Genomic DNA, 56,691 nt, shown 5'->3' on the forward strand with positions numbered 1-56,691 from the left:
GGCGGGGGCGGTCAGGCTTGTCGGGAGGCGCGCATGGCTTCGCCGCTGATCAGCCGGTCCAGCAATTGCTGCTGGAACTCGGCGGCGCGCTCGGGGGCACGCTGATGCATCTCCTCCAGGGCTTGATACAGGCGTGACAGCGGCTTCTTTTCGCTGAGCAGGGTGCTCAGGTTCAGCGCCTCGATGGCCTGGGCAAAGCGCTGGTGCTGGATGTGGTGCAGCAGCAGGTCCTCTTCCAGGATGTGGCTGCCGGCTTCCAGGGCGTGCAACTGAGCCTGCAGGGCCTGGGCCGTTTCTGCTTCGTCGAGGTGCAGGTAGGCGCTGGCGATGTCCTCCAGATAGAGGGCTTTCAGGTCTTCTTCGACCTCTGTCTCTGCGGCACTGTCCAGCAATTTAATCGCCTGCTCCAACAGCGTCCTGGCCTGGGCGGTCTGGTCCAGGTCATGCAATAGCCGGGCTTGCTGGCAGAGGTACAGCAGTTGCTGGTCGGTATCCTGCTGCTGGCGCAGGTTGTGCATTTCTTCAAGGCTGCTACGCACCAGCCAGCTGTCCCGGCGATGGGCCGGCAGGCGGCTCTGGACTTGCAGCTGGACCTTCAGGGCGTGCAGGCGCACGTCACTCCAGAGTTCCGGCTCGTGCTTGTAGCCGTCGATCAGTTGCAGGGCCTGAGCCAGCAGCGCGGCAGTCCATTGCGGCTGCGCCTGGTGGTGCTCTTCGCAGAGGCTGAGCATCAGGCTCGGACGCTGGGACGGCTCGCTTACCCGCTCCTGCAGCAGGGCCTCGGCTTCAGCGGTGCGGCCTTGTGCCGCCAGGTGGTTCAGCAGGTGCAGGAGCATGCCGTGTTGATGCAGGTCGGGGATTTGCTCCAGCAGGCGCAGGGCAAGATCGAGTTGCGGGCGCTTCAGGGCCGCGTCCATCAGATCGCTGTAGGTCGAGTAATAGAGGGTGCCGTTGTCTGCCATCAGGTTGAAGGCCGGCTCCGTTTGGCCGGCCTCGAACAGGGCGAGGATGGCCTGGACCTGTTCTTCGGCAGCCAGTGCCGGCGTCCGGGCGAGGACCAGTTCAAACCGGCCCTGGGCCGCGCACTCATCGAACAGGCTGCGCCACTCCGTCAGATAGCGCCCCGCGGCGGGGTCCTGGAATTGCCCCCAGGCCCGCTCCAGGCTGAGCAGCGCCTGGTCTTCCATTCCCGCCTCAAATTGCAGGCGAGAGAGGATCAGGCAATTGCTGATGCTCTGCTCTTCCTGGGCTGCGGGGTTTTCGGGGTCGCTCAGCTCGCCCAGCACGGCCAGGGCCCGATCCTGCTCGCCGCGGGCCTGGAGAATGCGCACCTGCAGCAGTGGCCAGCTGGGCAGTGGTTCGCCCCATTGCTCGAGCAGTTCCAGGCAGGCCTGGGTGTCGTTGGTGTCGAGCAGCGACTCGATCAGCGTGTTGAGGACATAGTCCCGAGCCATGGGCGGCAATTGCCTGCCTATTTCCAGGGCCTTGGCCTTGTGCCCCGCGAGGTAGAGTTCGGCGCTCACCAATTGCAGCGCCAGTTCCCGAAGCTCGCCGCTCAAACGCTCGGCCAGTTTCAGCGCCAGCAGCGGCTCGGATTTGCTCAGTAGCAGGGTCTGGTTGATCTGCGAGGTAACGTCGCTGGCCGTTGGCAGGTCCTCGTTCTGTTCAGCCATTTTCTGGCGGGAGTACAGAATCAGGGCGATGAACAGCAGCACGATGACAAGCAGGGTGACAAAGAGGGTCATGGACGTCCTTTTCTTCTATTGAACTGCGGCGTTGGCGCGGTGCGCGCCGGCCGATTCGCGCGGGGGTTATAAAACCCTGGTGGCAGGCTGGCAATCGACTTTACCCAGGCAATGCGTTGCAGCGGATTTTAACGCGAGGGCCGCTGACCGGTCAGCGGTCGGGCAGGGCGGCAGGTTTCGGGTTAGACTTGCCGCCTTTTCGCACACTCAAGAAGCCCGCACATGGCCCAGCCGTCCACCACCTACAAATTCGAACTGAACCTCACCGACCTCGACCGCGGGGTCTATGAAAGCGTCAAGCAGACCATCGCCCGTCACCCTTCGGAAACCGAGGAGCGCATGACCGTGCGCCTGCTGGCCTACGCCTTCTGGTACAACGAGCAGCTGTCGTTCGGTCGGGGTCTGTCGGATGTGGATGAACCCGCCCTGTGGGAAAAGAGCCTGGACGACCGCGTGCTGCACTGGATCGAAGTCGGCCAGCCGGACGCCGATCGCCTGACCTGGTGCTCGCGCCGCACCGAGCGCACCAGCCTGTTGGCCTACGGCAGCCTGCGGGTCTGGCAGACCCGGGTGCTGGACGCGGTGAAGAACCTAAAGAACCTCAACATCGCCGGTGTGCCCCAGGACGTGCTGGAAACCCTGGCCAAGGACATGCCGCGGGTCATCAAGTGGGACGTGATGATCAGCGAAGGCACGATCTTCGTCACCGACGATCGCGGCCAGCATGAAGTGCAGCTGGAATGGCTGCTGGGCGAGCGCGGCTGATTGTCCGCGCCGCTCCTGAACGACCCACCGTCCCCCAAGAGAAGTTGCTGTTAGCCCATGCGTATCGAACCCCGTGAGTTGCCCGCCGTCCTGCCCTTTCTCGGCGACCTGCCGCCACTGCTGACCCGCCTCTACGCCGCCCGTGGCGTGCAGTCGGTGGAAGAGCTGGACAAGAGCCTGGCGCGGCTGATCCCGTATCAGCAGCTCAAGGGCATCGACGCCGCGGTGGATTTGCTGGTGACGGCCCTGGACCAGCGCCAGCGCATCCTGATCGTTGGCGACTTCGACGCCGACGGCGCCACCGCCAGCACCGTGGGTGTGCTGGGCCTGCGCCTGCTGGGCGCGGCCCATGTCGATTACCTGGTGCCCAACCGCTTCGAATACGGCTACGGCCTGACCCCGGAAATCGTCGCCGTGGCCTTGCAGCGCGAGCCGCAGTTGCTGATCACCGTGGACAACGGCATCTCTAGCGTCGAAGGCGTGGCGGCGGCCAAGGCCGCAGGCTTGCAAGTGCTGGTCACCGACCACCACTTGCCGGGCCCGGAGCTGCCGGCGGCGGACGCCATCGTCAACCCCAACCAGCCGGGCTGCGAATTCCCCAGCAAGGCCCTGGCCGGGGTCGGGGTGATCTTCTATGTGCTGATGGCCCTGCGCGCGCGCTTGCGCAGCCTGGGACGCTATGAAACCCGGCCGCAGCCGAACATCGGCGAGCTGCTGGACCTGGTGGCCCTGGGCAGCGTGGCGGACGTGGTGCCGCTGGACGCCAACAACCGCATCCTGGTGCACCAGGGCCTGGAGCGGATTCGCGCCGGCCGGGCGCGGCCGGGGCTCAAGGCGATTCTCGAAGTGGCCAAGCGCGACCACTCGCGCATCACTTCCACCGACCTGGGCTTCATCCTCGGCCCACGGCTCAACGCCGCCGGGCGCCTGGACGACATGAGCCTGGGTATCGAGTGCCTGCTCAGCGACGACGTCTCGGCGGCCCGGGCCATGGCCGCCCAGCTCGACGAGCTGAACCAGGACCGCAAGTCCATCGAGCAGGGCATGCAGCGCGAAGCCCTGGCCCAGCTCAAGGATCTTCCGGTGGAATCCATGCCGTTCGGCCTGTGCCTGTTCGATGCCGACTGGCACCAGGGGGTGATCGGGATTCTCGCTTCGCGCCTGAAAGAGCGTTACCACCGGCCGACCATCGCCTTTGCCGATGCTGGCGACGGCATGCTCAAGGGCTCGGCGCGTTCGGTGCCGGGCTTTCATATCCGCGATGCCCTGGACGCCGTGGCCGCGCGCCATCCGCAACTGATCAGCAAGTTCGGCGGCCACGCCATGGCCGCCGGGCTGTCGCTGCCGGAGCAGAACTTCCCGGCCTTTGCCGAAGCCTTCGATGCAGAAGTGCGACGCCAGCTGTGTGAAGAAGACCTCACCGGGCGCCTGCTGTCGGACGGCACCCTGGCGGTGGAAGAGTTCCACCTGGAGCTGGCCCGCGCCCTGCGCCACGCCGGCCCCTGGGGGCAGCACTTCCCCGAGCCGATGTTCCACGGCGTGTTCGAGCTGGTGGAACAGCGCATCGTTGGCGAGCGCCACCTGAAAGTGGTGCTGCGCAGCGAATGCGGCTCGCTGAAGCTGGACGGCATCGCCTTCGGCATCGACCGTGAAGTCTGGCCCAACCCGACCATTCGCTGGGTGGAGCTGGCCTACAAACTCGACCTCAACGAATTCCGTGGCCAGGAAACCGTGCAGTTGATGATTGCCCATATCGAACCGCGTTAAGGCGGGTACTGCCGATCAGCTCAACGCCAGAGCGAGCAATAAATAAACTGTGGCGAGGGAGCTTGCTCCCGTGGGGCCGGCCAGCGCTCCGGGGTGTAGCAGTCCCATTTTTAGGGCCGCTGCGCGCCCCAGCGGGAGCAAGCTCCCTCGCCACAAGTGCAGTGTTTGTTCTTGACTGGCAGCAGGCGACGCGGGTGGTTTCGCCAGACTTTTGGAAAGCGGGGTGGCGGTATGTCCCTTTCTTTTGTAAGGGGGTTCCGGGCGTATTCCCGGGCGCTTGTGGCGATCTATTCAGCTGACTAGTCTCGGTTCAATCACTGCCCGTCAGTGATTGGTAATAGCCGCCCGGGTCGAACGCAAGCGATGCCATCAGCACTGCAATTCAGATTTGCGGTGTGCTGTTATGGCGGCGGTGCGTGGGGGCGCTTTCGGGCGCACCGGTTCCTCGACCCGGTCTGCTAGCCCGCGTACAGCCGCCACCCTTTTCAAACGTCTAGCAGCGCTAGGTGTGGAGGCTTCATCGTCGAGGAGCTACACCATGAAAAAGATCGTTCCCGATCCGCCTGTTTCCCCTCCTTCTTCCCGTCGTAATCCTGCCCACGATCTGGCCAATCAAAGGGTTCGCCATGCCCTGGCCAATATCGGCGTGGAGGGCTCGCTGATCGCGACGCTGCAACCCACCGCCGCTGGTCCTGCGGGCCCCGATAACCCCTTCACTGTCCGCCCCGGTATCAGCGCCGAAGAAGCGCTGCTCCACGTTTCCATGCAGCTCAAGGCCGCCGAGGAGGTATCCGACGAGATCACCGAGCACGCCAGCGGCGTGGAGCGCGGCCTGATCTGGTCGCTGGTGCATTCGGTGGAAATGGCCCGTGGCGTGGTCGATGCCTTGCTCGATGGCAATCGCCGCGCCCCGCAGGGTTGAGGCCAGCCTGGCCGCTGCTGCAGGCGGCCAGGCTGCAGGTTTTTTCCCCGGGGCGCATCAGGAACTCGGCTTGGCGCAAGGTTGTCGACTAGTCTCTAAGCACTGTCTGATTGGCCTTGTGACCTTTTGTCATCCATCTTCCCGCGGGGGCGGGCGCTTCACTTCGCAGTCACTTGTCGACCGTTCAAACAGATCCCTGGAGCCTGACCATTGATCGAGAGGTGCCCCATGAGTCTGCTGCTTGAACCCTATACCCTGCGTCAACTGACCCTGCTCAACCGCATCGCCGTGTCGCCCATGTGCCAGTACTCGTCGGTGGACGGGCTGGCCAACGACTGGCATCTGGTGCACCTGGGCAGCCGAGCCGTCGGCGGCGCCGGGTTGATCTTCACCGAAGCCACGGCGGTCACCGCCGAGGGCCGGATCACCGCCCAGGACCTGGGCCTGTGGAACGACGCCCAGATCGAACCCCTGCAACGCATCACCCGTTTCATCAGCGCCCAGGGCGCGGTGGCGGGTATTCAGCTGGCCCATGCCGGGCGCAAGGCCAGTACCCACCGGCCCTGGCTCGGCAAGTCCGGCAGCGTCAAGCCCGAGGACGGTGGCTGGGTGCCGGTGGGGCCCTCGCGGATTGCCTTCGACCCGCAGCACACGCCGCCCACCCAACTGGACCAAGGGCAGATCGACGAGATCATCCAGGCCTTTGTCGCGGCCGCCAAACGGGCCCTGGTGGCCGGCTTCAAGGTGGTGGAGGTGCATGCGGCCCATGGTTATTTGCTGCACCAGTTCCTCTCGCCCCTGAGCAATCAGCGTCAGGACCAGTACGGTGGCTCGTTTGAAAATCGCATACGCCTGGTGTTGCAAGTGACCGAGGCGGTACGCAAGGTGTGGCCCGAGGAGTTGCCATTGTTTGTGCGGGTGTCGGCCACCGATTGGGTGGAAGACGGCTGGAACCCTGATGAAACCGTGGAACTGGCGCGGCGCCTCAAGGACCTGGGGGTGGATTTGATCGATGTATCGTCCGGCGGCACCGCGGCCAATGCCGAGATTCCCACCGGGCCCGGCTATCAGACGCGCTTTGCCGAGCGGGTGCGCAAGGAGTCGGGGATCGCCACCGGTACCGTGGGGCTGATCACCGAGCCGGCCCAGGCCGAGCACATTCTGCGCACTTGCCAGGCGGACATCATCTTCCTGGCCCGGGAGCTGCTGCGCGACCCGTACTGGCCGCTGCACGCCGATGACGACCTGGGCGGGCGCAAGGCAATCTGGCCGGCGCAGTATCAGCGGGCGACCCATAGGGATCAGCCGATTCATGAGTCGGACTTGCGCGAGTAGCCATCGGGAAATGAAAAAACGCCGCTTTATCGTGAGATAAAGCGGCGTTTTTTTTGCTATCAGTGGCGAGGGAGCTTGCTCCCGCTCGGTCGCGCAGCGGCCGTAAAGCCTGAGGGCGGGGTGTGCGCTGGGCCCCCGGTGGTGGTGGCCATGGGGGGGCGACAGGTCGCCCCAGCGGGAGCAAGCTACCTCGCCACGATCAGCGGTTGGCTCCTCAGGCCTGGATCAGGGGTATTTGCGTTTGTCCGGCGCCGGGGGGAAGTACTGGTACAGCCAGGTTTCGCTCAGGGTGCGATCGTGGGTGCGGATGAACAGCCGCAGTTCCACCGGATCGACGCTATCGTTGGTCGGGTACCAGTCGAAGAGGATGCGGTAGCCCTTGATCTCCTCCAGTACCAGGATGCTGAAATCCTTGACCTCGCCGTTGGAGGCGGTGACCACCGGTTCGATGCCGGTGCCGGCGGGCAGGCGATCCAGGCCGCCACCGGTGAAGTCCACGGCAAAGCGGCGGGCCCAGACTTCCGGATAATGTTCCCCCGGCGCCCAGCCTTCGACGAAGCCGCCCATGCCGGAGCGGGTGGCGTGCACCCGTGCCAAGGGCGTGCCCACGGGCGGCAGGGCGCTCCAGTAGAGCTTGTAGCCGTAGTTCAGCGAGTCGCCAGCGGCCACCGGTTGTTTCGGGGTCCAGAAGGCCACGATGTTGTCCATGGTTTCGCCGGTGGTGGGGATTTCCAGCAGGTCGATGCTGCCTTCGCCCCAGGCGGTGGTGGGTTCGACCCACAGGCTCGGCCGACGGCTGTACCAGTCCACCGTGTCCTGGTAGCTGGCGAACTCGTGGTCGGTCTGCACCAGGCCAAAGCCTTTCGGGTCCTTGTCGGCGAAGGCATTGAATTGCAGGGTCGCCGGGTTGTTCAGCGGGCGGCAGATCCACTCGCCATTGCCGCGCCACATGGCCAGGCGGTCGGAGTCGTGGATCTGTGGGTGGATGGTGTCGCACATGCGCCGTTCATGGGTGCCGCAGCTGAACATGCTGGTCATCGGCGCGATGCCCAGTTGCTCGATGGCGGTGCGGGCATTGATGTGGGCGTCGATTTCCATCACCACGCGTTCGGCCTGGCAATCGATGTCGAAGCGGTAGGCTCCGGTGGCGCTCGGCGAATCCAGCAGGGCGTAGACCACGAAGCGGGTGCTGTCCTTGTCCGGGGTCTCGAACCAGAACTGGGTGAAGTCGGGGAATTCCTCGCGGCGCTTGGCGTAGGTGTCGATGGCCAGGCCACGGGCCGACAGACCGTACTGGCCGGTGGCGTCCACCGCCCGGAAATAGCTGGCGCCGAGGAAGGACACCACGTCGTGCCTGTCCAGTTCCGGGGCCTTGAACAGCTTGAAGCCGGCAAAACCCAGGTCGCCCTTGAGCTGGGCAGTGTCGACGCTGGTGTTCTGGTAGTTGAACAGCGACGGGCGGAAGTGCACCTCCCGGGCCAGGCGAGTCTTGGGATCGACGCTGTGCATGCGTACCGGTTGCTTGAAGCCCATGCCCACGTGGAAGAATTGCACGTCCAGCTGGCCGTTCAGGTCATTCCACAGCGAGTGCTGGCTGTCGTACTGGATGGCGTTGAAGTTTTGCGGGGTCATCTGCGCCAGGGTCGGCGGCAGCACCTGCTTGGTGTCTGCATACGGGCTGCCAGCCAGTTGCTTGGCCTGAGCCTTGAGGCGCTCGAAATCGAAGGCCTGGGCGTCGCCGTCAGCGGTGCCGGCCCAGGCTCGGGCGGCCAGCAGCCCGCTGGCCGAGAGGCCGGTATAGGCCGCCAGGGCCATGGAAGCTTTGAGGAGGTGCCTGCGGTGCATAGATGAACCTTGTGGGGGGCTGGGATCGTCAGCCGCTCCTGGCTGACTGGGGGGATCGCGAGGTGAAGTCCGGTCATGCCATTGGCCAGACGCAGCGGACGATAAATAGAGGGTCGCTAGAATAAACGGTTCGCCCGGGGCAGAAAAATGCTTAGCTTGTGTCCATTGGTAACCACTTGAATCGCATCAGGAACCCGGCCTCATGTTGCACCTGCGTGCCCTTACCGCAAACGATATCCCGCAGCTCAAATGGATCGATCGCGCCGAAGTCATAGACGGCTTCTACCGTGTGCAGGATGGCCGTCTGATCGGCTATGCCCAGCACGAGGTGGTGACGGGGTGGCCGGAGGGCGAGGCCGAGCATGACGCGCTGATCTTGCAGCAGTGTTACCAGCGCGGCGGCTGGTTGTACGGGATCTTCGACGCTGAGGTACTGGTGGCGGCAGCGGTGGTCGATTGCCTGGCGATCGAGTGCGCCGGGCTGGATTTGCGGCAGTTGAAATTCCTTCACGTGAGCCAGGCTTATCGCGGCCTTGGCCTGGGCCGGCAACTGTTCGCCCTGGCCCGGGAGCAGGCCCTGGCCATGGGCGCCCAGGGCTTGTATGTATCAGCCACGCCTTCGAAGCACACGGTGGATTTCTACACCCGCCTGGGCTGTGAGCTGCTGGCGACCCCGGACCCGGAGCTGCTGCGCATCGAACCCGAGGATATCCACCTCTGTCTGCGGCTGGTTTAAGCCGGCGCGCGCTTGCGCCAGTGCGGCCAGGCACCGAGGGTCACCGCGCGCAGCAGCCACTCGCAAGGGCCGTACTGATGAGTGCGCAGCCACAGGGCGCTGAGCTGCATCTGCAACAGGTAGATGGCGATCACCAGCAGGGGAATCGACAACGGCGGCAGGTGGTTGATCAGCCCCAGCCCGTAGCCGGTGAACAACAGGCACAGGATCAGCGACTGCAGCAGGTAGTTGCTCAATGACATGCGCCCCAGCGGCGCCAGGCGTTGGCACAGGCGCTGGCCCAGAGGCGAATCGAAGGCCCGAAGCAACAGCATGGCGTAGCTGGCCGAGAGCAGCGGCGCGGTCAGTTGGCTGATGCCGTAGCCGATGACTTCCAGGCCGCCACCGGGCGCATAGGCGCTGCAGTAACCGTAGAGCAGGGCGCCCCCCAGGCCGATGGGCAGGGTCAGGGCCAGCAGCCGCGGCACCCGCGCAGCAAAGCGCTCGGGTGCCACCAGCAGGCCCTTGCGTCCGGCCACATAACCCAGGAGGAACATCGCCAGGGTGCTGGGCCCCTGCAGCAGCCACAGGGCCGAGGCGGTTTCCAGCAAATGCGCAGCGTTGTAGCTGAGGGTGTCCAGCGCATCTCCGCCCAGGGCCAGATCCTTGAGCAGCGGCTGGCCGTCGGCGGCCCCGGTAGAGAGGCCGGCGTTCAGCAGCTCGATGCCGAACAGCAGCATCAGCAGCGCCGTGGTGCCGATCAACAGGATTGCCAGGATGGCCGCGACCCGCGCCGTCAGCCCGCGCAAGGCCAGCAGCACCAGGCCCAGCAGCGCGTACAGGGTGAGGATCTCGCCATAGAACAGCAGCGCGCCATGCACCAGGCCGATGGCCAGCAAGGCCAGTTGCCGCCGCAGCATGCGCGGCACGAAGCGTTCGCCCGCGCGCTCGGCGGAGGCCATTTGCAGGGTGAAGCTGTAGCCGAACAGGAAGGAGAACAGCAGGTAGAACTTGGCCTCGAACAGCACCGACACCAGCCAGCGGATCAGGTGATCGAGGTCGCTGGAGTAGGCCGGGTTGCTGACTGGCGAGGCGTAGTAGGGGTCGGCGAACGACCAGATGTTCACCGCCAGGATGCCCAGCAGCGCAAAACCGCGCAGGGCATCGACCTGCTGCAGGCGCGCCGTCTGGCGCGGCAAAGGCGCGTTCATTTCCGGGGCCCGGGCAACAGGGCGTGCGCAAGAGGGACGAGGGGCATGGGCTGGCCTGTCGGTGAATGGAGTGGAGGCTCAATTAACGCGATCAGGCGGCGCGGGGGCAATCAAACTCTTGTGAAAAAAAGTCAATGAGCCTGCGCCGCGGTGTCCGCCCCAGGGTTGGCTCGCCGATCCGGGTTCAGCCCTGTGCAGGCGCCGGCAGGCACTGGGCACCGGCGGCGGGCGTTTGGCCTTTTTTAGTCCACCAGGTCAGCATCCGCAGGCTGTCCAGATCGCCACGCTTGATCGCCTCCTGGTAGCAGGCCAGGGCCCGGGGGCCATCGGTGGTGCCCCACTTGCCCTCGGCGTAGCCGCTGCCCAGGTAGTAGTAGGCGCTGGCCGAGTCCAGTTCCCGGGCGGTGCGCAGCACCCACTCTTCGGACTTGCGCGGTTGCTGGCATTCATTGACCGAGCCATCGCCGAGCGGATCGCAGTAGTACATCGACAGCATCAACGCCGCCTCGGCATCGGTCGCCGCGTAAGGCTGCAGCAGTTGTTCCGGCTCCCCGGGCTTGAGCGCCGGCGCCATGCCCGAGTAGCCCAGGCTCACTGCCTGCACGGCCGCCTTGGCCGAGCCATGCCGGGCGGCGTCCAGCAGAAGCTGCTGGCCCAGATCGAAGAAGTACCCGGTCAACAGGTATTGCTCGCGGCCGCCGTAGCCCAGGAACAGATCGGCCTTGCGCATCTGCCGTTGCAAGGCCGTTTCGTTGGCCGGGGCGTCCTGGTCGAGCAGGCCGCTCATGGACCACTGCTCGACCCGCACCAGTTGCCAGCAGGCGCCCTGTTGGAAGACGAAGGCCTGGAGCACGTCGCCCAGTGGGTCATGCACCACCAGGGTCTGGCTCTCCCAGAAAGTTTGCAGTCCGGCCCGGGCCTGGGCCTTCGGATCGAGCAGGGTCAGCAGGTGCCGGGTATCGCCCGTCAGCTTGTGCCGGGTGGTGATCTCGCGTCCGTATTCGTCACGCCCCGGGCGCTGTTCGATCAGCGGCGAATCGGTGAACGCCTGCTGCAGCTCCGGGCTACTGGCAAAGGCCTGGAGGAAGGTCGGCAGGTCGCTGGACGGACAGGCGGGGGCAGCGGCCTGGGCCACTTGAGCGGCAGCACCGAGCAACAGGGCGGCGCACAGTGGGCGCAACAGATGACGAAGGGCGGGCATCGGCGAACTCGTTGAGTTGGGAAACGGAGCGTCGGTCATGGGGTGTCCGGGGCCGGCGCGGGCACGAAGCGGCGGCACAGCCACTGCGCCAGAACGATCGCCAGCAGCGGTGGCACGCTCATCAGCAGGCAATAGACGTAGCCGCGGATCGGGTGGTCGGGAAACATCGCCCAGGCGGTGAACAGCACCAGGGCGCCGACCAGGCCGAGCTTGGCCTTCAGGTTGGGCACCAGGGCCACCAGCACGCTGACGATGATCAGCAGATGAAACAGTAGATCCACCATCACGCCCAGGCCAAAGCCCTTGGCCAGGGCGCCGAAGTGGCTGCGATACAGCGGTACGCCCCAGACATGCGCCAGATAGAACAGCGGCGCCGGCAGCGCCAGCGGCACCAGGCTGGTGCAGATGCGCAGCAGGTGATAGCGGCTGGTGGCGTCCAGGCTCATGGACGGCACTCGCGGGCGGTGGTGGGGATAGGGCGGGGCATGGGCGCATCCTTGCTGCCGGAAGGTATAAAGCGATTCCGGTCGATGGCGCCGGGGTTTTCAGGCGGCGGATAGTGCCGCAACCGGGGGCGCTAATCCAGTCTGGCAGTTGGCGATCGAGCAGCAGGCGCTGTGGGGCCAGCGCCTGCCGATGGCCCGTGGGCCTCAGTGCTTGAACATGACGTGGCGCACCGTGGTGTAGTCCTCCAATCCGTACAGGGACATGTCCTTGCCGTAGCCGGAGAGTTTCTGGCCGCCGTGGGGCATTTCGCTGACCAGCATGAAGTGGGTGTTGACCCAGGTGCAGCCGTATTGCAGGCGTGCCGACAAGCGATGGGCGCGGCCGACGTCGGCGGTCCACACCGAGGAGGCCAGGCCGTAGTCCGAGTCGTTGGCCCACCCCAGGACCTGGGCTTCATCCTCGAAGCGGGTCACCGACACCACCGGGCCGAAGACTTCGCGGCGCACGATCTCGTCGTCCTGCCGGGCGTCGGCCAGCACCGTGGGTTCGAAGAAGTAGCCGTTGCCCGGTACTGCCTTGCCCCCGGTGACCAGGCGCATGTGCGGCTGGGCGAGGGCGCGCTCGACAAAACCGGCCACCCGGTCGCGATGCGCGGCGGTGATCAGCGGCCCCAGCTCGGTCGCCGGGTCGTCTTGCACGCCATGCTTGATGCTGGCGACGGCGGCCCCGAGTTGCTCGACAAAGCGCTCGTAGACCCCGTCCTGCACGTAGATCCGGCAAGCGGCGGTGCAGTCCTGGCCGGCGTTATAGAAGCCGAAGGCGCGGATGCCCTCCACCGCGGCGTCGATATCGGCGTCGTCGAAGATGATCACCGGGGCCTTGCCCCCCAGTTCCATGTGCATGCGTTTGACGCTGTCGGCGGTGCTGGAAATGATGTTCGCGCCCGTGGCGATCGAACCGGTGAGCGACACCATGCGTACCTTGGGATGGCTCACCAGCGGCTGGCCGACGCTCGGGCCACGACCGAATACCAGGTTGAGCACCCCGGCCGGGAAAATCTCGCTGGCCAGTTGGGCCAGGCGCAGGGCGGTCAGCGGGGTCTGTTCCGAGGGCTTGAGCACCACGGTATTACCGGCGGCCAGGGCCGGGGCGATCTTCCAGGCGACCATCATCAGCGGGTAGTTCCAGGGGGCGATGGAGGCGATCACCCCCACCGGGTCGCGGCGGATCATCGAGGTGTGCCCGGGCAGGTATTCCCCCGCCGCCGAGCCGCCCAGGCAGCGGCTGGCGCCGGCGAAGAAGCGGAACACGTCGGCGATGGCCGGGATCTCGTCATTCAGGGCTGCGCTCAGGGGCTTGCCGCAGTTGTCCGATTCCAGCCTGGCCAGCTCGGCGCCGTGGGCCTCGATGGTGTCGGCGAGCTTGAGCAGCAGCAGCGAGCGGTCCTTGGGCGGGGTCTGCGACCAGCTGGCGAAGGCGCTGTCGGCGGCCAGCACCGCAGCGTCCACCTGGGCCTGGCTGGCCTCGTTGATCTCAACCAGCACGCTGCCCAGGGCCGGGTTGTATACCGGCTGGGCCGGCCCCTCGCCGGCCACCAGTTGGCCGTTGATCAGCAATCGGGTTTGCATGTTCATCTCCTTTCTTGGTGCTGAGGGTCGGGAAGCGGGTTATTTGCCGCCGCTGCCGGCCACGCTTTCGCCGCCACGGGTCAGGTAGTAGGCGCCGAGGATCGGCAGCATGGTCACCAGCATCACCAGCATGGCCACCACGTTGGTCACCGGTACGTCCCGGGGCCGGCTCAACTGGTTGAGCAACCACAGTGGCAGGGTGCGTTCATGGCCGGCGGTGAAGGTGGTGACGATGATTTCATCGAACGACAGGGCGAACGCCAGCATGCCCCCGGCCAGCAAGGCCGAACCGAGGTTGGGCAGGATAATGTAGCGGAAGGTCTGCCAGCCGTCGGCGCCCAGGTCCATGGAGGCTTCGATCAGGCTGTGGGAGGTGCGCCGCAGCCGGGCGATCACGTTGTTGTGGACGATCACCACGCAGAAGGTGGCGTGGCCGACGACGATGGTGAACAGGCCGGGCTCGATGCCCAGGGTCTTGAAGGTCGCCAGCAGGGCGATGCCGGTGATGATGCCTGGTAGGGCGATGGGCAGGATCAGCATCAGCGAGATGCCCTGCTTGCCGAAGAACTCGCGGCGGTACAGGGCCGCCGACGCCAGGGTGCCGAGGACCAGGGCGATCAGGGTGGCGATGGCGGCGATCTGCAGCGACAGCTGGATGGCGTCCAGCACGTCGGGGCGGCTGAAGGCCACGCTGAACCACTTCAGGGTCAGGCCCCGGGGCGGAAAGCTGAAGGCGGCGTCCTCGGTGTTGAAGGCGTAGAGGAAGATGATCAGGATCGGGAAGTGCAGGAACACCAGCCCGCCCCAGGCCGCCAGGCGCAGGCCCAAGGATGCTTGTTCAGAGTGCATCGAAGGCCCCCAGGCGTTTGACGATGGACAGGTAGATGGCGATCAGCGTGATGGGCACCAGGGTGAAGGCGGCGGCCATCGGTAGGTTGCCGATGGCGCCTTGCTGGGCGTAGACCATGCTGCCGACGAAGTAGCCCGGCGGGCCCACCAGTTGCGGCACGATGAAGTCCCCCAGGGTCAGGGAGAAGGTGAAGATCGAGCCGGCGGCGATGCCCGGCACCGCCAGCGGCAGGATCACCAGCATGAAGGTCTGGCGCGGCGTCGCGCCAAGATCCGCCGAGGCTTGCAGCAGCGAGGGCGGCAGGCGCTCCAGGGAGGCCTGGATCGGCAGGATCATGAATGGCAGCCAGATGTAGACGAACACCAGGAAACGCCCCAGGTGCGAGGTCGACAGGGTGCTGCCGCCGATCCCGGGAACGCCCAGCAGCCATTGCAGCGGCGCCTCCAGCCCCAGGTGCTGGATGAACCACTGGGCCACGCCGCCCTTGGCCAGCAGCAGGGTCCAGGCGTAGGCCTTGACGATGTAGCTGGCCCACATCGGCAGCATCACCGCGATATAGAAGAACGCCTTGGTCTTGCCGCTGGTGTAGCGGGCCATGTAGTAGGCGATGGGAAAGGCCACGATGGCGCTGGCGATGGACACCGCCACGGCCATGCCCAGGGTGCGCAGGATGATGTCGGCGTTCGACGGCTGCAGCAGCGCGGCGAAGTTGCCCAGGGTCAGCTCCGGGGTGACCGCCATGGTGAAGTCGTCGAAGGTGTAGAAACCCTGCCACAGCAGGGTCAGCAGCGAGCCGAGGTAGATCGCGCCGAACCAGATCAGCGGCGGCACCAGCAGCAGGGTCAGGTACAGGTTGGGGCGCCGGTACAGCAGGTTGGAGACGCGTCGCAGGGGCGTGTCGCCGCTGCCTTGGACGAGGGCCTGGGTGCTCATCTCAGGCCTCGCTGGTCGGAGTGTCGGTCAGCGGGATCATCGCCTCCCGGGCCCAGCGGGCGCTGATGCGTTGGCCGGTGCAGTGGCTGCTGTCGGTGTCCAGCCATTGGTTGTTGGCCTGGCTGATGTTCAGGGTCTGGCCGTTGTCCAGTTTCACTTCGAAGCGGGTGGCGCTGCCCTGGTACTGGATATCGTGCAGCAGGCCGCTGATTTCGATCTCCGAGGCCGCCAGCGGACCTTGGGCGAAACGCACGTGTTCCGGGCGGATGGAGAAGGGCTGCGGGCTGCCGCTGAGTTGTTGCGCCAGCTCGCCGCGAATCACGTTGGAAGTGCCGACGAACTCGGCGACGAAGGGGGTGGCGGGTTTCATGTACAGGTTGCGCGGGCTGTCCACCTGTTCGATGCGGCCCTTGTTGAAGACCGCCACCCGGTCGGACATCGACAGGGCCTCGGTCTGATCGTGGGTGACGAAGATGAAGGTGATGCCCAACTGGCGCTGGAGCTTCTTCAGCTCGCTCTGCATCTGCTCCCGCAGTTTCAGGTCCAGGGCCCCCAGGGGTTCGTCCAGCAGCAGTACCCGTGGCCGGTTGACCAGGGCTCGGGCCAGGGCCACCCGCTGGCGTTGGCCACCGGACAGTTGCGCCGGCTTGCGTTCGCCATAACCGCCCAGGGCCACCATCTGCAGGGCCGCCTCGGCACGCTCCAGGCGTTCGTGGCGGGCCACGCCCTTGACCTTCAGGCCGTAGGCGACGTTGTCCCGCACGTTCATGTGGGGGAACAGCGCGTAGTCCTGGAACACCGTGTTGACGTCCCGCTGATAGGGCGGCAGGCCCGCGGCCTCGGCGCCGTGGATGCGGATCGAACCGGCGCTGGGCTGCTCGAAACCGGCAATCAGCCGCAGGCAGGTGGTCTTGCCCGAGCCGGACGGGCCGAGCATGGAGAAGAACTCACCGTCGTGGATATCGATGGACACCCGGTCGACGGCCTTGACCTCGCCGAACTGCCGGGAAACCTGGGTGAACTGGACTGCAAGGGTCATGGTGCACTGCTCCGCAAAGGCAGGGCCGCCATCGGCGGCCTGCCTGGACTGCTGGGTCAACGAGGGCCTGATGGGGCGGTCGGGCTAGCGGCCACCCATGATGGCGATGTAGTCCTGGGTCCAGCGGCTGTAGGGCACGAACTTGCCGCCCTCGGCTTGCGGGGTTTTCCAGAAGGCGATCTTGTCGAACTGGTCGAAACCGTTGGTCTTGCAACCCTCGGCCCCCAGCAGTTCGCTCTCTTTGCAGGCCGCTGGCACCGCTGGCAACGAGCCGAACCAGGCGGCGACGTCGCCCTGGACCTTGGGCTTGAGCGACCAGTCCATCCACTTGTAGGCGCAGTTGGGGTGCTTGGCCTCGGCGTGCAGCATGGTGGTGTCGGCCCAGCCGGTGGCGCCCTCCTTGGGAATGGTCGAGGCGATCGGCTGTTTCTCGTTGACCAGGCCATTGACCTGATAGGGCCAGGCGCTGGAGGCCGCCACGCCCTCGTTCTTGAAGTCGCTCATCTGCACCGTGGTGTCGTGCCAGTAGCGGTGGATCAGCGGTTGCTGGGCGCGCAGCAGTTCAAGCACCGCCTTGTACTGGGCCTCGGTCAGCTCATAGGGGCTCTGGATCCCCAGCTCCGGCCGTGCGCTCTTGAGGTACAGCGCCGCGTCGGCGATGTAGATCGGGCCGTCATAGGCCTGGACGCGGCCTTTGTTGGGCTTGCCGTCCGGCAGGTTCTGCGCCTTGAACACCACGTCCCAGCTGGTGGGCGCCTGCTTGAACACCTGGGTGTTGTACATCAGTACGTTGGGGCCCCACTGGTAGGGCGTGCCGTAGGTCTTTTGCGCGACTACGTACCAGGGGCCGTCCTTGAGGCGCGGGTCGATGTTCTTCCAGTTGGTGATCAGCGCGGTGTTGATCGGTTGCACCCGCTTGCCGGCGATCAACCGCAGTGAGGCGTCGCCGGAGGCGGTCACCAGGTCGTAGCCGCCCTTGGCCATGAGGCTGACCATCTCGTCGGAGGTGGCGGCGGTCTTGACGTTGACCTTGCAGCCGGTTTCCTGCTCGAAGCCGGTGACCCAGTCGTAATTCTTGTCGCTCTCGCCCCGTTCGATGTACCCCGGCCAGGCGACGATATCCAGCTGGCCTTCGCCCGGCCCCACGGCCTTGAGCGGTTCGGCGGCCTGCAGGCTGGCGCTGGCCAGCAGGGCGGTGGTGAGAGCACTGAGGATTGCGGTCTTGTGCGCGGACATGGGGATTGCCTCTGCTTTTATTAGGATTGGGGCAGTGGTTGACGATGGGGTGCTGCGGCCGCGGACGGCTTGTTATTAGCGTAGTGGTGTTATTTCAGCTCGTTGCCGTGGCGCGCCATGATGTGGCGCACCACGCTGTAGTCCTGCAGTGAATCGCTGGACAGGTCCTTGCCGTAGCCGGAGCGCTTGAGGCCGCCGTGGGGCATTTCACTGGCCAGCATGAAATGGCTGTTGATCCAGGTGCAGCCGTATTGCAGGCGCGCCGCCAGTTGCATGGCCTTGTCCAGGTTTTGCGTCCAGACCGAGGAGGCCAGGCCGTATTCCGAGTCGTTGGCCCAGTCCAGCGCCTGCTCCAGTTGTTCGAAGCGGGTAACGGTGACCACCGGGCCGAACACCTCGCGCTGGACGATCTCGTCGTTCTGCCGGCAGCCGGCCAGCAGGGTCGGCTGGTAGTAGAAACCGGCGCCGGAGTGCACCGCCGCGCCGGTGATGCGTTCGATGTGGGGCTGGCTCAGGGCGCGCTCGACAAAGCTGGCCACCCGGTCGCGCTGGCGGGTGCTGATCAGCGGGCCGATTTCGTTGTCGGCGTCGCGCTTGCTGGCAAAGCGCAGGCTGCTGACGGCGCTGCCCAGCTCGGCCACCAGGCGGTCGTGGATGCCGGCCTGGGCGTAGACCCGGCAGGCAGCGGTACAGTCCTGACCGGCGTTGTAGTAGCCGTAGCTGCGCACGCCCTCGACCACGGCCTCCAGGTTGGCATCGTCGCAGACGATCACCGGCGCCTTGCCCCCCAGTTCCAGGTGGGTGCGCTTGAGGGTTTTGGCCGCGGCCTGGAGAATTTTCTGGCCGGTGACTATGTCGCCGGTGAGGGACACCATGCGCACCTTCGGATGGCTGACCAGGTGGTTGCCGACCCCTTCGCCGCCACCGCAGACGATGTTGATCACGCCCCGTGGCAGCAACTGCGCCAGGCTCGGGGCCAGGGCCAGGATCGACAGCGGAGTGTGTTCCGAGGGCTTGAACACCAGGGTGTTGCCCGCTGCCAGGGCCGGGGCGATCTTCCAGGCGGCCATCATGATCGGGTAGTTCCAGGGCGCGATCGAGGCCACCACGCCCAGGGGATCGCGGCGCACCATGCTGGTGTAGCCCGGCAGGTACTCGCCACTCAACTGGCCGTGCTGGCAGCGCACCGCACCGGCGAAGAAACGGAACACGTCGATGCTGGCGCCGAGGTCGTCCTGGCGCGCCAGGTGCAGAGGCTTGCCGCAGTTGAGGGCTTCCAGGCGGGCCAGGTAGTCGGCCTGTTGTTCCAGGCTGTCGGCAATCGCCAGGAGCAGGTTCGCGCGTTGCTGCGGGGTGGTCCGCGACCAGCTGGAGAATGCTCGGTGGGCGGCGAAGATCGCGCTTTCCACCTGTTCGCTGCTGGCTTCGGCGATCTGCGTCAGCACCTCGCCGGTGGCCGGGTTGAGAATCGGCTCGACCCGGCCCTGGCCGTTCACCAGTTCGCCATCGATCAGCAATGCCGTGCACAGCGGAGTCTGTGGGCCAGCCATTTTGCGGGTGCTCTTGTGTGCTAGGGCCATGGGGCTTCCCTGGGGGTGAGTGCCCGGCCTGTTCTTGTGGGGAATGCCCAGAGACTAGTAGCGGGGCCTGAGGTCGACAAATTCTTAATACTCAAGGGGCCGTTCGATTAAATAGATGGCTTGCGCCCGCCCGGGGGCTGCTCCCGGGCCACGGTGAGGAAGGGGTCCACCAGGGCCGGGCGCGCGGTGCCCCGGCGCCAGGCCAGGCCGACATCCAGGGTCTGGTTGAGATCCGCCAGGGGCCGGGCCTCGATGATGTCGCCCTCCAGGGACCAGGGGCGGTAGGTCATGTCCGGCTGGATCGACAGGCCCAGCCCGGCGGCCACCAGGCTGCGCACCGCTTCGGTGGAGGCGGTGCGCAGGCTGATCCGTGGCTGCAGCCCGGCCACGCTCCACAGGCGCTGGGCGTTGCGCTCCATTTCGTCGACGTTGAGCTGGATCAGCGGCTCCCGGGCCACGTCCGCCAGGTTGATGCTGTCGTGTTCCAGCAAAGGGTGCTGGGGCGGCAGCCAGAGGCGGTGCGGCGAGTGGGTCAGGACTTCGGTCTGCAGGGCATGGCGGTCTTCGAGGTTGGACAGGATCAGCACCCCGACGTCGATTTCGCCGCTGACCAGCAGGTGTTCGATATAGGGCCGTTCGTCCTCCATGACGCGGATCTCCACATTGGGGTAGGCGCGCTGGAAACGGGTCAGCAGGTCAGCCAGGTAATAGCCCGCCACCAGGCTGGTCACCCCCACGGTCAACTGTCCGGCCACCGGGTCGCTGCTCTGCTGCAGGCTGCGCTTGGCGTTGTCCACCGTGGCCAGGATCAGGTGCGCCTGGCGCAGGAACTGATGCCCCTGATGGGTCAGGGTCATGCCCTTGGCATGGCGGCTGAACAGGTTGACGCCGATTTCCTGCTCCAGTTGCTGGATGGCCAGGGTCAGGGTCGACTGGGAAATGAACACCGCCTGGGCGGCGGCGGAGATCGAGCCGGTTTCGGCCACGGCGATAAAGTGACGGATCTGGCGCAAGGTCATCATGGCGGGGCTACCGGGCGGCTTTTTAGAAATATCGGGCGCTGTATTGGTAAAACCGATGCCTTGTTTAGCACCTTTCCCTGATCCGGTGAAAGCAACATTCAGAAGCACTATCGTCCCCTGGTCCTCGGCACTTCTCTCTAGGCTTGCGGCCTGATGTGTCGACACGACACTGACTGTGCGGAGGCGGCAGATGAACACCCGTGGATTGCTCGATCAATTACTCAGGTCCGGCCAGGAGCTGTTGCAGAACCAGGCCGGCACCCCGTCAGGCGAGGGCGGCAAGGCCCCGCAAGGCGGCCTTGGCGGTTTGCTCGGGGGCAAGCCCGGCGGTCTGGGCGGACTGCTCGGCGGCGCTGGCGGCGGGGCCCTGGCAGCTGGGGCCATGGGCTTGCTGCTGGGCAACAAGAAGGCCCGCAAGTTCGGCGGCAAGGCCCTGGCCTATGGCGGCCTCGCGGCCCTCGGCGTGTTGGCCTACAAGGCCTACGGCAACTGGCAGGCGCAACAGGGCACGGCCCCGGACACTGCGCCGCAGACCCTCGACCGCTTGCCGGCGCAACAGGTCGAGCAGCACAGCCAGGCGATCCTCAAGGCCCTGGTGGCGGCGGCCAAGGCCGACGGTCATGTCGACGAGCGCGAGCGGGCGCTGATCGAGGATCAGTTGCGCAAGCTGGACAACGACCCGCAACTGCAGCAGTGGCTGCACGGCGAATTGCACAAGCCGCTGGACCCTGCGGACGTGGCCCGCGCCGCCAGCACCCCGGAAATGGCCGCGGAGATGTACCTGGCCAGCCTGATGCTGGTGGATGAGCAGCACTTCATGGAGAAGGCCTACCTGGATGAGCTGGCGCGCCACCTGCAACTGCCGCTGGGGCTCAAGGCTGAGCTGGAAAACCAGGTGCGCCAGAGCGCTGGCTGACCTGCACAGCCGCTCCTTCGCCATGGATGGCGGTTCTGCCCGGGGGATTTGCCGATATGCCCTGCAGGCCGAGAAAAGCCCGCTAAGGCGCTAGCCAGAGCGGGCGCACAAATCTGCCCAAAGTGCTACCTGGGTCGTCAAACCACCGGTAAAACCGCCATCGTCCTCGGCTATACTCCCTCCATTTTTGAATGGCCCCGAGGACTGACTGTGAAGAACTGGACGTTGCGCCAACGCATTTTGGCGAGCTTTGCGGTGATTATCGCCATCATGCTGCTGATGGTCGTCGTCTCGTACTCGCGCCTGTTGAAGATCGAAGCCGGTGAAAACAGCATGCGTGACGATGCGATCCCCGGGGTCTATTTCAGTTCGATGATCCGCAGCGCCTGGGTCGATACCTACCTGCAGACCCAGGAGATCATCGGCCTCAAGCAGAATCAGGACATCAGTTCCGAAGACAAGGCCGATTTCAAGGCATTTGAAGAGCGCCTGCTGACCCATATGGCCAACTACAAGCAGACCCTCAGCAGTCGCGAGGACCAGACCGAGTTCGATGCCTTCGAGAAGGACCACCAGGAATTCAATCGCATCCAGGTCGCGGTGCTTGACCTGCACCAGAAGCGCCAGGAAGCCGAGGCGATTCGCCTGTTCAATGAGCAACTGACCCCGGCCTGGATTGCCGGGCGGATGAAGCTCAATGACATCATCAGCGAGAACAAGGCCGTGGCCGACGCCGCCAGCGATGCCATCGACGACGCCGTGGCGACGGCCAAGGTCAGCATGGGCGTGTCGTTGCTGGTGGCCATTCTTGCCGCCGGTCTGTGTGGCCTGCTGCTGATGCGGGCGATCATGGCGCCGATGAACCGCATCGTGAGCATTCTCGATGTCATGCGCACCGGCGACCTGAGCGGCCGCCTGAACCTGGAACGCAAGGACGAGTTCGGCGCCGTGGAAACCGGCTTCAACGACATGATGACCGAGCTCACGGCCCTGGTGTCCCAGGCCCAGCGTTCGTCGGTGCAGGTGACCACCTCGGTGACCGAAATTGCCGCCACCTCCAAGCAGCAACAGGCCACCGCCACTGAAACCGCGGCCACTACCACGGAAATCGGCGCCACTTCGCGGGAAATCGCCGCGACTTCCCGAGATCTGGTGCGCACCATGACGGAGGTGTCCAGCGCCGCCGACCAGGCCTCGGTGCTCGCCGGCTCGGGCCAGCAGGGCCTGGCGCGGATGGAAGACACCATGCACTCGGTGATGGGCGCTGCGGATCTGGTGAACGCCAAGCTGGCGATCCTCAATGAGAAGGCCGGCAACATCAATCAGGTGGTGGTGACCATCGTCAAGGTCGCCGACCAGACCAACCTGCTGTCGCTCAATGCTGCCATCGAGGCGGAAAAGGCCGGGGAATACGGCCGCGGTTTTGCCGTGGTGGCCACCGAAGTGCGCCGCCTGGCGGACCAGACCGCGGTCGCCACCTATGACATCGAGCAGATGGTTCGCGAGATCCAGTCGGCGGTGTCGGCGGGGGTCATGGGCATGGACAAGTTCTCCGAGGAAGTGCGTCGCGGCATGGCCGAAGTGCAGCAGGTGGGCGAGCAGCTGTCGCAGATCATCCATCAGGTCCAGGCCCTGGCGCCGCGGGTGCTGATGGTCAATGAAGGCATGCAGGCCCAGGCCACCGGCGCCGAGCAGATCAATCACGCCCTGGTGCAATTGGGCGATGCCAGCAGCCAGACCGTCGAGTCCCTGCGTCAGGCCAGCTTCGCCATCGATGAGCTGAGCCAGGTCGCGGTGGGCCTGCGCAGCGGCGTTTCGCGTTTCAAAGTCTGATGGACGAACTGGCGCACAAGCGCAGTGGCGCTTCGGGGGCGAAAACCGCGCTGTTCCTGATGTTTCGCATCGGTCAGGAACGCTACGCCTTGCAGGCGGTGGATGTGGTTGAGGTGCTGCCGCGCCTGCAGCTCAAGCCGATTGCCCGGGCGCCGTCCTGGGTTGCCGGGGTGTTTGCCTACCGCGGGGTGGTGGTGCCGGTCATCGATCTGTGCGAGCTGACTTTCGGCCGTCCTGCCCAGTTGCGCACCAGCACCCGGCTGGTGCTGGTGCACTATCGCAGCGCCGCCGAGCGACCGCCGCGGGTGTTGGGTCTGCTGCTGGAACAGGCCAATGACACCTTGCGCTGCGATCCCCGGGAATTTCAGCCTTATGGCCTGGACAACCGCCAGGCCCCTTTTCTGGGACCGGTGCGAGAGGATGACCTGGGGCTGCTGCAATGGGTGCGGGTCGACGACTTGCTGGCGGCCGAGGTGCGTGAGCTGCTGTTTCCCGAGGAGCCCCTGGACCCGGCGTCGCTTGAGGAGTCTCGATGAGTGACGAGCAACGGTTTTTCGATTTTCTCAAGGAACGCATCGGCCTGGATGTAGCGTCGGTCGGCCCGGCGATCATCGAGCGCGCGGTGCGCCAGCGCTGCAATGCGTTGTACGCCCACAGCAGCGATGAGTACTGGCAGAAGTTGCAGGGCTCGCGGGAGGAGCAGCAGGCCCTGATCGAGGCGGTGATCGTTCCGGAAACCTGGTTTTTCCGCTACCCGGAATCCTTCGCCACCCTGGTCAAGCTGGCCAAGGCCCGCCTGGGGCAGATCAAGGGCATGCGCGCGCTGCGCCTGCTGAGCCTGCCGTGCTCCACCGGCGAAGAGCCCTATTCGATCGCCATGGCCCTGCTCGACGGCGGCCTGGCGCCCCATCAATTCAAGGTCGACGGTCTGGATGTGAGTCCGCTGTCGGTGGAGCGGGCCCGGGGCGCCAGCTATGGCAAGAACTCCTTTCGTGGCCAGTACACCGAGTTTCGTGAGCGGCACTTCCATGTCGAGGGCGATCGTTATTGCCTCAGCGAGCGGGTGCGCGAGCAGGTTCGGCTGCAGGTGGGCAATGTCCTGGACCCTGGATTGCTGGCCACGGAACCGCCTTTCGACTTTGTCTTCTGTCGCAACCTGCTGATCTATTTCGACCAGCCGACCCAGCGTCAGGTGTTCGAGGTGCTCAAGCGCCTGACCCATGAAGAAGGCGTGCTGTTCATCGGCCCCGCCGAGGGCAGTCTGCTGGGGCGCCTGGGTATGCGTTCGATCGGCATTCCCCAGTCCTTCGCCTTCAGCCGGCACCAGGAACCGGAGCCGGCGCCGCTGCCGGTGAGCTTGCCCAAGCCCCTGTCCTTGCCGTTGCGACCCCCTCATCCGGCCGTTCCGGCCCCGCGGCCGCGGCCCTTTGCCAGCCGTACGGCCCCGGCCCCCGTACCCGCGCTGGACGGCGCGCCGCCCAGCGATGCGGCGAGCCTGCTGGCCACCATTGCCGCCCTGGCCAACGAGGGCAAGAGCGCCGAGGCCCGTGCCGCCTGTGAGCGCTACCTGCAGCAGCATGAGCCGGTGGCCCAGGTGTTCTACTGGCTGGGGCTGCTCAGTGATGTGGCCGGCAACGCCATGGAGGCCCAGGGTTTTTACCGCAAGGCCCTGTACCTGGCGCCCCAACACCCCGAGGCCCTGGCGCACCTGGCGGCGCTGCTGGCGTCCCAGGGCGATGTCGCCGGTGCCCAACGATTGCAGGCGCGGGCTGTGCGCAGCACCCGCGCTGCCGACAGTGAGTTGAAACGATGAGCCATTCCCTCTCATTGGACCTGACCCGTGAAGATGCCCAGGCCATCGACGATTGCTGGAACCGTATCGGCATCCACGGCGACAAGTCCTGCCCGTTGCTGGCCGAGCACATTCATTGCCGCAACTGTTCGGTGTACTCCGCTGCCGCCACGCGCCTGCTGGATCGCTATTCGCAGCTTCAGGAGGACCGCGAGCAATCGGTGGCGCTTTTGCCTGACAGCGATGTGGTCACCCGCTCGCTGCTGATCTTGCGCCTGGGCGAGGAGTGGCTGGGGCTGGCCACTCGCTGCCTGCTGGAAGTGGCACCGCTGCAGGCGATCCACTCCTTGCCCCACCAGCGTTCACGGGCGCTGCTGGGGGTGGCCAATGTGCGCGGGGCGCTGGTGGCCTGCCTGTCGTTGAGCGAACTGCTGGGGCTCGATGGCACGCCGGCCGGCGCGGCTCCCTCGGCACGGGTCATGCCGCGGATGCTGATCATCGGTGCCGAGGGTGGCCCGGTGGTGGTGCCGGTGGATGAAGTGGACGGTATCCATGCCATTGACGAGCGCATTCTGGCTGGCGCGTCGCTGTCCGGCGAGCAGGCCAATGCCAAGTACACCCGTGGCGTGTTGCAATGGCAGGGCCGCAGCCTGCGTTTGCTGGATGAAGAGCAGTTGCTCTTGGCCGTGACCCGGAGCCTGACATGACCCCCGATCAAATGCGCGACGCCTCGTTGCTGGAGCTGTTCAGCCTGGAAGCCGAGGCCCAGACCCAGGTGCTGAGTGCCGGATTGCTGGCGCTGGAGCGCAATCCGACCCAGGCCGATCAGCTGGAAGCCTGCATGCGCGCGGCCCATTCGCTCAAGGGCGCGGCACGGATTGTCGGGGTGGACGCCGGGGTCAGCGTCGCCCACGTAATGGAGGATTGCCTGGTCAGTGCCCAGGAAGGGCGCCTGTACCTGCAGCCTGAGCACATCGATGCGCTGTTGCAGGGCACCGACCTGTTGATGCGCATCGCCACCCCCGGAGGCGCCGAACTGGCTGCCCCGGACGTGCTTGCCTACGTGGCGCTGATGGAGCGCCTGCTGAGCCAGGGGCCGGCGACGCCGGAGGCGCCCTTGCCCATGCCCGCCGTGGCGGAGCCGGTCGACGCCAGGCCGGAGGCTTTGAGCGAGCCCGAATCCCTGGCGTTGCCGAATGAGCTGGCGCTGGAGTCGAGCGTGAATGCGGCGCGTCCGGGCAGGCGCATGACCGAAGGCGGCGAGCGGGTGCTGCGGGTCACCGCCGAGCGCCTCAACAGCCTGTTGGACCTGTCGAGCAAATCCCTGGTGGAAACCCAGCGGCTCAAGCCCTATCTGGCCACCATGCAGCGTCTCAAGCGGATCCAGAGCAACAGTCTGGCGGCCCTGGAGAACCTCAACCTGCACCTCAAGGAACATGCCCTGAGCCTGGAAGCCCAGGAGTCCTTGGAGGACGCGCGGCGGCTGTTGGCCGAATCCCAGCAACTGCTGGCGCAGAAGACCGCCGAACTCGACGAGTTCGGCTGGCAGGCCAGCCAGCGGGCCCAGGTGCTGTATGACACGGCCCTGGCCTGTCGCATGCGGCCCTTTGCCGATGTGCTCAGCGGCCAGGCGCGGATGGTCCGTGATCTGGGGCGCAGCCTGGGCAAGCAGGTCCGTCTGGAGATCGAGGGTGAGAAGACCCAGGTCGATCGCGACGTGCTGGAAAAACTCGAAGCGCCGCTGACCCACCTGCTGCGCAACGCCGTCGACCATGGCATCGAATTGCCCGAGCAGCGCTTGCTGGCGGGCAAGCCGGCAGAAGGGGTGATCCGCCTGCGGGCCTCGCACCAGGCCGGCCTGCTGGTGCTGGAGCTGGGCGACGATGGCAACGGCGTGGACTTGGAGCGCCTGCGCCAGAGCATTGTCGAGCGCCAGTTGTCGCCGGCACAGACCGCCGCTCAGCTCAGCGAGGAAGAATTGCTGACGTTCCTGTTTCTCCCGGGCTTCAGCCTGCGGGACAAGGTCACCGAAGTGTCCGGGCGCGGTGTCGGCCTGGATGCGGTGCAGCACATGGTCCGGCAGTTGCGCGGGGCGGTGCAGCTGGAACAGACCAGCGGCCAGGGCAGTCGCTTCCACCTGGAGGTGCCGCTGACCCTGTCGGTGGTGCGCAGTCTGGTGGTGGAAGTCGGCGACGAGGCCTATGCCTTTCCCCTGGCGCACATCGAGCGCATGTGCGATCTGCAGCCCGAGGAGATCGTCCAGGTCGAAGGGCGTCAGCATTTCTGGCACGAGGGGCGGCATGTCGGCCTGGTAGCGGCCAGCCAGCTGTTGCAGCGCCCGGCGACCCCGAGCAGCGCGCCGACCCTCAAGGTGGTGGTGATCCGTGAGCGCGACGCGGTGTACGGGATCGCCGTGGAGCGCTTTATCGGCGAGCGCACCCTGGTGGTGCTGCCCCTGGACGACCGCCTGGGCAAGATTCAGGACATTTCCGCCGGAGCCCTGCTCGATGATGGCCGGGTGGCGCTGATCGTGGATGTCGAGGACATGCTGCGTTCGGTGGACAAGCTGCTCAACACCGGACGCCTGGAGCGCATCGCGGGCAATCATTCGTTGCACGCACAGGCCGCGCGCAAGCGTATTCTGGTGGTCGACGACTCACTGACGGTGCGTGAGTTGCAACGCAAGCTGCTGATCAACCGCGGCTACGATGTGGCCGTGGCGGTGGATGGCATGGACGGCTGGAATGCCTTGCGTTCGGAGAGCTTCGACTTGCTGATCACCGATATCGACATGCCGCGAATGGACGGAATTGAATTGGTCACACTCTTGCGTCGCGATAATCGCCTGCAATCCCTGCCGGTGATGGTGGTGTCCTACAAGGATCGCGAGGAGGACCGGCGCCGTGGCCTGGATGCCGGCGCCGACTACTATCTTGCCAAGGCCAGTTTCCATGACGACGCGCTGCTGGACGCGGTGGTGGAACTGATTGGAGGCGCACGGGCATGAAGATCGCCATCGTCAACGACATGCCCATGGCGGTGGAGGCCCTGCGCCGGGCGCTGGCCTTCGACCCCAGCCATGAAGTGGTGTGGGTCGCCACCAATGGTGCCGAAGCGGTGAAGTACTGCGCCGAGCTGACCCCGGACCTGATTCTCATGGACCTGATCATGCCGGTGATGGACGGCGTCGAGGCCACGCGGCGGATCATGGCCGAGTCGCCGTGCGCCATCGTGATCGTCACCGTCGACCGCCAGCAGAATGTCCACAGGGTGTTCGAGGCCATGGGCCACGGCGCGCTGGACGTGGTCGACACCCCGGCCCTGGGTGCCGGCAATGCCCAGGAGGCGGCGGCGCCGCTGCTGCGCAAGATCCTCAATATCGGCTGGCTGATCGGCCAGCGTGGCAGTCGGGTACGTTCGGCGCCGGTGCCCTTGCGCAGCGGCGCTCCCCGGCAGGGCTTGGTGGCCATTGGCTCCTCCGCCGGCGGCCCGGCCGCTCTGGAAGTGCTGCTCAAAGCCTTGCCAAGGGACTTTCCCGCCGCCATCGTGCTGGTCCAGCATGTCGATCAGGTGTTTGCCGCTGGCATGGCCGAGTGGCTCAGCAGCGCCTCCGGCCTGCAGGTGCGCCTGGCCCGGGAGGGCGAGCCGCCGCAAAGTGGCACGGTACTGCTGGCGGGCACCAACCATCACATCCGTTTGCTGAAGAACGGCACCCTGGCCTACACCGCCGAGCCGGTAAACGAGATCTACCGGCCCTCCATCGACGTGTTCTTCGAAAGCGTCACCAGCTACTGGAATGGCGATGCGGTGGGGGTGCTGCTGACCGGCATGGGCCGTGACGGCGCCCAGGGCTTGAAGCTGATGCGCGACCAGGGATTTTTGACCATCGCCCAGGACCAGAACAGTAGCGCGGTGTATGGCATGCCCAAGGCGGCCGCTGCCATCGGTGCCGCCACAGAGATTCGCCCACTGGACAAGATCGCTCCACGTTTGCTGGAGATATTTGCCAAATGACTGATAAACGCAGCTGTCCTGGCCAGGTAGCAACTCAGGTGACAACCCATGAATGATTTACAGCTCGACGAATTCAAGACCGATGAAAATGCAGCGATGGTATTGCTGGTGGACGACCAGGCCATGATCGGCGAAGCGGTTCGGCGTGGGTTGGCGAATGAAGAAAACATCGATTTCCACTTCTGCGCCGATCCGCACCAGGCCATTGCCCAGGCGATCCGCATCAAGCCCACGGTGATTCTCCAGGACCTGGTGATGCCGGGGCTGGACGGCCTGACCCTGGTGCGCGAGTACCGCAATCACCCGGCGACCCAGAACATTCCGATCATCGTGCTTTCGACCAAGGAGGATCCGCTGATCAAGAGCGCGGCCTTCGCCGCCGGGGCCAACGATTACCTGGTCAAGCTGCCGGACAATATTGAACTGGTGGCGCGCATTCGCTACCACTCGCGCTCCTACATGACCCTGCTGCAACGTGACGCTGCCTACCGGGCGCTGCGGGTCAGCCAGCAGCAGTTGCTGGACACCAACCTGGTGCTGCAGCGGCTGATGAACTCCGACGGCCTGACCGGGCTGTCCAACCGCCGGCATTTCGATGAGTACCTGGAGCTGGAGTGGCGCCGGGCGATGCGCGAGCAGAGTCAGTTGTCATTGCTGATGATCGACGTCGACTACTTCAAGAGCTACAACGACACCTTTGGCCACCTGGAGGGCGATGAAGCCCTGCGCAAGGTGGCCACGGCGATCCGCGAGGCCAGCAGCCGGCCCTCGGACCTGCCGGCGCGCTATGGCGGTGAAGAGTTCGTGCTGGTGCTGCCCAACACCTCGCCGGGCGGGGCGCGACTGGTGGCCGAAAAGCTGCGCCAGACCGTCGAAGCCCTGAAAATCCCCCATAACGCCCCGGTGGAAGGCTCCAGCCTGACCATCAGCATCGGTCTGTCGACCATCACCCCGCAGCCCAACAGCCATTGCCGGCAGTTGATCTCGGCGGCGGACAAGGGGTTGTACCTGGCGAAGAACAATGGTCGCAATCAGGTGGGCATTGAATGAAAAAAAACCGGGATCGGCTGCGTTAAAGCCGCCAAGCGGGCTGCCGTGATTCGGTGATTCCGTTATAATCGCCGGCTTTCAAAAGTTCGCCAACGAGTGCCGCCCCCCATGGAAATCAACCCGATCCTGAACACCATCAAGGACCTGTCCGAGCGCTCCGAAACTATTCGGGGGTATCTTTGACTACGATCAAAAGCATGAGCGTCTGACCGAGGTCAATCGCGAGCTTGAAGATCCGAGTGTCTGGAACAAACCCGAATACGCCCAGGAGCTGGGCCGCGAGCGCGCTGCGCTGGCACAGATCGTCGAGACCCTGGACGAGCTGAACAGCGGTCTGGCCGACTGCCGCGACCTGCTGGACATGGCGGTCGAGGAAGAAGATGAAGGCGCAGTGGGCGATGTGGTCGCCGAGCTGGCCCGGCTTGAGGAAAACCTCGCCAAGCTGGAATTTCGCCGCATGTTCAGCCATGAAATGGACCCGAACAACGCCTACCTGGACATCCAGGCCGGTTCCGGCGGCACCGAGGCCCAGGACTGGGCCAACATCCTGCTGCGCATGTACCTGCGCTGGGCCGACAAGCGCGGTTTCGAAGCCACCATCATGGAACTGTCCGCCGGTGAAGTGGCCGGGATCAAGGGCGCGACCGTGCACATCAAGGGCGAGTACGCCTTCGGTTGGCTGCGCACCGAGATCGGCGTGCACCGCCTGGTGCGCAAGAGCCCGTTCGACTCCGGCAACCGCCGCCACACTTCGTTCTCGGCGGTGTTCGTCTCGCCAGAGATCGACGACAAGGTGGAAATCGAAATCAACCCGGCCGACCTGCGGATCGACACCTATCGTTCCTCCGGTGCCGGCGGTCAGCACGTGAACACCACCGACTCGGCCGTGCGTATCACCCACGTACCGACCAACACCGTGGTCAGCTGCCAGAACGAGCGTTCCCAGCACGCCAACAAGGACACCGCCATGAAAATGCTGCGGGCCAAGTTGTACGAGCAGGAAATGCAGAAGCGCAATGCGGCGTCCCAGGCCCTGGAAGACACCAAGTCGGACATCGGCTGGGGTCACCAGATCCGCTCCTACGTGCTCGACGCGTCGCGGATCAAGGACCTGCGCACCAACATCGAACGCAGCGACTGCGACAAGGTGCTCGACGGCGACATCGACGAATACCTGGAAGCCAGCCTGAAATCCGGACTGTAAACAGACGCGATACAGGATCGGCTGATTCAACGCGATCCCTGTAGGAGCCAGCTCTGCTGGCGATCCCCGGGCCGCAAGGCCCGGGGGCAACGAACCTGATGGAATATCTAAAGACATGAGCGACCAACAACTCGACCCGCAAGCCCTGCAACAGGAAGAGAACTCCCTGATCGCCCTGCGCAAGGAAAAGCTTGCTGCCGAGCGCGCCAAGGGCAATGCCTTCCCGAACGACTTCCGCCGCGAAAACTACTGCCAGGACCTGCAGAAGCAGTACGCCGACAAGACCAAGGAAGAGCTGGCAGAGGCGGCAATTCCGGTCAAGGTTGCCGGTCGCATCATGCTCAACCGTGGCTCGTTCATGGTGATCCAGGACATGACCGGGCGCATCCAGGTCTACGTCAACCGCAAGACCCTGTCCGAAGAAACCCTGGCCGCGGTGAAAACCTGGGACATGGGCGACATCATTGCCGCCGAAGGCACCCTGGCCCGTTCCGGCAAGGGTGACCTGTACGTTGAAATGACTCACGTGCGCCTGCTGACCAAGTCCCTGCGCCCGCTGCCGGACAAGCACCACGGCCTGACCGACACCGAGCAGCGCTACCGCCAGCGCTACGTCGACCTGATCGTCAACGAAGAGGTGCGCCAGACTTTCCGCGTGCGTTCGCAAGTGATCGCGCACATCCGCAGCTTCCTGATGAAGCGCGACTTCCTCGAAGTCGAAACGCCGATGCTGCAGACCATTCCGGGCGGCGCCGCGGCCAAGCCGTTTGAAACCCACCACAACGCCCTGGACATGGAAATGTTCCTGCGTATCGCGCCTGAGCTGTACCTCAAGCGTCTGGTGGTCGGTGGTTTCGAGAAGGTGTTCGAGATCAACCGCAACTTCCGTAACGAAGGCGTTTCGACCCGGCACAACCCTGAATTCACCATGTTGGAGTTCTACCAGGCCTACGCCGACTACGAAGACAACATGGACCTGACCGAAGAGCTGTTCCGTGAACTGGCGCAGCTGGTACTGGGCAGCACCGACGTGCCGTATGGCGACAAGGTGTTCCACTTCGGCGAGCCGTTCGCCCGCCTGTCGGTGTTCGACTCGATCCTTAAGTACAACCCCGAGCTGACCGCCGATGATCTGAACGACATCGACAAGGCTCGCGCCATCGCCAAGAAGGCCGGGGCCAAGGTGCTGGGCTTCGAAGGCCTGGGCAAGCTGCAGGTGATGATTTTCGAAGAGCTCGTGGAGCACAAGCTGGAGCAGCCGCACTTCATCACCCAGTACCCGTTCGAGGTGTCGCCGCTGGCCCGTCGCAATGACGACAACCCCAACGTCACCGACCGTTTCGAGCTGTTCATCGGCGGTCGCGAAATCGCCAACGCCTACTCCGAGCTCAATGACGCGGAAGACCAGGCCGAGCGCTTCATGGCCCAGGTGGCCGACAAGGACGCCGGCGACGACGAAGCCATGCACTACGACGCCGACTTCGTTCGTGCCCTGGAATACGGCATGCCACCAACGGCTGGTGAAGGCATCGGCATCGACCGCCTGGTGATGCTGCTGACCAACTCGCCGTCGATCCGCGACGTGATCCTGTTCCCGCACATGCGGCCGCAAGCCTGAGTGTTTTGAATAACAAGCCGCCTTTATCAGGCGGCTTTTTATTGTCTGGCTGGAACTGACGTACCGCTTCTAATTCTGTGTGATTTTTCAGAGGGAATACCTGTCGTGAACCGCGCAATTGCTCAAGAAGGTGCAGCTGGCATCGCCACTGCGGTGGCTGAAAGCGTTCAGTACCAGGGGCGCAAGGCCAGCCGACAGGGCAGCGAACAGCGCCGACAGGAGATCCTCGACGCCGCCATGCGCATCGTCGTGCGTGACGGTGTGCGGGCCGTGCGTCACCGTGCGGTGGCCGCCGAAGCCGGTGTGCCCTTGTCTGCCACCACCTATTACTTCAAGGACATCGATGACCTGCTCACCGATACCTTCGCCCAGTACGTCGAGCGCAGCGCGGCGTACATGGCCAAGCTGTGGGCCAGCAACGAAGGGTTGCTGCGCGAGATGGTCGCCTACGGTGATGGCAGCCCGGCGTCGCGCTCGCAACTGGCCGATGATATTGCCCGCCTCACCGCCGACTACGTGCAGCGTCAGTTGCACACCCGCCGCGAGCACCTGATGGCCGAGCAGGCGTTCCGCCAGGAGGCGCTGCTCAATCCGCGCCTGGCGCAACTGGTGCGCTCGCACCAGCAGATCCTGCTTCAGGGCACCTGCCAGTTCTTCCAGGTCCTGGGCTCCCGGGAACCGCAGCAGGATGCCAAGGTGTTGACGTCTATAATCGGCCGGATGGAATATCAGGGCCTGCTCAACGACAGCGAGCCGCAGGCGGAGGAGGAGATGCTGGGCATCCTCACCCGCTACATGCATCTGGTGCTGGCTTCGGTCTGATTCATCCATCCCGCGCTGGTGCCGCGACCAAGGCTGTGCAGCCGGCGTCAGCGGCTACAGTGATTCTGGTGTTCATGGGAGATTTGCATGCAAGCCTGGCGCGTCCTGATGGCTCTGGCGTTTCTTCTGCTCAGCGGTTGCCTGGTGGTCTTCAAGGAACCGCTGCCGGCCGAACAGGCAGCGCCTGCCGCGTTGCTGGGCAAGTGGGCCAGCCAGAACGCCTGGGGCGAGCCGCTGAACATTGAGCTGCGCCAGATCGGCGTCAACCGCTATCGGGCCGCGAGTTTCCCCGGCGGCACGGCACGCCCGCGCGATTCCTACGAGTTCACGGTATCGCGACATGGCAATCGCTGGTATCTGTCGGCGGCGGTGCCCCAGGCCTTCGGCGGGCACTACAGCATTGCCGGGTTCGAACTGACGGCCAGGCACGAACTGGTGCTCTATACCCTGGACCTGGAACAGATTCGCCAGTCCCTGGGTCAAAAGGCCCTGAGCGGGGAATCCATGCCCACGGCCGAGGGCGAGGGGTTGCTGATCAGCAGTCCGTTGCCCGAGGTCTTCGCTTACCTTGACGACCCCGCCAACTCCGACCTGTTCGTCGAGACGGCACGTTTCAAGCGCGTGGCCCGCTGAGCCCGCGCCACAGACCCAATCAATAGGAACTTCCGGTGGACGACTACCAGCAGACGATACGCACTTTGTCCGATCGCATAGTGCTGGCGCAGACCCCGATCCGCGTACTGGATGCGGTGAAGTGGGACGAGAACATCCGCAAGGGCTTTCTCAAGGCCAAGGGCAAGGAATTGCCCGCCGTGGATCGCGCCTATTACGAAGGACGGCCGCTGTCCTTCGATTCCGGGGCGGTGAAGCTGGAATTCCAGAACATCGAGCGCGACATCACTCGGCAACTGGGGCAGTTCAGCCCGGTGGGGCAGATCATGCGCCGCATGTGCAAGGAATACCGCATGGTGGTGCGCATGCTCGAAGCCCGGGGCACCGGCGACTTCGGACTGATCTCCCAGGAGCTTTACGGCGCCGCGTCCGATGCCTTCCACGCCGGCGATCCGACCCTGGCGGACCTTGGGCTGATGATGTCCGACTACCTGAACAACATCGACGGGCGCGGCGACCTCAAGGACGAACCCAAGGTACTCAGCGCCAAGCAGGCGGTCAGCCTGTTGCAGAGCCGGTTGAACAAGGTGTTCGGCGAAGCCGAGGAAACCATCCGCGTGTTCGAGTCCGATGGCATTGTCGCCGACGCCGCGGCGGGCGCTGACTACATCAAGATCCGCAGCGACGCGATGTTCAACGAGCGCGATGTGCGGGCCCTGGAAGTCCATGAAGGGCTGGTGCATGTGGGCACCACCCTCAATGGCCTGAACCAGCCGATCTGCACCTTCCTGGCCAAGGGCCCGCCCTCGTCCACGGTGACCCAGGAAGGCCTGGCGATCCTCATGGAAATCATCACCTTCGCCTCTTACCCCAGCCGCTTGCGCAAGCTGACCAACCGCACCCGGGCCATCCACATGGTGGAGGAGGGGGCGGACTTCCTGCAGGTGTTCGAGTTCTTCCGCGAGCAGGGTTTCGAGATGGCCGAGAGCTATGGCAATGCCAGCCGGGTGTTCCGCGGTTCGGTGCCCACGGGGCTGCCGTTTACCAAAGACTTGTCCTATCTCAAGGGCTTCATCATGGTTTACAACTACATTCAGCTGGCCGTGCGCAAGGGCAAGCTGGAGCAGATCCCCTTGCTGTTCTGTGGCAAGACCACCCTGGAAGACATGCGTACCTTGCGCCAGCTGGTGGACGAAGGGCTGGTGGTCGCGCCCAAGTACCTGCCGGACCAGTTCCGTGACCTGAATGCGCTGTCGGCGTGGATGTGTTTCTCCAACTTCCTCAACCACCTGAGCCTGGACCGGATCGAGGCGGACTACTCCAACATCCTTTGAATCTTTCCGGGGGCACACATGGACGTACTGGTAGCTGCACGGAGTGGCCGATGATGCGCATCCTGGCCGCGCTGGCCCTGTTGCTGTGCCTCAATGGCTGCAGCTCGCTGCTGTTCTATCCCGAACCCGGGCTGCCCTTTACTCCCGAGCGGGCCAAGCTTCAATACCGGGACGTGACCCTGACCAGCGCCGACGGCCTCAAGCTGCACGGCTGGTGGCTGCCGGCCAAGCCGGGGGTGGCGGTCAAGGGCACGGTGCTGCACCTGCATGGCAACGGCGGCAATCTGGCCTGGCATCTGGGAGGCAGTTGGTGGCTGCCGGAACAGGGTTATCAGGTATTGCTCCTGGACTACCGCGGCTATGGCGTGTCCGAAGGCGCGCCGAGCCTGCCGGCGATCTACCAGGATGTCGACGCCGCCTTCAAATGGCTGGATCAGTCTCCCGAGACGCAGGGCAAGCCGTTGATCGTGCTGGGGCAAAGCCTGGGCGGCGCGCTGGCGATTCATTACCTGGTGGCGCACCCCGAGCGTCAGGCGCAACTCAAGGCCCTGGTGCTCGATGGCGTGCCCGCCAGTTATCGCGATGTCGGGCGCTATGCCCTGAGCACCTCCTGGCTGACCTGGCCGCTGCAGGTGCCGCTGTCGTGGCTGGTACCGGACGCCGACAGCGCGATCAACTCGTTGCCGCGCCTGACCGGGGTGTCGAAACTCATCTACCACAGCATCGACGATCCGATCGTGCCCCTTTCCAACGGCATCCGCGTGTATCAAGCTGCGCCCCCGCCCAGGGTCCTGCAACTGACCCGCGGCGGCCATGTGCAAACCTTTGCCGATCCGACCTGGCGCCGCGTGATGCTGCGCTACCTCGATGATCCGCAGCATTTCGACGGGTTGCGTCGGCTGGGGGAAATCCCCAATTACCCGACGACCCCGAATTCAGCAGTTGAACCTCCAGAGAGTCCGCAATGAGTGAAGAACGCAACGCCATTCCAATGATCATCACCGGTATCTGCAGCATCATCGTTACCGTGGGCAGCCTGTGGTACTACGGCTACCTGCACTTCGCCAAACCGGAAGATGCGCTGCTGCTCAGCGACTTCACCATGCTCAAGACCGTGCCGGGCGAGGACTACAAGATCTCCCTGCAACCGGCCGATGAAGTGGCCCAGTGCATCGACGGCGTGCTGGTGCTGTTCGACACCCAGCAGAAGGGCCTGACCGGGGTCCTGGTAAACAAGAAGAAGCAGGCTGTGCGCTGCATGGGCCAGGAAACTCCGCAGTTGGAGCAGTGATCGGTTCGCCGGCAAGCCGGCTCCTACTGGGATAACCGCATAAAAAAACGCCGCCGACCTGAAGAGGTCGGCGGCGTTGTGTTTCACCTGCCTATATAAGGCAGGGGCTGCATCAGTTGCGGCTGATGGCCGAACGTGGCGCCACCGGCTGGTTGTCGTTGGAGATGGTCACTTCCACGCGACGGTTCATGGCTCGCCCGGAAACGCTGCCGTTATCGGCCACCGGATACTCCTTGCCATAACCCTGGCTGACGATGCGCGACGGGTCGATACCCATGCGGATCAGGGCCATCTGCACCGAGCCGGCGCGGCGCTCGGACAGGGACTGGTTGTAGGAATCGCTGCCGGTGCTGTCGGTGTAGCCTTCGACGATCACCTTGCGATCCGGGTTCTGCTGGAGGAATTGCGCCAGCTTGTTGATGTTCGCCAGGCCGCTGGATTTCAGGTCGGACTTGTTGGTGGCAAACAGCACGTCGCCGAAGGTCACCAGGGTGCCGCGGTCGGTCTGCTTGGCGTTGAGGCTGTCCTGCAACTGCTTGATCTGTGCGTCGCGGGCTTCGAGGATGGCGCGGGCACGCTGGTCGCCGGCGTCCTTGAGTTTGGTTTCGGCGGTGCGCAGGGCAATGGTCTGCTTGGCCACTTCAACCCGCTGGTTGGTCAGGTAGGCCAGTTGGTCGACCTTCTTCTCGTCTTCCTTGTTCAGGTAGGCCTTGTCGGCCTTGTCCATCCAGTCGGCGGCGTCCTTGGTTTCCAGGGCCGCGACCTTGCTCGCCTGCGGGTTGGCTTGCAGGCCGGAGAAGTTGGTCCGGGCGCTTTCCAGGTTGGCGTTGGGCGGGGTGGAGCAGGCCGCCAGGGCTACGCTCATGGCCAGCAGGGCAGGGATCATCAGTTGTTTGCGCATAATGTTCGTCCTTTCATTCAAATACGAGTACGTGGGAGTCGGCAGCGGCTTACTGCACGCTGCGCATACCTTCCTGACGCAGTTCCTGAACGCCTTTCTGCGAGTCTTTCAGCGCTTGCTCGGCCTTGGCGGCCTGGGCCTTGCGCTCTGCTACGCGTGCATCCCACTCGGCTTGTTCGGCCAGGCGACGGGCTTCGTCGTACTTCTTGTCGTGCATGGCAATCTCGGCTTGCTTGAGCTTGTCCTGGGCCGACTTCATCTCCACGGCGGCGAACTCGGTGCCGCCTGCGCTCACTGCGCTATTGACCGCAGATTGCGTGACCGCGTACTGCTCGGAAGGCGGGTTACCGGCACAACCGGCCAGTACCATGCTGCTACCGAGGGCCAGCGCGGCCAGCTTCAGCCCGCGCAGAGAGGTGAACGAGGATTGGGCAGTGCTGATCTTCATGGTCTTCAACTCCATTGGGTAACTCCTGAAAAACATCAATATCCATCCCGGTCCTGGCGCCGTGACGCTGAGTGACAAGCGCTCATGGCGAAATTTGAAACGGCCGTTCCAGTGATGGCTACTGGGTGTGACCCGAGGCTTTTTTGAATAGTTCAGAGAAAGATGGCGATTGGCCGGAAAAAATCTGACGGCTCGGACAGGGCTCTAAACCGGGAACTTTTGCCGTGCAGCGGGGTATGCCCGGCCCTTTTCAGGGCCGGGGACGATGAGCTTCAACGGGTGTTGGAGAGGGGGCCGACTCAGTGCTTCGGCTTGTCGGACTGGCTGGCCAAGAGTTGCAGATGCTGGCGTGACAGGGCCAGAAAGCGCGGGGTCGGACCGATATCCTCGTAGAGCGGATCGCCTTCCTCGTCGGTGGCCACCACCTGCCGGCCCTGGATGTAGGGGAAGCTGGCTTCCAGCTCTTCCAGGGCGGCGCCGATCAGTTCGCCGAGCAACTCCTCGGTCTGGCGTTTGGGGTACATCTCGGAAAGGGCGGCCAGGCGAGCGGCGGCTTCTACGTCCAGGTGAATCCGGTAGGCGGTCTTGCTCAGGCGCCCCTTGGCGTTTTCTTCCCAATGTTGTGCGAGCTCACGGATTTTCATGCTGACCTCGATGAACGCCTGCTCGTGGCAGGTTGGGTTGAGTAACCGGCCGGGGCCGGTGCGTGGCCCTTGTGCGGCCTACCCTTGAGACTAGCCCCATCGGCCGGGGTTGGCCCGGGGTGAACTTGCGCCCTTGCTAAGGCACGCGTGCAAGCGGCACTCTTGAGCCTTCCGTGCCGCCTTGAGTCTGCTGGAGAACACCTCGATGACCGATATTGATGCGCGCTTGCGCGAAGACGTTCACCTCTTGGGTGAACTGTTGGGCAATACCATCCGTGATCAGTACGGGGAGGCTTTCCTCGACAAGATCGAGCAGATCCGCAAGGGCGCCAAGGCCGATCGCCGGGGCTCGCCCGGGGCCGAATTGAGCGCCAGTCTCGATTCCCTGAGCGAAGACGAATTGCTGCCGGTGGCTCGGGCCTTCAACCAGTTCCTCAACCTGGCGAACATCGCCGAGCAGTATCAGTTGATTCACCGCCGCGACGAGTCACAACCGGCGCCCTTCGAAGCCCGGGTATTGCCGGAGCTGCTGGCGCGCCTGCGGGCCGAGGGGCACTCCGCCGATGCCCTGGCCCGGCAGTTGGCGCGTCTGGAGATCGAGCTGGTGCTCACCGCGCACCCCACCGAAGTGGCACGTCGCACCCTGATCCAGAAATACGATGCGATTGCCGCGCAGCTGGCGGCCCAGGACCATCGCGATCTCACCAGCGCCGAGCGCGGGCAGATTCAGGAGCGCCTGCAACGGCTGATTGCCGAGGCCTGGCACACCGAGGAAATCCGCCGTACCCGGCCGACGCCGGTGGATGAGGCCAAGTGGGGGTTTGCGGTGATCGAGCATTCGCTGTGGCAGGCGATCCCCAATTACCTGCGCAAGGCCGACAAGGCGCTGTTCGAAGCCACCGGCCTGCGCTTGCCCCTGGAGGCGGCGCCGATCCGCTTCGCGTCGTGGATGGGCGGCGACCGTGACGGCAATCCCAATGTCACTGCCAGCGTGACCCGCGAAGTCCTGCTGCTGGCGCGCTGGATGGCCGCCGATCTGTATTTGCGTGACGTCGATCATCTGGCCGCCGAGCTGTCCATGCAGCAGGCCAGTCCGGCCCTGCTGGCCAAGGCAGGCGACAGTGCCGAACCCTACCGCGCGCTGCTCAAGCAACTGCGCGAGCGCCTGCGGGCTACCCGCAACTGGGCCCAGGCGGCGCTTGGCGCGGCTGTGCCTGCCGGGCCCGAGGTGCTGCAGAACAATCGCGAGCTGCTGGAGCCCTTGCAGCTGTGCTACCAGTCGCTGCATGAATGCGGGATGGGCGTGATTGCCGATGGCCCGCTCCTCGATTGCCTGCGCCGGGCGGTGACGTTTGGCCTGTTCCTGGTGCGTCTGGATGTGCGCCAAGACTCCAGCCGGCATACCTCGGCCATGACCGAGATCACCGATTACCTGGGCCTGGGGCGCTATGCCGACTGGAGCGAAGAGGACCGCATCGCCTTCCTCAATCGCGAACTGGCCAGCCGGCGGCCGTTGCTGCCGGTCTACTTCAAGCCTTCGGCGGACACTGCCGAAGTGCTTGCCACTTGTCGCGAGATCGCCCAGGCGCCGGCGGCGTCCCTGGGCTCCTACGTGATTTCCATGGCGGGGGCGGCCTCCGATGTACTGGCGGTGCAGTTGCTGCTCAAGGAGTCCGGGGTGCTGCGGCCGATGCGCGTGGTGCCGCTGTTCGAAACCCTGGCGGACCTGGATAACGCCGGCCCGGTGATGGAGAAGTTGCTGCACTTGCCGGGCTATCGCTCGCGGCTGCAGGGGCCCCAGGAGGTGATGATCGGCTACTCGGATTCGGCCAAGGATGCCGGGACCACGGCTGCGGCCTGGGCTCAGTACCGAGCTCAGGAACGGCTGGTGGACATCTGTCGCGAACAGCAGGTGGAGCTGCTGTTGTTCCACGGCCGCGGTGGCACCGTGGGGCGTGGCGGCGGCCCGGCGCACGCGGCCATTCTGTCGCAGCCACCGGGTTCGGTAGCCGGGCGCTTCCGCACCACCGAGCAAGGGGAAATGATCCGTTTCAAATTTGGCCTGCCGGACATTGCCGAGCAGAACCTCAACCTCTACCTGGCCGCGGTGCTGGAAGCGACCCTGTTGCCGCCGCCACCACCGGAACCGGCCTGGCGTCACTTGATGGACGAACTGGCCAGCGATGGGGTCCAGGCCTATCGCGCGGTGGTGCGGGACAATCCGCAATTTGTCGAGTACTTCCGCCAGTCCACCCCGGAGCAGGAGTTGGGCCGTCTGCCCCTGGGCAGTCGCCCGGCCAAGCGTCGGGCTGGCGGCATTGAAAGCCTGCGGGCCATCCCGTGGATCTTCGGCTGGACCCAGACCCGCCTGATGCTGCCGGCTTGGCTCGGCTGGGAAGCGGCGTTGAGCAAGGCCCTGGCCCGGGGCGAGGGGGAGTTGCTGGGGCAGATGCGTGAACAGTGGCCGTTCTTCCGCACCCGCATCGATATGCTGGAAATGGTCCTGGCCAAGGCTGATGCGGACATTGCCCGCTCTTATGACGAGCGCCTGGTGGAGGCCGAACTGCTGCCATTGGGGGCGCATTTACGCGACCTATTGTCGCAGGCCTGCGCGGTGGTCCTGGGGTTGACCGGACAGTCGCAATTGCTGGCCCACAGCCCCGCCACCCTGGAGTTCATCCGCCTGCGCAATACCTACCTGGATCCGCTGCACCTGCTGCAGGCGGAGCTGCTGGCGCGCTCGCGCAAGCAGGAGGCGCCGCAAGGAAGCCCCGTGGAACAGGCGTTGCTGGTCTCCGTAGCGGGTATCGCCGCCGGTTTGCGCAACACCGGCTGAGGCGCCGGAGGGCTGTTTGCCTGCTCTGGCGCAGCCCTGATCAGGACAAACCCAAGGTGTCGCTCAGATTCATCTGGCGACACTTTGTTATGGGGTTGCGACTTGTTCTACCCAGCCAAAGTGGCACAAAAAGGCCGGGTTCCTCCGACTTTCGACTGCTTGTGCGGGCTGTGTCGGCTGTGTATCTTGATCAGCCTTTGGCCGTTTGGGCGGCCATCACCCTATTTTTGAGATTGGCCCCACGAGGCGAATCCGAGCGTTTCTAAATAAAAAATTGAGGAGCACATCGATGCGCGTAATTCTGCTGGGAGCTCCCGGGGCCGGTAAAGGTACTCAGGCAAAGTTCATCACTGAAAAGTTCGGCATTCCACAGATCTCCACCGGCGACATGCTGCGTGCGGCGGTCAAGGCCGGCACCGAGCTGGGTCTCAAGGCCAAGAGCGTGATGGACAGCGGTGGCCTGGTATCCGACGACCTGATCATCAACCTGGTCAAGGAACGCATCAGTCAGCCTGATTGCGCCAAGGGTTTCCTGTTCGACGGTTTCCCGCGCACCATTCCTCAGGCCGAAGCACTGGTCAAGGCCGGTGTGGAACTGGACAACGTGGTGGAAATTGCGGTCGACGACGAAGAGATCGTCCAGCGTATCGCCGGTCGCCGTGTGCACGAGGCGTCGGGCCGTGTGTACCACACCGTCTACAACCCGCCGAAGATCGCCGGCAAGGACGACATCACCGGTGAAGACCTGGTGCAGCGCAAGGACGACACCGAAGAAACCGTGCGTCATCGCCTGTCGGTCTACCACTCCCAGACCAAGCCACTGGTGGAGTTCTACCAGCAACTGGCCTCGACCCAGGGCAAGCCGAAGTACAGCCATATCCCGGGTGTGGGTTCGGTGGAAGTGATCACCGCCAAGGTACTTGAAGCCCTGAGCTGAATTACCTGATCGTTTGATCGTTCAACGGCCCGCTTGCGGGCCGTTGCTGTTTATAATGCGTCACTTTTTTCAATGCCGATGGAACCCCGAATGAGCACCTTGCTGGCCCTGGACACCGCGACTGAAGCTTGCTCCGTTGCTTTGCTGCATGACGGCAAGGTCACGAGCCATTACGAGGTGATCCCGCGCCTGCATGCGCAAAAGCTGTTGCCGATGATCCAGGAACTGCTGGCCAATGCCGGGACCACCTTGCAGGCGGTGGATGCCATCGCCTTTGGCCGCGGCCCGGGCGCCTTTACCGGCGTGCGCATCGCCATTGGCGTGGTGCAGGGGCTGGCCTTCGCCCTGGAGCGTCCGGTGCTGCCGGTGTCCAACCTGGCGGTGCTGGCCCAGCGTGCCCTGCGTGAGCACGGTGCGACCCAGGTGGCCGCGGCCATCGATGCGCGCATGGATGAAGTCTATTGGGGCTGCTATCGGGAAACGGCCGGCGAGATGCGCCTGGTCGGGGTCGAAGCCGTGCTGGCGCCGGAAGTCGCGAGCTTGCCGGCAGGCGCCGATGGTGACTGGTTTGGCGCTGGCACGGGTTGGGGGTATGGCCAGCGCATCGCCGTCACTCTTGGCGCTCAGGACGCGGGCATGCTGCCCCATGCCGAAGACCTGCTGACCTTGGCGAAATTTGCCTGGGAGCGGGGCGAGGCAATCGTCGCCGACGAGGCACAACCGGTCTATCTGCGGGATAAGGTGGCCACGCCCAAAGCCCGTTGAGGAGGGTCCAAGTGTTTGCGGTTGTTCAGATTTTTTCTGCCGACAGCCGCCAATCGTCTGTTTTTCAGCATCCTCCCTGTCCGGTTTTAAACCTTTTGGCTTTTCTGTGTTCTAGTTATCACTCGGGCATTTGCTAAGTCGCAGCAGTGCCGCTAAATTGCCATCATTGACCCCGGGCTTTTCAGTATGCGCATAGACGGCATCTCCTCGCAGTCCTACCCCATCAAGCGCAAGCCTCGCAAAGGCCCGGTGCTGGTAGACGAGTCCCTGGATGATGCCGATGCGATCGAAGTCCAGTCCGAACCCCAAAGCCGTTCCCAGGCTTCTGCCTCCCGCCCCGGCAATCTCCCTGCCCGTCCACAGGACATGATCTTCCAGCGCGCGATGAAAAAGAGCGTGGCCAATGCTCTGGCCAGCTACTTGACCACCGCCGGCTTTGTCGATTGGGATCTGGAAGTGGTGGGGCTCGACCTGCACATCTGATGCTGCCTTATTTCCTCGGTTGTCCTTCCTGGAGCGAAAACGCCTGGCGTGAGTACCTGTATCCGCAAGATGCCCGAGCGAATGATTTCCTCGGCCTGTATTCCCAGGTCTTCAACGCCGTCGAAGGCAACACCACCTTCTATGCCCGGCCCGCACCAACGACGGTGCAGCGCTGGGCCGAGATCATGCCCGAGCACTTTCGCTTCACCGCCAAGTTTCCCGGCGACATCAGTCACGGCGGTGACCTGCGCCAGCAGTTGAGCGCTGCCGAGACTTTTGTTCAGTTGCTCAGCCCGTTGGGTGAACGGGTATCGCCCCTGTGGTTGCAACTGCCAGCCAGCTTCGCGCCCCAGCGACTGGCGGAGCTGGCGGGTTTTATCGATGGCCTGGAGCGGCCTCTGGCGGTGGAGGTCCGGCACCCGGAATTCTTTGCCAAGGGCGATGCCGAGCGCATGCTCAACCGATTGTTGCGTGAGCGGGGTGTCGAGCGCATTTGCCTGGATCCGCGGGCCCTGTTCAGTTGCACGTCCAGCGCTCCGGCAGTGCTCCATGCGCAGTCGAAAAAGCCCCGGGTGCCGCCGCGGCCGGCGGCCTTCACTCAGTTTCCCCAGGTACGTTTCATCGGCCATCCGGAGCTGGAGGCCAACGATCCGTTCCTAGTGCCCTGGATCGGCAAGGTCGCCACCTGGATCGAGGAGGGGCGCACGCCCTATGTGTTCCTGCACACCTCGGACAACCGCCTGGCAGCGGAACTGGCCCGACGTTTTCACGCTCGGCTGATGCAACGTTTGCCTGGCTTGCCCGCGTTGCCTGAGTTATACAGAGAGCCCGCCGCAGAGCAGCTTGGCCTGCTCTGAGGCGGTTTCACTGCCTTCTTCAGGAGCGAGCAAATGGACGCGCAATCCCTTCGAGCCAACGCTTTCAAGGCCCTGCACGAGCGTGCCGGTGCCTTTGTCATTCCCAACCCCTGGGATGCCGGTTCCGCGAGGATGCTGGCCGGCCTGGGTTTCGAAGCGCTGGCCACCACCAGCGCGGGCTACGCCTTCTCTCTGGGGCGCCCGGACGCCGAGGGCGCGGTCAGCCTGGAAGACACCTTGAACAACGTCCGCGGGATCGTCGGGGCTACTAGCCTGCCGGTGGCGGTGGACCTGGAAAACGGTTTTTCCGACAGCCCCGAAGGCTGCGCCCAGGCGCTGTTGCTGGCAGCGGCCAGTGGCGTGGTGGGCGGTTCGATCGAGGATGCCAGCGGGCGTGCCGACGAGCCTATTTATGACTTCAATCTGGCGGTTGAGCGTATCGAGGCCTGTGTCGTCGCAGCTCGCAGCCTGCCATTTCCCTTCACCCTGACGGCTCGGGCGGAGAATCTGCTCCACGGTCGTGACGATCTGCCTGACACCATCCGCCGTTTGCAGGCCTTTGCCGAAGCCGGGGCCGATGTGCTGTATGCACCGGGGTTGCGCAGCGCCGAGGAAATCCTGCAAGTGGTGCGGGCCGTGGCCCCCAGGCCGGTGAACGTGCTGATGGCCGGCGGCCTCAACCTGAGCGTTACGCAACTGGCGGAGCTGGGGGTCAAGCGCATCAGCGTCGGTTCCGCCATGGCTCGGGCAGCCTATGGAGCGTTCTACCGCGCGGCTGAAGACATTCGTGATCACGGTCGCTTCGACTTTGCCGAGCGGGCGATGCCGTTCCAGCAGATCAATCAATTGTTCAAGCGCCCATGAATCGGGAGTTTATGTGCGGGGACTGAAAGTGCTGGGCGCCTTGTTGCTGCTGGGCGCCCTGTTGTTGATCGGCATCCGCCTGGGCTGGTTGCCGGTGGCTGCTGCGTGGAACCCCTGGGCGCCGCTGGATGTGCAGGCCAAGCCCAATCTGCTGACTCGTTTCAAGCTGGCGCGGCTGCGGGATGATCCGCAGCTGTGCGATGAAGTGTTGGCGCGCTCCGGTTTGCGCACCAGTCGCCAACCCGACAGTCGTGGCGACGTGGCCTGCCCGCTGAGCAATACCTTGCGGGTGCAAGGGGGCGCGGTCGCGTTGAGCAGCAGCTTTCTCGCCAGTTGTCCGCTGGCGGTGGCGTTTGCTCTGTACGAGCGCCACGGACTGCAGCCGGCGGCGCAGGCGGTGTACGGACAGCGAGTGGCGCGGGTCGATCATCTGGGCAGCTTTGCCTGCCGCAATATGTATAGCCGCGAAAAGGGCGCGCGCAGTCAGCATGCCAGCGCCAATGCCCTGGATATTGCCGGCTTTCGTCTGAGCGATGGACGCAGTATCAGCGTGCTGCGGGATTGGCCCAAGGACAGCAGTGAAGGGCGCTTTCTGCGGCTGGCCCGGGACGGCGCCTGCGATGCGTTCAATGTGGTGCTGGGGCCGGACTACAACAGCGCGCACCGCAACCATTTCCATCTGGATGTGGGACCTTGGTGGGTGTGTCGCTGAAGAACGGCTCAGGCGGCGATGCGCAGGTTCTGCAGGATCAGCGGGCGAGCCCAGCCGATGTCGAAATCCATCTGCCGTTGCTGTTCGATGAGCTCCTCCGGCGGGAACGGTTCGGCCGGCTTGTCCAGCAGGTCCAGCTCGAATTCGGCGATCGGCAAGTGCAGAGGACGCGGTTCCGGCGCGGGACCAGGAGCGGGCACGGGCTGGCCGGCATTGAGCACGAGCGGCCGCACCCAGCCATTTTCGAAGTTCTGCTGGCGTTGCTGGGCGATGATTTCTTCCGGCGGGAACGGCGCAGCGGGCTTGTCCAGCAGATCCATTTCGAATTCGGCGATCGGTAGGAACAGCGGCTCAGGAGGGCGAACTTCGGTTTCCTGCACGTCGCAGTGGCGCTGATTGACGATCTGCGCCAGCAGGTCGCTACCGCCCGCCGGCTCTACCGGGCCATCGACGGCAACCGCTGGCAGCCCTTCAACGCTCGCGCCATCTCCCCGTTGCTCGGCCAGGGCCTGGGCAAAGAAATCCTGCCACAGATGGCTGACGCCGCTCAGTGCCTGGGAGTTGCGTAGGCCATAGTCGCCGTGGCGAGAGATATAACCTATCGATGTGCGTTGAATGTCTGACATTGCTCTCGGTCGACGCTTGAGCTCTGGCAAAATGGCCGATAGTTCTGTTATCGGCCGTTTTTGCCGATCATTAATTTTTTGAGTGTGGTTTCAGATGAATGAGCAACCCGCGGCCTGCCGCATCCAAGTCGAGGCCCTGGGCGCTGGCTTCGAGCCCCTGGCGCGGCAATGGGCCGAGCGCCTGAACCTGCCCTTGCAGATCGACGAGCCGGAGTTCGCGCTGCAGGTCGGTGAGCAGGGCCTGCAATTGCAGCAGTTGGGGGCGGATGCGCCGGGGCCGGTACGAGTCGACTTCGTCGAAGGCGGCGCGGCCCATCGACGCCTGTATGGCGGTGGTAGCGGACAGATGATCGCCAAGGCGGTGGGGGTGGCCCAGGGCATACGGCCCCGGGTGCTGGATGCGACGGCGGGGTTGGGCAAGGACGGTTTTGTCCTCGCTACCCTGGGATGCGAGATGAGCCTGATCGAACGTCAGCCATTGATTGGCGCACTATTGGAAGACGGTCTGGCCCGAGCCGCGCTGGACGCCGAAGTGGCGCCGATCGTGGCTCGCATGCATTTGCTCAAGGGCAATTCCATCGAACTGATGCGCAACTGGGAAGGCGAGCCGCCTCAGGTGATCTACCTCGATCCGATGTTTCCCCATCGGGAAAAAAGCGCGTTGGTGAAAAAGGAAATGCGCTTGTTCCGCCCGCTGGTGGGGGACGACAACGATGCCCCGGCGCTGCTGGCGGCAGCCCTGGCCCTGGCCAGCCATCGGGTGGTGGTCAAGCGCCCACGCAAGGCCCCGTGCATTGATGGGCCCAAGCCGAGTCACGGGCTGGAGGGCAAGTCCAGCCGCTATGACATCTACCCGAAGAAGGCCCTCAAGGCCTGAGCCACCTGTAGGAGCCGGCTTGCCGGCGAAGGCCATTTTCAGAGGCTGTTCGCTGGCGAGCCAGCTCCTACTCAAACCTGCTCCTGCGGCCTGTAGGCGCGGATGAACAGCGCCACCACTTCCTGCACGTGCTCTTCCGCCGCGGCGCCCCTCAACGGCTCGCCGCAGCCATAGAGCAGACGGAAGTTCGCCCCGCCCTTGAGCATGCAGAAGAAGTGTTCGGCGGCATTGCGCGGCTTGTCGATGTGCAAGGTGCCCAACTCGTTGATTCGCCTCAGCAGCCGTTCCATGCCCTGCAACACGCGTTCCGGGCCGGCTTCGATGAACATCTGCGAGAGCTTGGGATCCTGGTTGCCCAGGGCCATGATCAGGCGATGCAGGTTCACCGACTCGTCGCTGTTGATCAGTTGGTGAAAGCCTCTGGCAATGTTCAGCAGGACGCTTTCCACCGACGCGTTGGGCGTCAGTTCGTAGATCAGCGTCGGCAACTGCTCTTCGCACTTGGCCACCACCGCGGCGGTGAACAGGGTCTCCTTGTCATTGAAGTGGCTGTACACCGTGAGTTTTGAAACGCCGGCTTCGGCGGCGACCGCATCCATGCTGGTACTGGCGTAGCCATTGCTCAGAAACAGGTTTTTCGCTGCTTCGAGAATGGCCTGGCGCTTGGCCAGGTCTTTGGGCCTGCCTGGCCCAACGTTTGCGGAAGGATTGTCGGACATTTTTCGCTGTTAATACTGGACTGGTGAGTTTGCTATTAATAACATACCGGCCAGTATAATTATTCAAAGCACCATTAGCGAAGGGTCGCCGCCATGTTCCGCTATGCCTTGCCAGTCAGCCTGGCTTTTTTTCTGTCTGCTTGTGGGCACGAAGAGCCCGTTCAAATTGGCATCCGACCGGCCATGGTGGTCCAGCCAGAGCCTTCGGCACGGGCTTCGGACAGTTACCCCGGCGAGGTGCGAGCTCGTTACGAACCCGAGCTGGCATTCCGCATTGGCGGCAAGGTCAGTCGACGACTGGTTGAAGAAGGCGAGCGGGTCAAGGCCAATCAGCCCCTTGCCGAGCTCGATCCGCAGGACGTGCGCCTGCAGCTTGAGGCCACCCGGGCCCAGGTCACTGCGGCCAGTGCCAACCTCAATCTGGTGCGTGCCGAGCGCGATCGCTACAAGACCCTGCTGGACCGGCAGATGGTCAGCCGTTCCCAGTACGACAATGCCGAAAACCTTTATCGCGCCGGTGAAGCACGGTTGAAGCAGATCAAGGCCGAGTTCGACGTGGCCAGCAACCAGGCCGGCTATGCCGTGCTGCGGGCTCCCCAGGATGGCGTGGTGGCCAAGCGCGCGGTGGAAGTCGGGCAGGTGGTAGCGGCGGGGCAGACGGTCTTCACTCTGGCCACCGATGGCGAGCGCGAGGTGCTGATCAGTTTCCCCGAACAGAATTATGGTCGCTTCAAGGTGGGCCAGCCGGTATCGGTCGAACTCTGGACCCAACCGGGCCAGCGCTTCGACGGGCACATCCGCGAGCTGTCGCCGGCTGCCGATCCGAAGTCCCGGACCTTCGCCGCGCGCATTGCCTTCAACTCCGGCAAGGTTCCCGCCGAGCTTGGCCAGAGCGCCCGGGTGTTTATCCAGAATGGTGAGGCGGTGCCGTTGTCGGTGCCGTTGTCGGCGCTGTCCGCGGAAGGCGGGGCGACTTACGTCTGGCGGGTCGATGCCAACGGCACCCTGCACAAGACCCCGGTGCGGGTCGGTGCTTTCGGCGAGAAGAGCGTACCGGTGCTCGAAGGCTTGAGCGCCAGCGATTGGGTGGTGGCCGCCGGCGTGCATGTGCTCCACGAGGGCTTGCAGGTACGCCCGGTGGATCGCTCCAACCGTGTAGTCAATCTGGCGGCCAAGGAGTAATCCACGATGGGTTTCAACCTTTCCGCCTGGGCGTTGCGCAATCGCCAGATCGTCCTGTTCCTGATGCTGCTGCTGGCCATTGTCGGGGCGCTGTCCTACACCAAGCTGGGGCAGAGCGAAGATCCGCCCTTCACCTTCAAGGCCATGGTGATTCGCACCAACTGGCCGGGGGCCACGGCCCAGGAAGTCTCGCGCCAGGTCACCGAGCGCATTGAAAAGAAACTCATGGAGACCGGCGAGTACGACCGCATTGTCTCCTTCTCCCGGCCCGGGGAGTCCCAGGTGACCTTCATCGCCCGGGACTCGATGCACTCCAACGAGATCCCCGATCTCTGGTACCAGGTCCGCAAGAAGATCAGCGATATCCGTCACACCCTGCCACCGGGCATCCAGGGGCCGTTCTTCAACGATGAGTTCGGCACCACCTTTGGCAACATCTACGCGCTGACCGGCAAGGGTTTCGACTACGCGGTCCTCAAGGACTACGCCGACCGCATCCAGATCCAGCTGCAACGGGTCAAGGATGTGGGCAAGGTCGACCTGCTGGGCCTGCAGGACGAGAAGATCTGGATCGAGCTGTCCAACGTCAAGCTGGCCACCCTGGGGCTGCCGCTGGCGGCCGTGCAGCAAGCGCTGGAAGAACAGAACGCTGTCTCCACCGCCGGGTTCTTCGAAACCCCCAGTGAGCGGGTGCAACTGCGGGTATCGGGCAATTTCCAGACGGTGGAGCAGATTCGCAATTTCCCGATCCGCGTGGCCGGTCGGACCTTCCGCATCGGTGATGTGGCGGATGTGCGTCGTGGTTTCAACGACCCTCCCGCCCCGCGCATGCGCTTCATGGGGGAAGACGCCATCGGCCTGGCCGTGGCGATGAAGGAGGGCGGCGATATCCTGGTGCTGGGCAAGGCCCTGGAAGGCGAGTTCTCGCGCCTGCAGAAAAGCCTCCCAGCGGGCATGGAGCTGCGCAAGGTGTCCGACCAGCCGGCGGCGGTGAAGACCGGGGTCGGCGAGTTTGTCCGGGTGCTGGCCGAGGCGCTGATCATCGTGCTGCTGGTGAGTTTCTTCTCCCTGGGCGTGCGTACCGGCATGGTGGTGGCCCTGGCCATTCCCCTGGTGTTGGCGATGACGTTCGCCACCATGTACTACCTGGGCATCGGCCTGCACAAGATCTCCCTGGGCGCGTTGGTGCTGGCCCTGGGGCTATTGGTGGACGACGCGATCATTGCCGTGGAGATGATGGCGATCAAGATGGAGCAGGGCTTTGACCGGATCAAGGCCGCCAGCTTCGCCTGGACCAGCACCGCCTTTCCCATGCTCACGGGCACCCTGATCACGGCGGCGGGCTTCCTGCCGATCGCCACGGCCCAGTCGGGCACCGGTGAATACACCCGTTCGATCTTCCAGGTGGTGACCATCGCCCTGGTGGCCTCGTGGATCGCCGCCGTGGTGTTTGTCCCCTACCTGGGGGAAAAGCTCCTGCCGGATCTGGCCAAGATCCATGCCGCCAAGCACGGCGCCGAGTCCAACCCCCACGGCACGCCGTTTTATCAGCGTGTGCGCCGCGTGGTCGGCTGGTGTGTGGAGCGGCGCAAGACCGTGATCGTGCTGACCATCCTGGCGTTTGTCGGCTCGGTCATGCTGTTCCGCTTCGTGCCGCAGCAATTCTTCCCGGCCTCGGGACGCCTGGAACTGATGGTCGACCTGAAGCTGGCGGAGGGCGCCTCCCTGAGCAATACCGCCGACGAGGTCAAGCGTCTGGAAGCGATGCTCAAGGATCACCCGGGCATCGATAACTACGTGGCCTATGTGGGCACCGGTTCGCCGCGTTTCTACCTGCCGCTGGACCAGCAACTGCCGGCCACCAGCTTTGCCCAGTTCGTGGTGCTGGCCAAGTCCATCGAGGAGCGCGAAAGCCTGCGGGGTTGGCTGATCTCCACCCTCAATGAACAGTTCCCGGCCCTGCGTTCGCGTGTCACGCGCCTGGAGAACGGGCCGCCCGTGGGTTACCCGGTGCAGTTCCGGGTCACCGGCGAACACATCGAGGAAGTCCGCGCCCTGGCGCGCAAGGTCGCGGCCAAGGTCCGTGAGAACCCCCATGTGGTCAACGTGCACCTGGACTGGGAAGAGCCGAGCAAGGTGGTCTACCTGAACGTCGATCAGGATCGCGCCCGGGCACTGGGGGTAAGTACCGCCAACCTGTCGAAGTTCCTCCAGAGCTCGCTGATCGGCTCCACCGTCAGCCAGTACCGCGAGGACAACGAACTGATCGAGATCCTTCTGCGCGGTACTCGCGAGGAGCGTAGCGAACTGTCGTTGCTGCCGAGCCTGGCGGTGCCCACCGACAACGGCAAGAGCGTGTCGCTGTCCCAGGTGGCGACCCTGGAATACGGCTTTGAGGAAGGGGTGATCTGGCATCGCAATCGTCTGCCCAACGTCACCGTGCGCGCCGACATCTATGGCAAGGAACAGCCGGCGACCCTGGTGCAGCAGATCCTGCCGACCCTGGAGCCGATCCGCGCCGAACTGCCGGATGGCTACCTGCTGGATGTGGGCGGCACCGTCGAGGATTCGACCCGTGGCCAGAACTCGGTGAAGGCGGGGGTGCCGCTGTTCATCGTGGTGGTGCTGACCTTGCTGATGATCCAGCTGCGCAGCTTTTCACGCACGGCGATGGTGTTTCTCACCGCGCCCTTGGGGCTGATCGGGGTCACCCTGTTTCTACTGGTGTTCCGCCAGCCGTTCGGCTTTGTAGCCATGCTCGGGACCATTGCCCTGTCGGGGATGATCATGCGCAACTCGGTGATCCTGGTGGACCAGATCGAGCAGGACATCAAGGCCGGGCAGAAGCCCTGGGATGCGATCATCGAAGCCACGGTGCGGCGTTTCCGGCCCATCGTGCTGACGGCCCTGGCGGCGGTGCTGGCGATGATTCCGTTGTCGCGCAGCGTGTTCTTCGGGCCGATGGCGGTGGCCATCATGGGCGGGCTGATCGTCGCAACGGTGCTGACCCTGCTGTTCTTGCCGGCACTTTATGCGGCATGGTTCCGCGTCAAGAAGTCGTAGGAGCCGGCTTGCCGGCGAAGAGCCCCTTGAGGCCGGCGTCCGCTTGCGGACGCCTTCGCCAGCAAGCGGGCTCCTACCGCTGAGGGGAAGGTCTTACAGGCTGCCGAAGACTTTCTTGGCCAGGCTGGTGGCGGCTGCCGCCGGGTTCTGGCGAATGTTCTCTTCCTGCTTGCCGATCATTTCAAACAGGCCATTGAGGGCTTGTTCGGTCACATAACCTTCGATATTGGCGTTCTTGGCATCCAGTACCCCCAGTGTCGCGGCCTGGCCGGCGAAGGAGTTGTACTGCTTGGCCAGACCGACCTGGTCGGTGGCCTGCTTGACGATCGGCAGGAACTTGGCGCGGATCTGCTCGCGGCTGCTCTTGTCCAGGTACTGGGTGGCAGAGTCCTTGCCGCCGGCGAGAATGCCCTTGGCGTCGGCCACGGTCATCTTTTTCACGGCATCCACCAGCAGGGCCTGGGCTTGCGGTACAGCCGCCTCGGCGGCCTTGTTCATGCTGGTTTCCAGCTGATCGACCTGATCGCCCATGCCGAACTGCTTCATTTTCTTCGCCACTTTGCCGAGATTGCCCGGCAGTTCGATGCGTACATCGGGGTTGTTGCTGAAACCGCCTGGGGTCCCCAGCTGCTTGACGGCGATCTGCGCGCCCTGGGTCAGGGCGTCCTTGAGGCCGCCGCTGGCGTCTCCCTGGGACAGGTCGCTGAGGGACAGGGCCAGGGCACTGGCGGAGATCATCAGGCCAGCGCACAGGCTGGTGAAGCGGAGCGAGGTACGGAGCATGGCGGCTTCCTTGGACAATGAGAGTTAACGTACAGCGTCGACACGGAGTTTCAGCGGCTGGGGATCCTTGCCATCAAGATTGACTCCGTTGTGTTCGGTGGTGATGAACATCAGCTTGCCGTCCAGCTCGATCCGCGCACTGACCGCGTAACGATGGCCTGGCTTGACCTGGGCCGGGTCGTAGCTGAGGTGGAAAGGCAGCGGCACCTGGCCCTTGATCGGACCTTTCTGCTCGGCCAGGACTTGCGCCGGCGCGTCCGCCAGGGACACGTCCTGCAGGCTCACGCTCAGGATGGCGGTGGCCGGTAGGGCGATGCGTTGCAGATAGAAGACTTCACCATCGAGGCTGGCCTTGGCCGCAGGCTGCATGGCTTGGCAGGCGCCAAGCAGCGCGGTGGCTGCCAGCAGGATGAGTTTTTTCATGGCGGATCTCCGTATCGGGGGCGCCGCAGATTCTGCGGCGCCGATAAGAATCTAGTCGCTTTGCACCGGCGTCGCGAGCTGCTCGGCGGCATCTTCGCTGCGATGCAGGGCGACCTGGCGGATCGACAGGCGAATCTCCGCCGGCAGCACGCGCTTGGCCGCGCCTTCGGCCAGGTCCCCCAGCAGTGGGTGGTAGCTCAGCTTGCCGGCTTCGTCGCGGCGCAATACGCCCTGGTCCAGTAGGGTCTGGATGAAGTGGCGGAACAGGCTCTTGTCGAAGAACTCCGGGGCATTGAGGCCATGCAGGATCGACAGGCGCTGGGCCATGACCGTGCATAGGTCTTCCAGCTCCTCGGCGCTGATGCTGTTCTGGCCGCTGTTGAGCAGCAGGGAAATGGCCATGTAGAAGCGTTGCAGGGTCTGGGCGATGCTCTTGGACAGCAGCGTCAGCAGGACAAAATGCCGCGAGCTGGGGGCCGGGCGCAGATACAGGTCCTTCTCGAAGCGCAGCAGGCCCTGCTCGACGAAGGCTTCCAGCCACTGGTCCACCACCGCGTCCAGTTCTTCCAGCGACCAGCGGATGAACAGCTCCGACTGCAGGTAGGGATAGAGCGCGCGGGTATAGCGCAGGATCTGTTCGCGGCTCATGCGCGACGAGCTCTGGAAGAAGCTCGCCAGCAGCGCCGGCAGGGCGAAGATGTGCAGCACGTTGTTGCGGTAGTAGGTCATCAGGACGGCGTTCTGCTCGTCCAGGTAGAGGATCTTGCCCAGGGCGTCGCTTTGCTCGGCCAGCAGGTCCATGTCCTTGACGTGCTGGATCAGCGCCCGGCCATCACCTTCCGGCAAGGTGGTGTGGGGCGAGTAGGGGACGCGGCGCAGCAGTGCCAGGTACAGGTCCAGGACTCGGGCCATGGCGCGTTCGTCCAGGGCCAGGCGGCTGGTGGAGAGCAGGGCCAGGGCCACCAGGTTCACCGGGTTGATCGCCGCGGCTTCATTGAGGTGCTGGGCCACCCGTTCGCCCAGGCGATTGGTGGTTTCGTTGAGCCAGGCCGGGCGGTACTGGGGGGCCAGTTCCTGAGTGCGCCAGTCCGGTTGCTCCTGGTCGAGGAACTGCGCCAGCTTGATCGGTTCGCCGAAGTTCACCGCCACCTGGCCGAAGCGCTGCTTGAGGGCGCCGATGACCTTGAAGATGTCGAAGATCGACTCCTTCTTCTTGCTCGCGCCGCGCAGCTCGCCCAGGTAGGTGCGGCCTTCCAGCACTCGCTCGTAGCCGATGTACACCGGCACGAAGACGATGGGCATGCGCGAATTGCGCAGGAAGCTGCGCAGGGTAATGGCCAGCATTCCGGTCTTGGGTTGCAGCATGCGTCCGGTGCGCGAGCGGCCGCCTTCGACGAAATACTCAACCGGGAAGCCCTTGGTGAACAGGGTGTGCAGGTACTCGTTGAACACCGAGGTGTAGAGCGGGTTGCCCTTGAAGGTGCGGCGCATGAAGAAGGCCCCGCCGCGGCGCAGCAGGCCGCCGATCACCGGCATGTTGAGGTTGATCCCGGCGGCGATGTGTGGCGGCGTCAGGCCGTTGCGAAACAGCAGGTAGGACAGCAGCAGGTAGTCGATATGGCTGCGGTGGCAGGGCACGTAGATCACTTCGTGACCCTGGGCGATCTTCTGCACGCCTTCCAGGTGGTTGACCTTGATCCCGTCGTAGATCTTGTTCCAGAACCAGCTGAGCACCACTTCCAGGAAGCGGATCGCGGTGTAGGTGTAGTCCGAGGCGATCTCGTTGCCGTAGCGCAGGGCCTGGGCCTTGGCTTTTTCCGGGGAAATGTTTTCGCGCTCGGCCTCGTCGAGAATCGCCTGTTTCACCAGGGGCTGGTTGAGCAGGCCCTTGACCAGGTTGCGCCGGTGGGAGATGTCCGGGCCGATGACCGCGGCCTTGAGGTTGCGAAAGTGCACCCGCAGGATGCGCTGGGCCATGCGTACGGTGCGCTCATGGCCCTTGTTGTGTTCGATCAGCTCCCGCAGGTTGATCGGCGCGGAGAACTGCACTCGGGTCTTGCGTCCCAGGATCATGATGCTCAGCAGCCGGCGCAGGCGCCCGGTGACCGCCCAGCTGTCGGCGAACAGCAGTTTCCACGGGCTGGATTCACTGTCCGGGGACTGGCCCCAGAACACGCTGACCGGAATGATCTGCGCATCTTCGGCGGCGTTCTGGGCCAGTGCGCTGACCAGTCGGGTCAGGGTCGGTGGCGCGCCGCGCTTGTCCTGGCGGCCGAGCCAGTCGGGCTCCGGGGTCAGGTAGAAGAACGCCGCAGGCTCCAGCAGGTTGCCCACCGACACCGGCAGCACCGGGCGTGGCAGACCGGCCTTGGTGCATTCGCTATCGACCACGGCGAGGTCGGTCAGGGATGGGTTTTGCAGGACGTAGAACACCGGCCGGCTGCGGTCGAGGTCGAGGGTGAAGGACGACTGGTTGATGGTTTCCGAGCGCACCCAGAGGTACAGCAGGCGGCGCAAGGTGCCAAACACAAGACGGCGGATCGGGGAGCGGGTCATACGGCTTCTGCGTGAGTGAATATGTGGATGAACACAAAACCGAGCAACTGCTCGGGGCCGGTAGTGTGCCGGATTCGTCGAAAATCGGCAAAAAAGCGCCGAAACAAGATTGAGTTGAGAGTTTTTACGCCTGTCATATACTCGGCCGACTCTCCCGCGGCCGTATTGCCTCCTGTCATAGAGAGACAGGCCTAGGGAAAGTTCTCAAGGTTTGGTTGCAGTGCGCCAATCCAATAATAAAAAAATGAGGTATGGATTCATGACTACTCGTGAGACCGGCAACGTGAA

The 56,691-nt window shown here is 64.4% G+C and carries 51 protein-coding genes (1 of these 51 only partly in view); 31 read left to right on the plus strand and 20 right to left on the minus strand.

Annotated features, from left to right (window positions below):
- Positions 1 to 11: 11 nt before the first annotated feature.
- Positions 12 to 1,745: a hypothetical protein gene (locus DNK59_RS19340; RefSeq protein WP_110724229.1), complete on the minus strand. Its 1,734-nt coding sequence runs from the start codon at positions 1,743 to 1,745 to the stop codon at positions 12 to 14.
- Between the two features lie 222 nt (positions 1,746 to 1,967).
- On the opposite strand from DNK59_RS19340, the gene DNK59_RS19345 reads away from it, so the two are divergent.
- From DNK59_RS19345 to DNK59_RS19360, 4 genes are all read left to right on the plus strand, one after another.
- Positions 1,968 to 2,510, plus strand: coding sequence for a YaeQ family protein (locus DNK59_RS19345; protein ID WP_110724230.1), 543 nt, complete (start codon positions 1,968 to 1,970; stop codon positions 2,508 to 2,510).
- A 57-nt stretch (positions 2,511 to 2,567) separates the two neighbouring features.
- On the plus strand, positions 2,568 to 4,277 hold the full coding sequence (recJ, locus tag DNK59_RS19350; protein WP_110724231.1) for a single-stranded-DNA-specific exonuclease RecJ: 1,710 nt from the start codon (positions 2,568 to 2,570) through the stop codon (positions 4,275 to 4,277).
- A gap of 538 nt (positions 4,278 to 4,815) precedes the next feature.
- On the plus strand, positions 4,816 to 5,199 hold the full coding sequence (locus DNK59_RS19355; protein WP_110724232.1) for a DUF6124 family protein: 384 nt from the start codon (positions 4,816 to 4,818) through the stop codon (positions 5,197 to 5,199).
- 228 nt (positions 5,200 to 5,427) lie between these two features.
- Positions 5,428 to 6,534 carry an NADH:flavin oxidoreductase/NADH oxidase gene (locus DNK59_RS19360; RefSeq protein ID WP_110724233.1) on the plus strand — a complete coding sequence of 369 codons (1,107 nt, stop codon included), beginning with the start codon at positions 5,428 to 5,430 and terminating at the stop codon, positions 6,532 to 6,534.
- Positions 6,535 to 6,759: 225 nt separating this feature from the next.
- Here the strand turns inward: DNK59_RS19360 and DNK59_RS19365 are convergent, their stop codons facing one another.
- On the minus strand, positions 6,760 to 8,379 hold the full coding sequence (locus tag DNK59_RS19365; protein WP_110724234.1) for a glucan biosynthesis protein D: 1,620 nt from the start codon (positions 8,377 to 8,379) through the stop codon (positions 6,760 to 6,762).
- Between the two features lie 202 nt (positions 8,380 to 8,581).
- Here DNK59_RS19365 and DNK59_RS19370 point away from each other — a divergent pair, with 202 nt between their 5' ends.
- Complete coding sequence (locus tag DNK59_RS19370) at positions 8,582 to 9,115, plus strand: GNAT family N-acetyltransferase (protein WP_110724235.1); 534 nt, start codon at positions 8,582 to 8,584, stop codon at positions 9,113 to 9,115.
- Here the strand turns inward: DNK59_RS19370 and DNK59_RS19375 are convergent.
- From DNK59_RS19375 to DNK59_RS19420, 10 genes are all read right to left on the minus strand, one after another.
- Positions 9,112 to 10,305, minus strand: coding sequence for a DUF418 domain-containing protein (locus tag DNK59_RS19375; RefSeq protein WP_110724236.1), 1,194 nt, complete (start codon positions 10,303 to 10,305; stop codon positions 9,112 to 9,114). The genes DNK59_RS19370 and DNK59_RS19375 overlap by 4 nt on opposite strands.
- A 184-nt stretch (positions 10,306 to 10,489) precedes the next feature.
- Entirely contained in the window at positions 10,490 to 11,506 is a 1,017-nt protein-coding gene (locus DNK59_RS19380; RefSeq protein WP_256596471.1) for a hypothetical protein, read from the minus strand.
- 35 nt (positions 11,507 to 11,541) lie between these two features.
- A complete protein-coding gene (locus DNK59_RS19385; protein WP_110724237.1) occupies positions 11,542 to 11,952 on the minus strand; it encodes a hypothetical protein in 411 nt (136 codons plus the stop codon).
- A gap of 204 nt (positions 11,953 to 12,156) precedes the next feature.
- Positions 12,157 to 13,581, minus strand: coding sequence for a gamma-aminobutyraldehyde dehydrogenase (locus DNK59_RS19390; protein ID WP_110724238.1), 1,425 nt, complete (start codon positions 13,579 to 13,581; stop codon positions 12,157 to 12,159).
- Between the two features lie 39 nt (positions 13,582 to 13,620).
- A complete protein-coding gene (locus tag DNK59_RS19395) occupies positions 13,621 to 14,430 on the minus strand; it encodes an ABC transporter permease (RefSeq protein WP_047301992.1) in 810 nt (269 codons plus the stop codon).
- Positions 14,420 to 15,364: an ABC transporter permease gene (locus tag DNK59_RS19400; protein WP_110724239.1), complete on the minus strand. Its 945-nt coding sequence runs from the start codon at positions 15,362 to 15,364 to the stop codon at positions 14,420 to 14,422. The genes DNK59_RS19395 and DNK59_RS19400 overlap by 11 nt, the downstream gene beginning before the upstream one ends.
- 1 nt (position 15,365) lies before the next feature.
- Entirely contained in the window at positions 15,366 to 16,403 is a 1,038-nt protein-coding gene (locus DNK59_RS19405; RefSeq protein WP_110724302.1) for an ABC transporter ATP-binding protein, read from the minus strand.
- 84 nt (positions 16,404 to 16,487) lie between these two features.
- Positions 16,488 to 17,639: a putative ABC transporter substrate-binding protein YdcS gene (ydcS, locus tag DNK59_RS19410; protein WP_110724240.1), complete on the minus strand. Its 1,152-nt coding sequence runs from the start codon at positions 17,637 to 17,639 to the stop codon at positions 16,488 to 16,490.
- Positions 17,640 to 17,728: 89 nt separating this feature from the next.
- The gene (locus tag DNK59_RS19415) at positions 17,729 to 19,219 is read right to left on the minus strand and encodes a gamma-aminobutyraldehyde dehydrogenase (RefSeq protein WP_371920306.1); all 1,491 of its coding nucleotides are present in this window, start codon (positions 19,217 to 19,219) and stop codon (positions 17,729 to 17,731) included.
- A 107-nt stretch (positions 19,220 to 19,326) separates the two neighbouring features.
- On the minus strand, positions 19,327 to 20,241 hold the full coding sequence (locus DNK59_RS19420) for a LysR family transcriptional regulator (RefSeq protein ID WP_110724241.1): 915 nt from the start codon (positions 20,239 to 20,241) through the stop codon (positions 19,327 to 19,329).
- A 190-nt stretch (positions 20,242 to 20,431) separates the two neighbouring features.
- Here DNK59_RS19420 and DNK59_RS19425 point away from each other — a divergent pair, with 190 nt between their 5' ends.
- From DNK59_RS19425 to DNK59_RS19495, 15 genes are all read left to right on the plus strand, one after another.
- Positions 20,432 to 21,157 carry a tellurite resistance TerB family protein gene (locus DNK59_RS19425; RefSeq protein ID WP_110724242.1) on the plus strand — a complete coding sequence of 242 codons (726 nt, stop codon included), beginning with the start codon at positions 20,432 to 20,434 and terminating at the stop codon, positions 21,155 to 21,157.
- Between the two features lie 210 nt (positions 21,158 to 21,367).
- Positions 21,368 to 22,990, plus strand: coding sequence for a methyl-accepting chemotaxis protein (locus DNK59_RS19430; protein WP_110724243.1), 1,623 nt, complete (start codon positions 21,368 to 21,370; stop codon positions 22,988 to 22,990).
- Entirely contained in the window at positions 22,990 to 23,526 is a 537-nt protein-coding gene (locus tag DNK59_RS19435) for a chemotaxis protein CheW (RefSeq protein ID WP_110724244.1), read from the plus strand. The genes DNK59_RS19430 and DNK59_RS19435 overlap by 1 nt, the downstream gene beginning before the upstream one ends.
- Positions 23,523 to 24,803 (plus strand): CheR family methyltransferase, encoded by a 1,281-nt coding sequence (locus DNK59_RS19440; protein WP_110724245.1) that lies wholly within the window; start codon positions 23,523 to 23,525, stop codon positions 24,801 to 24,803. Before DNK59_RS19435 ends, DNK59_RS19440 begins: the two co-directional genes overlap by 4 nt.
- Entirely contained in the window at positions 24,800 to 25,489 is a 690-nt protein-coding gene (locus DNK59_RS19445) for a chemotaxis protein CheW (protein ID WP_110724246.1), read from the plus strand. The genes DNK59_RS19440 and DNK59_RS19445 overlap by 4 nt, the downstream gene beginning before the upstream one ends.
- Positions 25,486 to 27,789, plus strand: coding sequence for a hybrid sensor histidine kinase/response regulator (locus DNK59_RS19450; RefSeq protein ID WP_110724247.1), 2,304 nt, complete (start codon positions 25,486 to 25,488; stop codon positions 27,787 to 27,789). Before DNK59_RS19445 ends, DNK59_RS19450 begins: the two co-directional genes overlap by 4 nt.
- Positions 27,786 to 28,796, plus strand: a complete 1,011-nt coding sequence (locus DNK59_RS19455) for a chemotaxis response regulator protein-glutamate methylesterase (protein ID WP_110724248.1) — start codon at positions 27,786 to 27,788, stop codon at positions 28,794 to 28,796. The genes DNK59_RS19450 and DNK59_RS19455 overlap by 4 nt, the downstream gene beginning before the upstream one ends.
- A 48-nt stretch (positions 28,797 to 28,844) precedes the next feature.
- Complete coding sequence (locus DNK59_RS19460; protein ID WP_092319962.1) at positions 28,845 to 29,846, plus strand: PleD family two-component system response regulator; 1,002 nt, start codon at positions 28,845 to 28,847, stop codon at positions 29,844 to 29,846.
- A 108-nt stretch (positions 29,847 to 29,954) separates the two neighbouring features.
- A protein-coding gene (gene prfB, locus DNK59_RS19465; protein WP_103741041.1) for a peptide chain release factor 2 occupies positions 29,955 to 31,050 on the plus strand; the annotation gives its coding sequence in 2 pieces (ribosomal slippage) (positions 29,955 to 30,026 and positions 30,028 to 31,050; 1,095 coding nt in all).
- Between the two features lie 115 nt (positions 31,051 to 31,165).
- On the plus strand, positions 31,166 to 32,668 hold the full coding sequence (gene lysS, locus DNK59_RS19470) for a lysine--tRNA ligase (protein WP_016967765.1): 1,503 nt from the start codon (positions 31,166 to 31,168) through the stop codon (positions 32,666 to 32,668).
- A gap of 105 nt (positions 32,669 to 32,773) precedes the next feature.
- Positions 32,774 to 33,490 (plus strand): TetR/AcrR family transcriptional regulator, encoded by a 717-nt coding sequence (locus tag DNK59_RS19475; RefSeq protein WP_092319964.1) that lies wholly within the window; start codon positions 32,774 to 32,776, stop codon positions 33,488 to 33,490.
- An 87-nt stretch (positions 33,491 to 33,577) separates the two neighbouring features.
- Positions 33,578 to 34,123, plus strand: a complete 546-nt coding sequence (locus tag DNK59_RS19480; protein ID WP_092319966.1) for a hypothetical protein — start codon at positions 33,578 to 33,580, stop codon at positions 34,121 to 34,123.
- Positions 34,124 to 34,158: 35 nt separating this feature from the next.
- Positions 34,159 to 35,436 carry a flavohemoglobin expression-modulating QEGLA motif protein gene (locus DNK59_RS19485; protein WP_092319968.1) on the plus strand — a complete coding sequence of 426 codons (1,278 nt, stop codon included), beginning with the start codon at positions 34,159 to 34,161 and terminating at the stop codon, positions 35,434 to 35,436.
- A 53-nt stretch (positions 35,437 to 35,489) separates the two neighbouring features.
- A complete protein-coding gene (locus DNK59_RS19490) occupies positions 35,490 to 36,404 on the plus strand; it encodes an alpha/beta hydrolase (RefSeq protein ID WP_110724304.1) in 915 nt (304 codons plus the stop codon).
- Complete coding sequence (locus DNK59_RS19495; protein ID WP_011059491.1) at positions 36,401 to 36,727, plus strand: hypothetical protein; 327 nt, start codon at positions 36,401 to 36,403, stop codon at positions 36,725 to 36,727. Before DNK59_RS19490 ends, DNK59_RS19495 begins: the two co-directional genes overlap by 4 nt.
- 112 nt (positions 36,728 to 36,839) lie before the next feature.
- Here the strand turns inward: DNK59_RS19495 and DNK59_RS19500 are convergent, their stop codons facing one another.
- The 3 genes from DNK59_RS19500 to DNK59_RS19510 form a co-directional block, all read right to left on the minus strand.
- A complete protein-coding gene (locus DNK59_RS19500) occupies positions 36,840 to 37,628 on the minus strand; it encodes an OmpA family protein (RefSeq protein WP_092319972.1) in 789 nt (262 codons plus the stop codon).
- 49 nt (positions 37,629 to 37,677) lie between these two features.
- A complete protein-coding gene (locus DNK59_RS19505; protein WP_092319974.1) occupies positions 37,678 to 38,091 on the minus strand; it encodes a DUF4398 domain-containing protein in 414 nt (137 codons plus the stop codon).
- A 284-nt stretch (positions 38,092 to 38,375) separates the two neighbouring features.
- The gene (locus DNK59_RS19510; RefSeq protein ID WP_110724249.1) at positions 38,376 to 38,720 is read right to left on the minus strand and encodes a pilin assembly protein; all 345 of its coding nucleotides are present in this window, start codon (positions 38,718 to 38,720) and stop codon (positions 38,376 to 38,378) included.
- 205 nt (positions 38,721 to 38,925) lie between these two features.
- Here DNK59_RS19510 and ppc point away from each other — a divergent pair, with 205 nt between their 5' ends.
- From ppc to DNK59_RS19545, 7 genes are all read left to right on the plus strand, one after another.
- The gene (gene ppc, locus DNK59_RS19515) at positions 38,926 to 41,556 is read left to right on the plus strand and encodes a phosphoenolpyruvate carboxylase (RefSeq protein WP_110724250.1); all 2,631 of its coding nucleotides are present in this window, start codon (positions 38,926 to 38,928) and stop codon (positions 41,554 to 41,556) included.
- Between the two features lie 289 nt (positions 41,557 to 41,845).
- Entirely contained in the window at positions 41,846 to 42,493 is a 648-nt protein-coding gene (gene adk, locus DNK59_RS19520) for an adenylate kinase (protein WP_060837737.1), read from the plus strand.
- Between the two features lie 90 nt (positions 42,494 to 42,583).
- Positions 42,584 to 43,258, plus strand: coding sequence for a tRNA (adenosine(37)-N6)-threonylcarbamoyltransferase complex dimerization subunit type 1 TsaB (gene tsaB / locus DNK59_RS19525; RefSeq protein ID WP_092319980.1), 675 nt, complete (start codon positions 42,584 to 42,586; stop codon positions 43,256 to 43,258).
- Positions 43,259 to 43,444: 186 nt separating this feature from the next.
- On the plus strand, positions 43,445 to 43,741 hold the full coding sequence (locus DNK59_RS19530) for a hypothetical protein (RefSeq protein ID WP_092319982.1): 297 nt from the start codon (positions 43,445 to 43,447) through the stop codon (positions 43,739 to 43,741).
- Positions 43,738 to 44,598 (plus strand): DUF72 domain-containing protein, encoded by an 861-nt coding sequence (locus DNK59_RS19535; RefSeq protein ID WP_110724305.1) that lies wholly within the window; start codon positions 43,738 to 43,740, stop codon positions 44,596 to 44,598. Before DNK59_RS19530 ends, DNK59_RS19535 begins: the two co-directional genes overlap by 4 nt.
- A gap of 33 nt (positions 44,599 to 44,631) precedes the next feature.
- Positions 44,632 to 45,462: an oxaloacetate decarboxylase gene (locus DNK59_RS19540; protein WP_092319984.1), complete on the plus strand. Its 831-nt coding sequence runs from the start codon at positions 44,632 to 44,634 to the stop codon at positions 45,460 to 45,462.
- A 13-nt stretch (positions 45,463 to 45,475) separates the two neighbouring features.
- Positions 45,476 to 46,174, plus strand: a complete 699-nt coding sequence (locus tag DNK59_RS19545; protein ID WP_110724251.1) for an extensin family protein — start codon at positions 45,476 to 45,478, stop codon at positions 46,172 to 46,174.
- Positions 46,175 to 46,182: 8 nt separating this feature from the next.
- Here DNK59_RS19545 and DNK59_RS19550 read toward each other — a convergent pair whose 3' ends face one another.
- Positions 46,183 to 46,800, minus strand: a complete 618-nt coding sequence (locus DNK59_RS19550) for an energy transducer TonB (protein ID WP_110724252.1) — start codon at positions 46,798 to 46,800, stop codon at positions 46,183 to 46,185.
- A gap of 94 nt (positions 46,801 to 46,894) precedes the next feature.
- Here DNK59_RS19550 and DNK59_RS19555 point away from each other — a divergent pair, with 94 nt between their 5' ends.
- Positions 46,895 to 47,677, plus strand: coding sequence for a class I SAM-dependent methyltransferase (locus DNK59_RS19555; RefSeq protein WP_110724253.1), 783 nt, complete (start codon positions 46,895 to 46,897; stop codon positions 47,675 to 47,677).
- Between the two features lie 71 nt (positions 47,678 to 47,748).
- On the opposite strand, the gene DNK59_RS19560 is transcribed toward DNK59_RS19555, so the two are convergent.
- On the minus strand, positions 47,749 to 48,396 hold the full coding sequence (locus tag DNK59_RS19560; protein ID WP_110724254.1) for a TetR/AcrR family transcriptional regulator: 648 nt from the start codon (positions 48,394 to 48,396) through the stop codon (positions 47,749 to 47,751).
- 93 nt (positions 48,397 to 48,489) lie between these two features.
- On the opposite strand from DNK59_RS19560, the gene DNK59_RS19565 reads away from it, so the two are divergent.
- Both DNK59_RS19565 and DNK59_RS19570 read left to right on the plus strand, forming a co-directional pair.
- Positions 48,490 to 49,578, plus strand: a complete 1,089-nt coding sequence (locus DNK59_RS19565; protein WP_110724255.1) for an efflux RND transporter periplasmic adaptor subunit — start codon at positions 48,490 to 48,492, stop codon at positions 49,576 to 49,578.
- Positions 49,579 to 49,584: 6 nt separating this feature from the next.
- A complete protein-coding gene (locus DNK59_RS19570) occupies positions 49,585 to 52,641 on the plus strand; it encodes an efflux RND transporter permease subunit (RefSeq protein WP_110724256.1) in 3,057 nt (1,018 codons plus the stop codon).
- 93 nt (positions 52,642 to 52,734) lie between these two features.
- On the opposite strand, the gene DNK59_RS19575 is transcribed toward DNK59_RS19570, so the two are convergent.
- From DNK59_RS19575 to plsB, 3 genes are read right to left on the minus strand one after another with little or no spacing between them, the layout of a single operon-like run.
- Entirely contained in the window at positions 52,735 to 53,424 is a 690-nt protein-coding gene (locus DNK59_RS19575; protein ID WP_092319998.1) for a DUF4197 domain-containing protein, read from the minus strand.
- A 24-nt stretch (positions 53,425 to 53,448) separates the two neighbouring features.
- Entirely contained in the window at positions 53,449 to 53,847 is a 399-nt protein-coding gene (locus DNK59_RS19580; RefSeq protein WP_110724257.1) for a YbaY family lipoprotein, read from the minus strand.
- A gap of 51 nt (positions 53,848 to 53,898) precedes the next feature.
- Positions 53,899 to 56,403 (minus strand): glycerol-3-phosphate 1-O-acyltransferase PlsB, encoded by a 2,505-nt coding sequence (plsB, locus tag DNK59_RS19585; RefSeq protein ID WP_110724258.1) that lies wholly within the window; start codon positions 56,401 to 56,403, stop codon positions 53,899 to 53,901.
- Positions 56,404 to 56,662: 259 nt separating this feature from the next.
- Here plsB and DNK59_RS19590 point away from each other — a divergent pair, with 259 nt between their 5' ends.
- Positions 56,663 to 56,691, plus strand: partial view of a cold-shock protein gene (locus DNK59_RS19590; RefSeq protein WP_011059510.1) — the beginning only. It continues 181 nt past the right edge of the window; the window shows 29 of its 210 coding nt (coding positions 1–29); the start codon lies at positions 56,663 to 56,665; the stop codon falls past the right edge of the window.

It is taken from the genome of Pseudomonas sp. TKO26, from assembly GCF_003225665.1.
GTDB classification, from domain to species: domain Bacteria; phylum Pseudomonadota; class Gammaproteobacteria; order Pseudomonadales; family Pseudomonadaceae; genus Aquipseudomonas; species Aquipseudomonas saponiphila.

Coding starts and splice junctions, on each gene's coding strand:
- DNK59_RS19395 (WP_047301992.1), bottom strand. CDS start 14,430: ATGCACTCTGAACAAGCATCCTTGGGCCTGCGCCTGGCGGCCTGGGGC.
- tsaB (WP_092319980.1), top strand. CDS start 42,584: ATGAGCACCTTGCTGGCCCTGGACACCGCGACTGAAGCTTGCTCCGTT.
- DNK59_RS19510 (WP_110724249.1), bottom strand. CDS start 38,720: ATGAAAATCCGTGAGCTCGCACAACATTGGGAAGAAAACGCCAAGGGG.
- DNK59_RS19505 (WP_092319974.1), bottom strand. CDS start 38,091: ATGGAGTTGAAGACCATGAAGATCAGCACTGCCCAATCCTCGTTCACC.
- recJ (WP_110724231.1), top strand. CDS start 2,568: ATGCGTATCGAACCCCGTGAGTTGCCCGCCGTCCTGCCCTTTCTCGGC.
- DNK59_RS19560 (WP_110724254.1), bottom strand. CDS start 48,396: ATGTCCGACAATCCTTCCGCAAACGTTGGGCCAGGCAGGCCCAAAGAC.
- DNK59_RS19500 (WP_092319972.1), bottom strand. CDS start 37,628: ATGCGCAAACAACTGATGATCCCTGCCCTGCTGGCCATGAGCGTAGCC.
- lysS (WP_016967765.1), top strand. CDS start 31,166: ATGAGCGACCAACAACTCGACCCGCAAGCCCTGCAACAGGAAGAGAAC.
- DNK59_RS19360 (WP_110724233.1), top strand. CDS start 5,428: ATGAGTCTGCTGCTTGAACCCTATACCCTGCGTCAACTGACCCTGCTC.
- DNK59_RS19380 (WP_256596471.1), bottom strand. CDS start 11,506: ATGCCCGCCCTTCGTCATCTGTTGCGCCCACTGTGCGCCGCCCTGTTG.
- DNK59_RS19555 (WP_110724253.1), top strand. CDS start 46,895: ATGAATGAGCAACCCGCGGCCTGCCGCATCCAAGTCGAGGCCCTGGGC.
- DNK59_RS19550 (WP_110724252.1), bottom strand. CDS start 46,800: ATGTCAGACATTCAACGCACATCGATAGGTTATATCTCTCGCCACGGC.
- DNK59_RS19445 (WP_110724246.1), top strand. CDS start 24,800: ATGAGCCATTCCCTCTCATTGGACCTGACCCGTGAAGATGCCCAGGCC.
- DNK59_RS19460 (WP_092319962.1), top strand. CDS start 28,845: ATGAATGATTTACAGCTCGACGAATTCAAGACCGATGAAAATGCAGCG.
- DNK59_RS19570 (WP_110724256.1), top strand. CDS start 49,585: ATGGGTTTCAACCTTTCCGCCTGGGCGTTGCGCAATCGCCAGATCGTC.
- DNK59_RS19400 (WP_110724239.1), bottom strand. CDS start 15,364: ATGAGCACCCAGGCCCTCGTCCAAGGCAGCGGCGACACGCCCCTGCGA.
- DNK59_RS19575 (WP_092319998.1), bottom strand. CDS start 53,424: ATGCTCCGTACCTCGCTCCGCTTCACCAGCCTGTGCGCTGGCCTGATG.
- DNK59_RS19385 (WP_110724237.1), bottom strand. CDS start 11,952: ATGAGCCTGGACGCCACCAGCCGCTATCACCTGCTGCGCATCTGCACC.
- ydcS (WP_110724240.1), bottom strand. CDS start 17,639: ATGTCCGCGCACAAGACCGCAATCCTCAGTGCTCTCACCACCGCCCTG.
- DNK59_RS19365 (WP_110724234.1), bottom strand. CDS start 8,379: ATGCACCGCAGGCACCTCCTCAAAGCTTCCATGGCCCTGGCGGCCTAT.
- DNK59_RS19455 (WP_110724248.1), top strand. CDS start 27,786: ATGAAGATCGCCATCGTCAACGACATGCCCATGGCGGTGGAGGCCCTG.
- adk (WP_060837737.1), top strand. CDS start 41,846: ATGCGCGTAATTCTGCTGGGAGCTCCCGGGGCCGGTAAAGGTACTCAG.
- DNK59_RS19415 (WP_371920306.1), bottom strand. CDS start 19,219: ATGGCCCTAGCACACAAGAGCACCCGCAAAATGGCTGGCCCACAGACT.
- DNK59_RS19480 (WP_092319966.1), top strand. CDS start 33,578: ATGCAAGCCTGGCGCGTCCTGATGGCTCTGGCGTTTCTTCTGCTCAGC.
- plsB (WP_110724258.1), bottom strand. CDS start 56,403: ATGACCCGCTCCCCGATCCGCCGTCTTGTGTTTGGCACCTTGCGCCGC.
- DNK59_RS19490 (WP_110724304.1), top strand. CDS start 35,490: ATGCGCATCCTGGCCGCGCTGGCCCTGTTGCTGTGCCTCAATGGCTGC.
- DNK59_RS19530 (WP_092319982.1), top strand. CDS start 43,445: ATGCGCATAGACGGCATCTCCTCGCAGTCCTACCCCATCAAGCGCAAG.
- DNK59_RS19580 (WP_110724257.1), bottom strand. CDS start 53,847: ATGAAAAAACTCATCCTGCTGGCAGCCACCGCGCTGCTTGGCGCCTGC.
- DNK59_RS19370 (WP_110724235.1), top strand. CDS start 8,582: ATGTTGCACCTGCGTGCCCTTACCGCAAACGATATCCCGCAGCTCAAA.
- DNK59_RS19420 (WP_110724241.1), bottom strand. CDS start 20,241: ATGATGACCTTGCGCCAGATCCGTCACTTTATCGCCGTGGCCGAAACC.
- ppc (WP_110724250.1), top strand. CDS start 38,926: ATGACCGATATTGATGCGCGCTTGCGCGAAGACGTTCACCTCTTGGGT.
- DNK59_RS19495 (WP_011059491.1), top strand. CDS start 36,401: ATGAGTGAAGAACGCAACGCCATTCCAATGATCATCACCGGTATCTGC.
- DNK59_RS19345 (WP_110724230.1), top strand. CDS start 1,968: ATGGCCCAGCCGTCCACCACCTACAAATTCGAACTGAACCTCACCGAC.
- DNK59_RS19405 (WP_110724302.1), bottom strand. CDS start 16,403: ATGACCCTTGCAGTCCAGTTCACCCAGGTTTCCCGGCAGTTCGGCGAG.
- DNK59_RS19540 (WP_092319984.1), top strand. CDS start 44,632: ATGGACGCGCAATCCCTTCGAGCCAACGCTTTCAAGGCCCTGCACGAG.
- DNK59_RS19425 (WP_110724242.1), top strand. CDS start 20,432: ATGAACACCCGTGGATTGCTCGATCAATTACTCAGGTCCGGCCAGGAG.
- DNK59_RS19355 (WP_110724232.1), top strand. CDS start 4,816: ATGAAAAAGATCGTTCCCGATCCGCCTGTTTCCCCTCCTTCTTCCCGT.
- DNK59_RS19565 (WP_110724255.1), top strand. CDS start 48,490: ATGTTCCGCTATGCCTTGCCAGTCAGCCTGGCTTTTTTTCTGTCTGCT.
- DNK59_RS19435 (WP_110724244.1), top strand. CDS start 22,990: ATGGACGAACTGGCGCACAAGCGCAGTGGCGCTTCGGGGGCGAAAACC.
- DNK59_RS19340 (WP_110724229.1), bottom strand. CDS start 1,745: ATGACCCTCTTTGTCACCCTGCTTGTCATCGTGCTGCTGTTCATCGCC.
- DNK59_RS19375 (WP_110724236.1), bottom strand. CDS start 10,305: ATGAACGCGCCTTTGCCGCGCCAGACGGCGCGCCTGCAGCAGGTCGAT.
- DNK59_RS19390 (WP_110724238.1), bottom strand. CDS start 13,581: ATGCAAACCCGATTGCTGATCAACGGCCAACTGGTGGCCGGCGAGGGG.
- DNK59_RS19450 (WP_110724247.1), top strand. CDS start 25,486: ATGACCCCCGATCAAATGCGCGACGCCTCGTTGCTGGAGCTGTTCAGC.
- DNK59_RS19440 (WP_110724245.1), top strand. CDS start 23,523: ATGAGTGACGAGCAACGGTTTTTCGATTTTCTCAAGGAACGCATCGGC.